Raw genomic sequence first — 57,671 nt, 5'->3', positions numbered from 1 at the left:
GCACAACAAATCCCATGCGCACGCTCGTCAACATGGACGGCGACATGCACCGCGCTCACCGCAACATCACACAATCCTGGTTCTTGCCAGCGAGTTTGCGGAAGATCGAAAGCGACATAACGCGCCTGGCGAAGGAATTCGTCGATCTCCTGGAAGCGCGCGGCGGTGAGTGTGATTTCGCGCAGGACGTTGCAGTGTGGTTTCCGTTGCGCGTGATCATGACCATTCTCGGCGTGCCGCGTGAGGATGATCGAAAGATGCTCAGACTGACGAAGGGCATCTTTGGGGCTGCAGACCGTGAGATGGCGAGCGGACTGTCGCCCGGCGAGGCGAAGCGCAAGGCGATCGAGGAATTTTTTGCCCATTTTGCGCCGTTGATCGCGGAGCGGCGGGAAAGGCCGACGGGTGATCTGGCGAGCGTGATCGCGAATGCTCAGGTTGATGGGCGGCCGATTTCTGATTTGGAGGCGATATCGTATTACGTGATCATAGCCACCGCGGGCCACGACACCACGAGCGCGTCTATCGCCGGAGGACTGCACGCGCTGATCGAAAACCCATCGGAGATGGAGAAGTTGCGCAGCTCGCCGGAGATGCTGTCATCTGCCGTGGAAGAGATGCTTCGCTGGGTTTCTCCGGTCAAGCATTTCTTCCGCACTGCGACTGACAGCTATGTGCTTCGAGGTCGCTCCATCGCCGCAGGCGAGTCGCTCATGATGTGCTATCCCTCGGCAAACCGCGACGAGGACGTTTTCGAAGATCCCTTCGCGTTCAAGGTCGATCGCGCGCAGAATCGCCATTTGGCCTTCGGCTTTGGCGTGCACCAGTGCCTGGGTCTGCATTTGGCGCGCCTCGAGATGAAGGCGTTCTTCAGGGAGCTTTTGCTAAGGCTGCAACGCATCGAGCTCGCCGGTGATCCCGCTTGGCTCGAGGGAAGCCTGGTGAGCGGCCTGAAGCATCTGCCGATCCGATATGCGATGCGAAAGTGAGCGGCGCCCTCATGGATTGCACGTCGGGCCACGCCATGATCGGGACGATTGAACGCCCCAAGGAAAACTGCTGATGACCGAAGCGATCATCTTTGATGCAATCCGCACACCCCGCGGCAAGGGACGGCACGACGGCGCACTCTACGAGGTCGGGCCGGTGCAGCTGCTGGCCGGCCTCATGCACGAGCTCGAGCGGCGGACCCATTTCGACACAGCTGAGATCGACGACGTCCTGATCGGCTGCGTGCAGCCCTATGGAGAGCAAGGAGGCGTGATCGCCAAGACCGCCGCGCTCGCCGCAGGATGGGATTGGAAAGCACCCGGATTGCAGCTCAACCGCTACTGCGGTTCGGGCCTGGATGCGGTGAGCCTTGCTGCGCAGAAAGTCCGCTCTGGATGGGATGAGTTGATCGTGGCGGGCGGCGTCGAGTCGATGTCTCGCATGGGCATCGGCGCCGCGCCGAGTGTGCGCGATCATCAACCGCGGCTCTCGTTCGCGCTCAAAATGATTCCGCAGGGCGTGAGCGCAGACCTCCTGGCGACACTGGATGGCCACATGCGAGAGGATGTCGACGGTTATGCGCTGCGCTCGCAGCGCTTGGCGGCGAGAGCGCGCGACGAGGGCCGCTTCGACCGCTCTCTCGTCCCGGTACGCGATATCAACGGCATGGTCCTGCTTGCGGCGGACGAGGCGATCAGGGCTGATGCGACCCTGGAGGGCTTGGCCAAGCTCAAACCGTCGTTCGCCGAAATGGGCGAATTCGGGGGCTTCGATGCGATCGCGCAGTCGAAATATCCTCACCTCGACGAGATCAGACACGTTCATACTGCTGGAAATTCCTCCGGAATCGTCGACGGTGCCGCGCTTATGCTGGTCGGCAGCCCTGAGAAGGGGCGTGAGCTCGGCCTGAAGCCACGCGCGCGGATCGTCGCCACCGCCGCGCTCGGCGTCGAGCCGACGATCATGCTGACCGGGCCTGCGCCGGTGACGCAAGCGGCGCTTGCCAAGGCGGGCCTCAGCTTCGATGACGTCGATCTCTACGAGGTCAACGAGGCATTCGCGAGCGTCGTGTTGCGCTTCGTGCACGAAACGAAGGTCCCGCTCGACAAGGTAAATGTCAACGGCGGAGCAATCGCTCTCGGACATCCCCTGGGAGCAACCGGCTGCATGTTGGTCGGAACGCTGCTTGACGAGCTCGAGCGCCGTCAGCTCAGGCGGGGCGTCGTCACGTTGTGCGCGGCCGACGGTATGGGCGTCGCAACTGTCATTGAACGTGTTTGATCGGGGGCCCGGAATGACTGCCATCGCCTATGTCAAGGATGATCAGGGTATCGTCACACTGACCATGGACATGCCGGGCCAGGGCGCCAACACCATGAACGAAGTTTTTCGTGACGCTTACCGCGCCGCCGTGGAGCGTATCGAACAGGACCGCGAGAATATCGTCGGCGTCGTCCTCACTTCGGGCAAGCCGACGTTCTTCGCCGGCGGAGATCTCAAGAGACTGCTCGCGGCCGATGATGCGGCGGCGCTCTTTGGCCGCGCCGAAGTTGCCAAAGCGACCATGCGTAGGTTGGAGAAGTTGGGAAAGCCCCTGGTCGCAGCCATCAATGGTACGGCGCTCGGCGGCGGTTTCGAGCTCGCTCTCGCCTGTCATGCGCGCTTTGCCCTCAATAACGAGGGCCTCCAGCTCGGGCTTCCAGAGACCAGCCTCGGGTTGATCCCTGGCGCCGGAGGCATCGTGCGCCTGGTCCGCATGCTGGGGCTCGAAGCTGCGATGCCGCTCATTCTCGACGGAGTGATTTTCGGTGCACAGCGCGCCCTTGAACTGAAACTGTTGAACGGGTTGGCCTGCGACAAGGACGAACTTCTCGCGAAGGCGCGCAGCTGGATCCTGGAAAATCCAGCCGCCCTCCAACCTTGGGATCGCAAGGGCTTTCGCATTCCCGGATCGACGCCTGCCGCCGCCGCGCCGCTGGCTTGGCTGCGAACCGCGCCCATGCTGCTGATGAAGAAGCACCGCCAGCGCTATCCTGCCGTGGAAGCTGGGATGTCGGCAGCCGTCGAAGGGGCAGCCGTGGATTTTGACACGGCTTGCCGGATCGAGAGCCGCTACCTCGCCAACGTGGCAGTCGGCGGCGTTGCCAAGAACATGATGCGGACGTTCTTCTTTCAGATGAACGACATCAAGGCGGGAAAGAGCCGGCCGGAGAGTGTTCCCGAGGCGATCTTCGGACGAATCGGAGTCTTGGGGGCGGGGTTGATGGGGCGTGGCATCGCCCAAATTGCCGCCCAGCAGGGCATCTCCGTCGTCTTGAAAGACGTGACCCAGGAGCAAGCTGAACAGGCCAAATCGAAGATCGCGGATGGTCTGCAAAAGCAGGTCGAGAAGGGGCGGCTATCGGCCGACCGCATGGGCGCCGTGCTTGCCTTGATCAAGCCGGCCGCGAGCCCGAGCGATCTGGCGGGATCGGAATTGATCATCGAGGCCGTGTTCGAGGATCGCGAGCTCAAACGAGGCGTGACGCGGGAGGCCGAGCCACATCTGTCGCCGAGGGGCATTTTTGCGTCCAACACATCGACGCTCCCCATCACCGGCCTCGCGCAAGCCTCCACCACTCCGGCAAACTATATTGGCCTGCATTTCTTCTCCCCAGTCGATCGAATGCCGCTCGTCGAAATCATCAGGGGAGCCCAGACTTCAGCGGAGACGTTGGCCCGTGCTTATGACTTCGTGCGGCAGATCAAGAAGACGCCGATCGTAGTCAATGACAGCCGCGGCTTCTTCACAAGCCGGGTGTTCGGAACCTTTACCCGCGAAGCCGGCGCGATGCTGGCCGAGGGCGTGGATGCCGGGAAAATCGAAAACGCGGCGATCTGGGCCGGCATGCCCGTCGGCCCTCTCGCTGTGATGGATGAAACCTCTCTGGCGCTCGCTTGGAGTGTTCGCCTCCAGACCATCGCCGACCTTGAGGCCGAGGGGAGGTCGGCGCCCCACCATCCGCATTGGGCCGTGGTCGACAGGATGGTCAACGTGTTGAAGCGGCCCGGTCGAGCCGGTGGCGGCGGCTTCTACGAGTATCCCGCCGGCGGCAAGAAACGAATCTGGTCGGGTCTGCGGCGAGAATTTCCGCCGAGCCCGACGCAGGCTCCTTTGCAGGAATTATCCGACCGCTTCCTCTACATCCAGGCCATCGAAGCGGTGCGGTGTCTCGAGGAAAACGTCGTCGAGTCCTCGCGCGATGCAAATATCGGTGCGGTGCTCGGGATCGGCTATCCCAAGTGGACTGGCGGGCCGCTCCAGTACATTGACATGATCGGGGCAAAGGCCTTCGCGCGGCGCGCCGCCGGTTTGGCGGCGAAATGCGGCGACCGCTTCCTGCCGCCGCGCATGCTGGTGCAACTGGCCGATGGTGACGGCCGATTCTGCGCCTGACCTGGTCGGCACAGAACAGAGAAGCCCTTCTCGTCGGGATCGACCGTTCGCCCCGCGCTCAAACCAGCGCCCTGCGTCCACAGAGCTGGGCAGGCGGCGCTCCCGCGAATAGAAGGCGGCGCAGGCTTGCGGCAATCCTGGCCATGTTGTATCAATGGTCCAACCAATAATAGGAGGATAGCGATCCATGGCAGGACGAGGCATCGCCGCGCTCGCGGGCTTGTTCTTGTCGAGTGGCTTGGCGCTCGGCGAGCCGTTGAAGATCGGTGTCTTGACCGATATGTCCGGCGTCATCGCCGATACGGTTGGGCGCGGCTCCGTCGTTGCTGCGGAACTCGCGGCCAGCGATGCTGGCGGCGCCGTTCTCGGCCGGCCGATCGAGATTGTCTCGGCCGACCACCAATTGAAGCCGGATGTCGGTCTGACCATCGCCCGGCGCTGGTTCGATGAGGAGCATGTCGAGGCCATCGCCGACATTCCCGTATCCACCATCGCTCTCGGCATCCAAAATCTGGCCAAAGCCAAGGGAAAGATCGCTCTGATTTCGGGCTCCGGGACGCTGGATCTCTACGGCAAGTCGTGCTCACCGACCGGATTTGTCTGGACGTTCGATACCAGCGTGCTTCCTCGCGCCCCCGTTCTGACTGCGGCGGAATCCGGTGTGAAGAAATGGTTCGCGATCGGGCCCGACTACTCCTTCGGGCATCAGATGGAGCGCGCGGTCGCGGACGCTGTGAAGGAGACCGGAGGGCAACTGGTCGGCACGCGGCGCGCGGCTATCGGGACCTCGGATTACGCTTCGCTGCTTCTGGCTGCGGAGGAAGCGCGGCCCGACGCGATTGCCTCGTCCTTTGCCGGTCATGATGGGGTGCTTCTTATCGAGAACGCGGTCGAGTTCGGCCTGCTGCAGAAGGGTATCCGCATTGCGGGCCTGATGCTGTTCGAGTCCGACGTGCACAGCCTCGGGCTCGACCGCATGAAGGGCATCTATACGACGACAGCTTTCTATTGGGATACGGACGACAACACCCGCAGCTTCGCAAGGCGGTTCAGCGAGAAGATGGGGCGACCGCCATCCGCACTCCAGGCGGGGGTCTATAGCTCGGTCACGCACTATCTGAAGGCCGTCAACGCAGCAGGCGCGACGTACGGTCCGGAAGTGGCAAAGAAGATGCACGAATTGCCGATCTCGGACCTCACGACGCCCTCGGCCAGGATCCGCGCAGATGGCCGCGTCCTGCGCGACATGTTCCTGGTCCAGGTCAAATCGCCGGAAGAATCAAAAGGACCCTGGGATTATTTCAAGATCGTCCGCCCGATGAAGGCGGCAGAATTGATGTCGGAGGCGCCCAATCCGGATTGCAAGCTGCCGACACAGTAGGCCCTTGGGTCTGTCGCAAAAACCATGCGCTTCACCAGAATCGCTCGATGTCCGAACATTGTTTGAGGAGTGATGACTTCGCCCTTGATCTTTCTCGATCGAACGTCTCGTGCCCGCGATGAAGTGCTGAGCAACGCCGCGCGTGCCGCCACCGGGCTGCAGGCTTGCGGCGTTGCCGAGGGCGACACTGTTGCGCTGTTGTTGCGCAACGACTTCGCTTTTGTCGAGGCGACACAGGCCGCCGCCCTGATCGGCGCCTATTGCGTGCCGATCAACTGGCACGGCCGGGCGCAGGAGATCGGCTACATCCTCAAGGATGCGAAGCCAAAGGTGTTGGTGGCCCATGCGGACCTCCTCGCGGCCGCTCGTGACGAACTCCGGGAGATATTGAGCGACATTCAGGTGCTGAGCGTGCCAACGCCGCTAGAACTCATCCGGCAGTTCGGCGTTTCAGCGGGTGCCGAAACACCGATAGCAACGGACCGCAGCTGGCCGGACTGGCTGGCGGAATTCCAGCCCTGGAGCGCTGCCCCGCCACGCAGCCGCGCCACACTGATCTACACGTCGGGTACGACGGGACATCCCAAAGGCGTCAAGCGCGAGCCGGCGACACCTGAACAGACCAAGGCGTATGGCGAGTTGATGCGATCGGTCTACGGTATCACGCCGGGCGTTCGTGTCCTGATCGGCGGGCCGCTCTACCATGCGTCTCCCAACGCCTGCTTGCGTCAGGCCATCACTCAGGCCGAATTGATCGCCTTTCAATCGAAGTTCGAGCCCGAAGACACCCTGGCGACGATCGAGCGGGAGCGCATCACGCATGCCGTCATGGTGCCCACCATGTTCGTGCGTCTGATGCGCCTGCCGGAAGAGATACGCCGCCGCTATGATGTGAGTTCGCTTCGCTGGGTGATCCACACCGGTGCGCCCTGTGCACCGGAAATCAAGAAGGCGCTGATGGACTGGTGGGGGCCGGTCATCTACGAGACCTATGGCGGTACCGAGGTTGGAGCGGTGATGCTGAGCACGCCGGAGGACTGGCTGGCGCATCCCGGCAGCGTCGGGCGCCCCACGCCCGGCGCGCGGATCGCGCTCTATGATGAGAACGGCCAGCCGGTCGGGCCCGGCGAAATCGGCGAAATCTATGTCCGGCAGGATTCGCTGGCGGATTTCGTTTATCTCAACGACGCGGCCAAGCGCAAATCGGTCGAGCGTGACGGGCTGATCAGCGTCGGCGATGTCGGCTATCTCAAGGACGGCCGGCTCTATCTGTGCGACCGGCGGTCGGACATGGTGATCTCGGCCGGCGTCAATATCTATCCGGCGGAGATCGAATCGGCGCTGATCCAATGTCCGGGCGTCCGGGATTGCGCCGTGTTCGGCATTCCCGATGAGGAGTTCGGTGAGGCGCTTGCCGCTGCGATCGAGGCGGAGCCGGGATCCGAGCTGACGACGGACATGGTTCGAGCCTTTCTCGCCGAGCGAATCGCCAAATACAAGGTGCCGCGCCGGATCGACTTCCATGCCGCGCTTCCGCGCGAGGAAAGCGGAAAAATCTTCAAGCGTCGGCTCAAGGATCCTTTCTGGAAGGACGTGGGCCGCCGCATCTGATCATCGGCGCGAACGCCGGAGTGCAGCGCGCTCCGGCTGCCCTTCGCTTTCGCGTCAGCTTGCGGTTCCGAATGCGCCCGCCGCTGTCAGCTCGGCGATGCGCTCGGGTGCATAACCGAGAACGCGCTCCAGCACCTCCGCCGTGTGCTGTCCGAGCGTCGGGGCGGCGACGGGATCGAGGACAGGCGTTTCGCTGAAGCGCAAGGGGGACCCAATGTTCGGGATTTCGCCTGCCGCCGGATGCGAAATGGACGAGGCGAGCGCACGCTCGGCCATTTCGAACGAGTTGAAGGCACCTTCCACGGTTCTGACGACGCCGGACGGGACGGCTGCGGCCCGCATCTTCGCGGCCCACCGTTCGCTGGAATCGCTGGCGAGGATCCCTTCGATGATGGCAGTCAATTCCTCGCGGTGCGCCATGCGGTCGCGATTGCTCAGGAAGCGCGGATCCTCGGCGAGGTCGGGCCGTTCCAGCACGTTGGTGACGAGACGCCGGTAAGTCCGATCATTCGCGCAGGTGATGTAGAGCGGCCCGTCTGCTGTCTGGAAGGTGCCGGTCGGGGTGCTGTCGGCGCTGCGATTGCCGGCGCGCGTCGGATTGCGGCCCGTCGCGAGATAGTTCATGGCATGAAAGCCAAGCATCAGCGCGGCAGTGTCGAACAACGCCGTCTCGACACGCTGCCCGCGTCCCGTGCTCTGGCGTGCGGCGAGCGCACCGAGCACCGCAATCGCAGCCGCCATGCCGGTGGAGATGTCCATGATCGCGGGGCCGGTGCGAACGCCTTCCTGATCCGGAAAACCGTTCATCGACATGAAGCCCGTCTCCGCCTGGATGACAGGATCGAAGCCTAGACGATCGGCCATTGCCCCGTCGCGGCCGTAGGCCGAAACGCTGCAATAGATCAGGCGGGGGTTGAGTTCATGCATCGCCTCGTAGCCGAGGCCGAACCGCTCCATCACCCCGAGCGAGAAATTCTCCACCAGGATGTCGGCCGAGGCGGCGAGTTCAACTGCGACCTTTCGCGCAGCTTCATTGGTGAGATCGAGCGCAACGCCCTTCTTGTTGCGATTGACCCAGAGGAACGGAACGCCCTCTCCGCCGAGGTGAGGTTGGAAGCGGCGAAAATCGTCCCCGTTCGCAGCGTTCTCGATCTTGATCACCTCGGCGCCCATATCCGCAAGGAAGAGCGTGCACATGGGCCCCGCAATGAAGTGCGAGAAGTCGATGACGCGCAAGCCTTGAAGCGGGGAGGGGGCGCCTGGCGTTCGCGGGCGCGGCGGCGGAAGCTGGGGACGGGCTGTGATCACATGTCACCTCCGGGCTATCGCGGCAGTCCGAGCCCACGTTGGGCGATCAGGCTGCGCTGGATTTCATTGGTGCCGATGCTGATCACCCACATCAGCGAATGCCGGAGCATCTGCTCGATGCGCCCGCGCAGGATTGCGCCCGGGCTGTGCTCGCTGAGCAGCGCCTCCGGCCCCAAGAGGTCCAGTGCGGTCTCCCCGAAACGCTCCATCAGCTCGCCGGAATAGACTTTGCTGACCGCCGCCCTCTCCGGCGGCGTCTCGCCATTGTCCACCTGCTCGGCGCAATGGACCATCATGCGCCGGCCGGCCTCGATCTCGGCCGCCAGCGCACCGACCCTGGCGCGTACCAGCGGATCGCGCCGCATCGGCCTGCCGTGACGTTCGGCGGTGCGGATGTATTCACAGAACAGCTCGAACATGTGGGCGACCTTCAAGACGATGCCGCCGCCGATGAAGCCGCGTTCGGTCGCCAGGGCCCCCGTGAGGACCTTCCAGCCTTCGCCTTCGCCGCCGATGCGGTTTTCGGCGGGTACGCGCACGTCGTCATAGAACACGTTGGCAAAGGTGCCGCCGTACATGGTTTCGGAGGGGCGGATCGTGATGCCAGATGTTGTCATCGGAACGATGAACATGGTGATCCCGGCATGAGGCGGCGATGCATTCGGATCGGTCCGGGTCGCGAGCAGCATGTACTCGCCCCAGTACGTCGTGGTCCAGATCTTCTGCCCGTTGATCACATAGTGGTCGCCGTCGCGAACGGCGCGTGTCTTCAGTGATGCCAGATCCGAGCCGGCCTGGGGTTCGCTGTACCCCATACCGTAGATCGCCTCGCCGCGTAGGATTTCCGGCAGATAGCGCTGCTGCTGCTCGGGAGTGCCGTAGACCTGGAGCATTGCAGCCTGCACGGGCGCACCGGCCCGCGGGGCTTCGGCGCGCTCCATTTCCTCCATGAAGGCAAGCTGCTCGAAAGCGCCACGCTCCTGACCGCCAAATCGCTTCGGCCAATTCAGGCCGATCCAGCCGGTCGCGCCGAGCGCCCTGGCGAACTCGCGATCATATTCCCGTTCAGGGAAGGAGAGCTGCTCATGTCGGTCGCGGCGCTCGCCAGACCAATGCGCGTCAAGCCAGGCGCGGACCTCACGACGAAAGGCATTCCCCGCTGGTCCCAGATCGTACTGCGGAAACCGGACGTCGGCGTCGCGATCGAGAAAATGGCTCGCCAGTTGCTCGACCGGCGACCGCTGGCCGCCGTAGCGAAGCACGCCGACATGAACCTGTCTGAAGTGGCGGGGAGCCTCGTGCTCGTCGCTGTAGCCGATCGCGCCGAAGGCGTGCTGGGTCTCGAGCGACACCCGGCGAAGCGAACTTGCGGCGGTCGCCAGGGCCGCGGCCGTAAACCAGCGCCATGGTGCGGCTTCGAGATCGTATTGGGCGGCCGCATTCGCGATCGTGAGCTGAACCGCGCGCAATGCGATGTGGCAGTTCGCGAGCTTGTGCTGGATGGCCTGAAAACGCCCGATCGGTTGGCCGAACTGGCGGCGCTCGCCGGCATAGGCGACAACCTGTTCGAATGCACGCTGGGCCGCACCGAAGGCCCGCGCGGCTTCTGCCAGGGCCGCGACTGCGAGCAGATCCCGAACCTCGCGTTCGCTGAACGAAACGGTCGCGAGCGGAGGTGCATCGATCCGGACCCGCCACCAGCCCGGCTTTCCCATCATCAGGGTCGGCTCAGCGGTGACCCCTTCTCTGGTCTTGACGATCGCGAGTGCCGGCCCCGGCACGAACACGGCGAGATGTGTGACGATGTCCGCGGATTCGATGAAGGCCAACTCCGCGTTCAGGTTGCCACCTTGCAGTTGCGCCCAGCCCGCGGCTCCATCATGATCGAAACTTGCGAAAGACAGGGCCGCCATCGCCTCGCCGGCGTGGAGGTCATCCAGGAATGCGCGCAGGGCGGGGGACTCGCTCCGAGCCGCAAGCTGCATGAGGTTGACCAAGCCTGCATCCGCGAGCGGTGCGCGGCAGGCCGCGCGGCCGGCCTCTTGCTGGACCAACACGAGCTCGCGCAAGCCGCCTTCAGCAGGAGACGCAGCAATCTGGGTCAGCCCCTGGGCGGCCAGCTGCTTCCAGAGTTGCGCCGTCACCGCGGCCGCCTTGTCCGACAGGCCCGCAAAAAATCCGCGGACGGCTCCTTGCAGGATCTGGCGATCCTCGTCCGAGGGCAACTCCCGCAGCATCCCGCGATCTCTCTTTGGATTTTGGTTCAACCATTCTACTTTTGTGCAAGCTGTGGGTCAATGGCGGCGTCTCGCTGGCGGGAATCGTCCGCTTCGCCTATATGTCGTTGCCTCTCGAACATCCGGGTTGATATGAGCGCTTCACAATTGCCAGCCAAATCCAGCGCCGAGGCTGCGCCGCTGGCACAGTTCCAACGAATCCGCTCGTCGCGTGCGTTCGACGAGATCGCCGCCCAGATCCGCACCGAGCTCGCCTCCGGCAGGCTTGCGGTCGGCAGCCGCCTGCCGTCCGAGCGGGCGCTGTCGGAGCAGTTTGGCGTCTCCCGCAACACGCTTCGCGAAGCCTTGCGCTCGCTCGAGCATGCCGGGCTGATCCGCCTGCAGAAAGGGGCTCGTGGCGGCGCCTTCATCAGCCAGCACAGTGGCGAGGCGATCGCGACCGGACTGATGGACATGTACCACGTCGGCACCATCCAGCCAGCGCAACTGACCGAGGCCCGTATTTGGCTCGAATCGATCGTGGTGCGGGAAGCCTGCCGACGTGCGACGGCCGCGGATATCGACATGCTGAACCGCCTCATCGATGAAGCGCAGGAAGCGCGGCGGCGCGGCGATTTCGCCAGCCGCGCTGAGAGGAACATCGAGTTCCACAGGATGCTCGCGCGCCTCACCGACAATCCGATCATGGTCATTGTCATGAACGGCGTGCTCGACGTCCTCGCTCATTTCGTGCAGCGGATCGGCGAGTATGACAACAGCTTCGTGTTGCCATCGCGCCGCCGATTCATGGAGCACTTCGCGGCAGGCGATGCCGATGCCGCCGTGGCCGAAATGGAATCCTGCCTGAAACGGCTGCAGCGAAGCTACATGTCGCGCATTCAGGCTGCTGAAGGCGCGGCGGCTGCCAAAACCGCTTCACGCGCCCGGCGGTCTCCACCGGCCGCCCAGCGCTAACTCCCGCACCGCGCAACCGGATCGCCCGTCGTTCGCGCGGCTGGTCCCACACGCCCGCTTCGGAATGAATGCAGCCCCGCCCGTGCGGGCGGGTGATGGCCGACGTCCGAACTGCCGGATGCGAACCGGCGCGGCCTCGCGCCGGCCGCTGGTCCGTTGACATCGCCGCTGCGCGCCGATACTGTGGCAATGGTTCAACCAATAGGTCGGAAGCGCAATGTCCGCAAATCCATCCCTCGGTGAGACGCTGGCGGTGTTGCTGGCGCGCGATATGGCCGACGGCGAGAAGGTCATCATCGGAACCAACTCCGACATCCAACTCGCGGCTTGCAATCTCGCGCGGCGCATGCAGGCGCCGCGGCTGTGGTGGATTTCCGGTCCGGGCGGCATGGTCAATCCGACCCGCGATCATCTGTTGTCCACGGCTGACTACGAGAATGTCGAGTCGGCAGAAGCGTGGATGGATCTGCCCGTCATGATCGACTTCATCGACTGGAAGGTCCACTTCTTCGATTTTGCCATTCTGTCCGCGTTGCAGGTCGATCGCTTCGGCAACATCAATACGGTCGTGGTCGGCGACCAGCGCAAGCCGCGTGTCCGCGGCCCCGGAACGGTCGGCATCAGCGCGCTCTGCGGTCTCGCCAAGCGCTTCTATGTGTGCCTGACCCGTCACGACCGCAGCGCGTTCGTGCCGCGGGTCGATTTCCTGTGCGGACCCGGTCACATGGAAGGCGGGGATTCCCGCGAGCGCATGGGCTTGCCTCCGGGCGGGCCGAAATTGGTGCTGTCGCCGCTGGGCGTGTTCGATTTTGCGCCCGGCAGCAAGGCCATGCGTGTGAAGTCGATCAGTCCGGGTGTGACGCTGGAGCAGATCCGCGACTGCACGGCCTTCGACGTCGTCGTGGACGGCGCGCCGCCGGTGACGACCATGCCCACCGATCAGGAGCTCGCGCTGCTGCGCAAGCATGTCGACCGGCGTGGCGATCTTCGGCGCAAATTTCCCTGAGCCTACGGCAGGCGTCCTTCCAATCAGACCGACAGGCAAGCTGAAGTCCCATGACAAAGAGCAAGATCGTTTCTGCCGACGAGGCCGTCGCCGAGATCCAGGATGGAGCCAAAGTTGCGCTCGGCGGCTGGATCTTCAACTCGCAGCCGATGGCGCTGGTGCGCGCGTTGATCCGGAAAGGTGCGCGCGACCTGCACCTCATCCCGGCCCCCGGCTCGATCGCGCCGGACATGCTGATCGGTGCGGGATGTGCCGCCTCCACCGTCTGCGTCTTCATCAGCTTCGAGCAGTTTGGTCTCGCGCCGAACTTCCGTCGTCAGGCCGAGAGCGGCGCGCTCAAGGTTTACGATCTGGATGGACCGGGTATTGCCGGCGGACTGCGGGCGGGAATTTGCGACCTGCCTTACATGCCCGTGCCCGATCTCGGCACCGACCTGCCGAAATTCGCGCCGGAGCATTATTGGCCGCTGCCGTCCAAGCCCGGCGAACGCAAGATGCTCGCGGTCGCCGCCGTCAAGCCGGATGTCTGCCTGCTGCACGCGCAGCAGGCAGACGAGTACGGAAATGTCCAGCACCTCGGACCACCATTCTTCGACGCGATGATCGCCCAGGCGTCCCGGCGGGTGATCGTCTCGGTGGACCGCATCGTCTCGACTGACACGATCAGGCGCAGCAATCATCTCACCAAGCTGCCGAGCGCGATGGTCGATGCGGTCGTCGAGGCGCCGTTCGGTGCGCATCCGACTGCCTCGCCATCACTCTATCGCTCCGACGAGGCGCATCTGAAGGAGTATGTGAAGAGCAGCGCCAGCGCCGAGGCGTTCGGCAGCTATCTGGAGCGCTACGTGCGGACCGCTTCGCCCACGGCGTATCTCGACGCGGTCGGCGGCGGCCGGCTGGCTGCACTGACCGTGTCCGAAACCAATCTGAAATGAGTACCGACATGGCAGCCGGAGCGGCAAACGGAACGACCCGTCCGGGGATTCTCGACGGAATTCGTGTCCTCGATTTCACCGCCATGATGTCGGGTCCTTATTGTACGCGCCTGATGGCGGATCTCGGCGCCGAGGTCATCAAGGTCGAGCCGCCCGAGGGGGATCACATCCGCTTGCGGCCGCCGCTGCGGCACGGGCGAAGCGCCTATTTCGCCCAGCTCAATGCCGGCAAGAGCAGCATCGCCCTCGATCTCAAGCGGCCTGAGGCGCGCAAGCTGATATACGAGCTGGTGCCCCATTGCGATGTGCTCGTGGAGAACTATCGCCCGGGCGTGATGCAGCGGCTCGCCTTGGACTACGAAGCTGTCGCCAAGCTCAATCCCAAGCTGGTGTATTGCTCGATCTCGGGCTTCGGCCAGGAGGGATCCTGGTCCGGGCGGAGCGCCTATGCGCCGGTGCTGCACGCGACGTCCGGCTATGACATGGCCAATCTCGATTACCAGGAGGGCGACGTTGCGCGTCCGTTGAAGAACGGGATCTTCATCGCCGACGTACTGGGCGGCTCGACCGCCTTTGGAGCCATTCAAGCGGCACTATTTCGGACGCTCAAAACCGGGCAGGGCGAGTATGTCGACGTCTCCCTGCTCGACGCCATGGTCAGCATGCTGGTGTACGAGTGTCAGGAGGCGCAATTCCCGGCAGAGCGCCGCCGGCCGCTCTATCGACCGACGCAAGCCAGCGATGGCTTCCTGCTCGTCGCTCCCGTGAGTCAGAACAACTTTGAGGCCCTGGCGCGCGGCGTTGGCCATCCCGAATGGATCAGGGACACGCGCTTTGCAACCAGCAGCGCCCGCGAGCATCACTGGTCGGAGTTGATGAACTTGCTCGACGATTGGGCGGCCTCGCGAACGGCCGCCGAGTGCGAGGCCGTGCTCACCAAGGCCGGCGTGCCGTGCTCGCAATACCGAACGATCCATGAGACCATGACGCTGCCCCCCATCCAGGAGCGCAGCGTTCTCGAGGAGATCGATGATGGGTCCGGGCCGATGCACATTCCCAATCCCGCATTCCGGTTTGCGCACAGCGCGGCCCATGTCCGGAATAAGGTGCCTACTCTCGGCGAGGACGGGCCAAGCCTGTTGCAACGCCTCTTGGGGCTGAGCCCCCAAGCGATTGCGACGCTGCGCGCGGACAAGGTTCTCCGGGGCGTGGAAGAACAAGCTATCGCGGCGGCCGAGTAGACCGGGCAAGCGCGGGGAATGGAGGGGGCAGAGTTGAGCGCGGCGAATTTTCCCATCCCGGAGAATATCGTGGCCGTGCTGACGGATCCCGCGGCCTACGGCGATCACCGCATCTTCGACGCCTATCGATGGCTGCGCGCCAATCAGCCGCTCGGGATGGCCAGCCCTCGCGGCTTCAATCCGTTCTGGGTCGTGACGCGCCACGCCGATATTCAAGTCGTCAGCCAGAACAATCAGATGTTTCGCAGCAGTGATCGTCCGATAGCTCTGATGAGCAGCAAGGCCGAAGCCAGGATGGAGGCGGCAACGGGTGGTAAAGGCCTGCTCCGCTCGCTGGTGCAGATGGATCTGCCTGACCATCCCAAGTTCCGGGCCCTGACGCAGAAATGGTTCACTCCCGGCAATCTGCGTTCGATCGAAGCCAACGTGCGCAGCATCGCGAAGACTTATGCCGATCGGCTCGCAGCATCCGGCGGACATTGCGACTTCGTGTCCGACATCGCGCTGGGTTTCCCGCTGCGGGTGGTCATGAGCATTCTGGGTGTCGATGCGGATGATGAACCCAAGATGCTGCGTCTGACACAGGAGTTCTTTGGCACCAAAGATCCCGATAACGGGCGCAAAGGGCAGAATGATGGTCTCGCGGCGCTGTCGGACGTCGTGTCGGAGTTCGGCGAGTTCTTCTCTTCCGTCGTCGCCGACCGGCGCGCCAAGCCGTCCAATGATCTTGCCAGCGTTATAGCCAATGCGCAATTCGACGGCGAACCGATATCCGACCTGGATGCGCTCAGCTATTTCGTGACCATCGCGACCGCGGGTCACGACACGACGTCGTCTTCGAGTGCAGGCGGGATGTGGGCGCTTTGCGAGCATCCGGAGCAGTTTGCGAAGCTGAAAGCCAATCCCACCCTGATCCCCGGCTTCGTCGACGAGGCGATTCGCTGGAGCACGCCTGTCAAGCATTTCATGCGGACGGCGGCCGCTGACACCGAGCTGGGCGGCCGTCCCATCAGCCGCGGCGATTGGCTCATGCTGTGCTACGCCTCGGCAAATCGCGATGAAGCCGTCTTTCAGGATTCGGAGGCGTTCCGGATCGACCGCTCTCCGAACCGGCATCTCGCCTTCGGCTACGGAGCCCATCTCTGTCTGGGGCAGTATCTTGCCAAGCTCGAGATGCGGATCCTTTTCGAAGAGTTGCTGCAGCGGATTTCGTCGGTCGAGCTCGACGGCGCAGGCGCAAGGACCGTCTCCTGGTTCGTCAACGGACCTAAGCGACTCCCGATCCGGTATCAACTCCAATGAATCGACTCGCGACACCCGATCTCGCGGGGCCGGCGAGGCCAGAAAACGAGCAGACACGCGCATGAAGATCACAGCGGCAATAGCAGTTGCGCCGGAGCGCCCGTTCGAGCTGATCGATTGCGATCTGTCCGATGACCTCGCGCCGGGAGAGGTGCTCGTCCGCATCGAGGCCTGCGGTATCTGCCATACCGATCTCGCGGTGAAGCTGCAGCACATTCCGGTGCCGCTGCCCAAGGTTCTCGGCCATGAAGGCGCAGGCGTGGTCGAACGTGTTGGTCCTGATGTGACGGGGCTGGCGGAGGGCGACCACGTGCTGATGAGCTTCGGCTCATGCGGCGGGTGCGGACAATGCCAGCTCGGCGCGCCCGGGTATTGCGACGAGTTCGGCATGATCAATCTGTTCGGCGAGCGGCGTGGCGGGTCGGGGCTTCGCTATCGTGGCGCCGAGCTCGGTGGTTCCTTCTTCGCGCAATCGGCGTTCGCGAGTCATGCCATTGCGACTGAGCGGAACGTGGTCAAGATCGATAAGGAGTTGCCGCTGGATCTACTCGCTCCGCTCGGCTGCGGAATCCAGACCGGTGCGGGTGCGGTGCTGAACGTCCTGGCGCCCCGGGCCGGTGCATCGATCGCGGTGTTCGGCGTCGGCGCGGTCGGAATGGCGGGGATCATGGCCGCGAGGCTCGCGGGCTGCGGCACGATCATCGCGGTCGATGTTCGTGCCGAACGACTTGCCCGCGCGCGTGACATCGGGGCAACGCATACGATCGAAGGACGAACGCCTGATCTTGCCAACGCCGTGATGGCGCTCGGGAGAGGCCGCGGCGTCGATCACTCGCTCGACACCACCGGCGTCCCCGAGGTTGTCGCTGCGTCGATCGCTTGCTTGCGGCAGCGCGGCTCGTCCGCGCAGGTCGCTGCTCCACCACGTGGAACGCGCTTTCCCGTCGAAGCAAGCGTATTGGTCGGCAGAGGACTGACCGTGAGGGGCGTCGTCGAAGGCGATGCCGTGCCCAGCCTCTTCCTGCCGCGGCTCATCGACTTCTTCCGCAAGGGGCAGCTGCCGCTCGACAGGATCGTGAGCTTCTATCCGTTCGAAGAGATCAACCTGGCCATCGAGGACATGGAAATCGGCTCAACCATCAAGCCGGTGCTGCGGATGAGCTGAATAGCGCAAGAGGGGAGGACACGATGCAGGACGCGATTCTGGATCAGGCGATCGTCGACCACAAAACCTACGGAAGGCTCGACAGGCAGCACGCCCTGTTCTCCAGTCTCCGAAAGGAGGATCCGGTTCATTGGACGGAGCCGTCGGGATTCCGTCCATTCTGGACCATCAGCAAGCACCAGGACATCATCGAGATCGAGCGCCAGAACGAGCGCTTCATCAACGCGCCCCGCACCAAGATCTTGTCAATCGAATTCGAGAACAAGGTGCGCGAGGCGATGGCCGGACGCCCAATGCTGGTCCGCGCCATCAATCACATGGATAATCCGGAGCATGGCAAATACAAAAAGATCACGCATTCCTGGTTTCAGCCGCGTGAGGTGCGCCGCCTCGAAGAAAGCATCGGGTCGCTCGCCCGCGCGAGCGTCGACCAGATGCTGCAGAAAGGCAACGAGTGCGACTTCTATAACGACGTCGCGGTGTGGTACCCGCTAAAGGTGATCATGCTGATCCTGGGGATTCCGGACGAGCACGGTCAGCGCCTCCTCGACATCACCAAGGCCTATTTCGGCGGCGGCGATCCAGAGATGCAGCGTGGCACCGACCTGATCGACGCCACCTTCGCCTATGTGAACTTCTTCAGGGAAGTGGCGCAGGAGCGGCGGCAGAACCCAAAGGATGACCTCGCAAGCATCATTGCGACAGCCGAGGTCGACGGCAAGCCGATCGGCGAGTTCGAGACCTCGTCCTACTATGTGGCGCTCGCCAGCGCCGGTCACGATACCGCCAGCGCAACGCTCTCCGGCGGTCTGCTCGCCCTAATCGAGAATCCGGCCGAGATGCAGAAGCTGAGGGGCAATCCCGATCTCATTCCGCTGGCGGTCGAGGAGATGGTGCGCTGGGTGTCTCCGGTGAAGCATTTCTTCCGGACCGCGACCGAGACTTACACCTTGCGCGGCAAGACGATCAAACAAGGAGATAACCTGCTGCTGGCCTACCCCTCCGCCAACCGGGATGAAGACGCCTTCGATCGCCCGTTCGCATTCGTCGCCGACCGGACGCCGAACCGCCATGTCGGCTTTGGCTTCGGCATCCACGCATGCCTCGGCATGTATCTCGCCAAGGTCGAAATGATCGCCTTCATGCGCGAGCTGTTGTCGCGCGTGGGCAGCATCGAGCTCACCGGTGATCCGGCCTGGACCGAGACATCGTTCGTTGGCGGCCTGAAGCGGCTTCCGATCCGCTTCTCACGACTTTATTAACTGCTTTCCGATCTGCAGCGACCGAGATGAGCACATGATCAGGAGCGGAGCATGGGTATGGACTTGGCGCCCACCGAAGCGCAACAGATGTTGCGCCATAGCATCGAACGGTTCGTCACCGAGCGTTACGACCCGGCCGCGCGTCGTCGCGCGATGCAGGCTCCCGAGGGATTCAAGCGCGACAATTGGCGCCGCTTCGCCGAACTGGGCTGGCTCGGGCTGCCGTTTGCGGAGGACATCGGCGGTTTCGGCGGGGGCCCGCCGGAAGTGGCCATCCTGATGGAGGAGCTTGGCCGAGGCCTCGCGACCGAACCCTATCTCTCGACGGTGCTGCTGGGCGGTGCGCTGATCGCAGAGTGCGGCAGCGAACAGCAACAAGGGACCTTGCTGCCCGCCATCATGAACGGCGAGTTGTTGCTGTCGTTTGCCCATTACGAGACAGACGCAAGAGCCGGCCTTTCGGCGGTTCGAACCATGGTGAGGAGCGAGGAACAAAGTTGGACGCTGCACGGTCGGAAGATAGCCGTCCTCGATGCCACCTCGGCCGACGTCCACCTCGTATCGGCGCGGTTGCCCGATCAGCAGGGGGGAGACCTCGCGCTGTTTCTGGTACCGAAGGACGCGGCCGGTGTGCGCTTGCGCGAAGCGCCCCGCTTGGGCGGAGGCCGCGTTGCGGAGTTGATATTCGAACAGGTTCGGCTTCCCGCGAATGCCCGCCTCGGAACGAGTGCGGATGTGCTGCCCGCGATCGAGGCCGTCGTGGATCGGGCGATCGCCGCACTCGGTGCTGAAGCGGCCGGCCTGATGCGAGCCATGTTCGAAGCGACCCTCGCATACACCAAGGTGCGCAACCAGTTTGGCCGTCCCCTGGCGGCCAATCAAGTCATCCGGCACAGGCTGGCCGACATGTACATCCAATGCGAGGAGGCGCAAGCGATGGCGGCGCGTGCGGCTCTGCTGATCGGGAACGAGGCCGATGCGACGGAGCGCTCGCTCGTCGCCTCGGGCGCCAAAGTGAAGATCGGTCGGGCTGCGCGCTACGTTGCGGAGCAAGCCGTTCAGCTTCATGGCGCAATGGGCGTGACGGACGAACTCGATCTCGGCTTCTATTTCAAACGCCTGCTGGTCTTTGAGGCGCTATTCGGAAGCGTGGACTTCCATCTCCAGCGTCACGCCGCTCTGTTCGGCAACTCGCGCCCGGAATGAGATCGAACGATGTCCCTGTCACTCACCCCCGAACAACTGCGCTTCAGAGATGAGCTACGAGCGTTCATTGCGGCGCATCTTTCGCCCGAGTTGCGGCGCGCCAGCTCTCTGAATGTCTCCTTCTTCTCCGATCCCGACATCGTCGCACCCTGGCAAAAGGCTTTGCACGAGCGCGGCTGGGTCGCGCCAGGCTGGCCGCAGGAGCATGGTGGGCCCGGCTGGTCGGCGGCTCAACGCTGGATTTTCGAGTCCGAGTGTGTGCGCGCCGGCGCACCGCAGCTCTCGCCCATGGGCATCAAGATGGTGGGTCCAGTCTTGATGCGCTTTGGAACCACCGAGCAGAAGAAGTTCTATCTGCCCCGTATCCTCAGCGGCGAGGACCGTTGGTGCCAGGGTTACTCGGAGCCGGGGTCGGGCTCGGACCTTGCCTCGCTGAAGACGCGCGCGGTCCGCCGTAGGGAGCGCTACGTCGTCAACGGCACCAAGATCTGGACCACGCATGCGCATTTTGCAAACCGCATGTTCGCGCTGGTCCGCACCAGCGACGAGCCCCGGCAACAGGACGGCATCAGCTTTCTGCTGATTGATATGAAATCGCCCGGCATCACCATCCGCCCGATCATGATGATCAGCGGCGACCATGACGTCAACCAGGTGTTCTTCGACGACGTCGAAGTCCCCGTGGCCAACCTGGTCGGCGAGGAGGGGCGGGGCTGGACTTACGGCAAGTATCTGCTGGAATTCGAGCGGGGCGGCGGTGTCAACTCGCCGAAACTGGAATATGCACTGGAGAAAGTTCGGCTACTCGCCAACTCCGACCTCTCCTGTCACGCGATTTCGCGCCCGGAGATCGCAACCAAACTTTCGGAGATCGAGCTCGATCTTCAGACACTGGAGTTCGCCGAGTTGAAGGTGCTGTCTGCGCTGCAGAGAGGCGAAAATCCCGGACCGGTGTCATCAATCCTCAAGCTGCGTGCCAGTGAATCCATCAGGCCATCACCCGCGTCGGGCTCGACATCGTCGGGCAGAATGCGCTGGTGGAGGAAACCCGTCGTCCTCTCTACGCGCTCGATGACGAACCGTTGATTCCGGAAGACGTGCTGAGCGCGGTGCCCCGTCATCTCAACGGCCGCGCCAACACGATCTTCGGCGGGAGTTCGGAAATCCAACGCGACATCATTGCGAGGCAGGTGCTCGGGCTCTAAGCACAAGCGCTTCGGCGTTCAAAACCGTTCAGACCATGGCGGGAATCTGGCAAGCCTGAGCATATTCCCGCTTCAGCCGGGCAACCAGGTCCGCGACGGCAGGAATGTCGTCGATCAGGTCGATCCCTTGACCGGCGCTCCACAAGGTCTTCCAGGGTTTTGCGCTGTCAGGCAGATGGTCATGCCGCATGCCTTTGCCGTTCGGCTCCGGCAAGACGTTCGGATCGAGACCCGCAGCGCGCAACGATTCGACAAGCCAGTTCGCAGCCACGCCGGCAACCTTTTCCGTGTAGATCAGGTCGGCGGACGTCTGCGCAACGAGCATGCGTTTGTAGTCGTCGGCCGCCAGGGACTCCCGGGTCGCGATGAATCGCGTGCCAAGATACGCGAGGTCGGCACCGAGCACTTCCGCGGCGCGGATGCTGGCGCCGTCCGATATGGCACCGGCCATCACGATCGTGCCGTCAAAAATCGAGCGGACCTTGCGGATCAAGGCCAGATGGCTGATCGTGCCGGAATGACCGCCGCCGCCGGCGCCGATGCAGATCAGGCCGTCGACGCCAGCCGCGATGGCGCGTTCGGCAAACGGGATGCTGGTGATGTCGTGGAACACCTTTATTCCACGATCATGTGCCTGCTCGACGATGAGCTCGGGATTGCCGCCGACAGTGATGACGATATCGACGCCTTGTTCGGCGCAGAGATCCAGGTGCTTCCCGATATCGTTCTCGGGCGTCTTTGCCGACAAGTTGACAGCGAGCGGGCCAATCGGACCCGGCGCCTGCGCGGCGTGTTCGCGCAAATCCTCGCGGATCGCGCGCAGCCAGCCAGCGAACTCTTCGAAGGAGCGGGCGTTCTGGCGGGGCAGGGCGCCGATCACGCCGGCCTTGCACGCCTCGCGAACGAGGTCCGGGCCGCTGACCAGGAACATCGGCGCGCAGATGGCAGGCAAGGAAAGCGATTGCCGGAGCATTGGATCGAGCGTCATGCATGCCTCCTTTGGGAGCGAGATCGGAGCGGTTCGTCAGCCCTGGTCGGGCGCGAACATCGGGATCATCGCCCCGTCCTCGGCTGGCTTGAAGACGACGTGGACCCGCTGTCCGATGCGCAAGGAGTCGAGATCGCAATCGACGATGTTGCTCAGCATGGTCACGCCCTCGTCGAGCCGCACATAGGCGATCGCGTAAGGAACAGGGCCGGCACGGCGGGTGACGCTGACGCTGTAGATTTCACCCTTGCCGCTGGCGTCGCGCCATTCGGTATCGCCAAGGCAATAGGGGCAAAGAGCGCGCGGATACCAGTGCGGCTTGCGGCAGGATATACAGACCTTGATGCGTAGCGATCCGGCCGCTGTCGCGGCAAAGAAAGGCTCGGTTGCGCCGTCATGCACGGCCGAACCGAGCGGGCGGTCCTGGTAAATCGTCGTCATCTCACGCGCGCTCCATGATGAGGGTGGCACTGCCGTGGCGGGAGCCGAGCAGGCCGCCGGTGCCCTGGGCCAAAGCGAGGCTGCAATCGCGGACCTGCACCTTCGGATGCGCTTCACCGCGCAACTGGCGGACCGCCTCGATCACCTTGGTGATGCCGCCGCGATTGGCGGGATGGTTGTTGCAGAGGCCGCCGCCGTCGGTGTTGAAGGGAAGCTTGCCGACTCCGGAGATCAAATTGCCGTCGGCGACGAAACGCCCGCCCTTGCCCTTCTCGCAAAAGCCGAGATCTTCGATCTGCATTAGCACGGTGATAGTGAAGCTGTCATAGATCGAGGCATATTGGATGTCGGACGGCTTGACTCCGGCCTCCTCGAACGCGCGTGGGCCGGACCACGCCGCGCCCGAGAACGTCAGGTCGACCTGACCGTTGAGCTGACCCTTGATCGCCTCGCCCGCGCCGAGAACATTGACGACAGGCCGCTTGAGCGAGCGTGCTATCTCGGGGCGCACGACGACCAGCGCACCGCCGCCATCGCTGACGACGCAGCAGTCGAGCCGATGCAGGGGATCGGAGATCATCGGCGAAGCAAGCACGTCGTCGACGGTGACGGATTCGCGCAGCATGGCATTCGGATTGTGCTGGGCGTGGGTGGCTGCCGCGACCTTAATCCAGGCCAATTGCTCACCGGTCGTGCCGTACTCATGCATGTGCCTGTTAGCCGCGAGCGCATACATGTTGACCGTGACGGGCGCATAAGGCGCTTCCCACGGCACATCCGGCGTGCCGGCGCCGACCAGCCTCGGCGCCACGCCGCTCGATCCCTCGCTGCGCGGTCGGCCGGCGAGCGTGATCAGGGCGACGTTGCACTTGCCCATCGCAATGGCCTGGGCTGCATGGGAGACGTGAACCAGATAGGCAGACCCGCCGGTATCGGTGCTGTCCACATGGCGGGGCCGTAGTCCCAGATAGTCCGCCATGCTGTTTGCGCCGAGGCCAGGCGCGTCGCCGGCGCAAAAGTAGCCGTCGACATCCTCGAGCCGCAGGCCGGCATCTTCCAGCGCGCCGCGCGCGCATTCGGCATGCAATTGGGCCACGGTCTTGTCCGGCGCCTTTCGCGTCGGATGCTCATAGGCGCCTGCGATGCAGGCCTTGCCTCGAATGCTCATCGGCTCTCTCGCGCTCACGTTCCGTCCGTGGCCGCTTCCCGCATCCGGCAGCGTTGACCACCACGTGCCGGGTCTATATCATTGGTTCAACCAAAGACCAATAGCGGATATGAGCCGTTCCCGAGGGAGAGCTGCCGATCATGGTTGACTACGCAAAGACGCGCGCCTGGCGCTCCGGAGACGTCCGCCACGCCTACGCGACACGAGACACCATTCTCTACGCGCTCGGTGTCGGTGCCGCGAGCGACCCGCTCGACGAGCGGCAGCTGCGCCTGGTGTACGAGAAGAATCTCGTTGCGCTTCCGACCATGGCCACGGTCCTGGCGTCGCCGGGCGCCTGGATGCGGGACAATGCGGAGCTCGGCATCAATTTCGCGAAGATGGTGCATGGCGAGCAGTCCGTGCAGATGCATGCCGTGCTTCCTCCCAGTGGCGTTCTGGTCGGCAGGAGCCGCGTTGCGCGGCTGGTCGACAAGGGTGACGGCAAGGGCGCCGTCATGCATGTCGAGAAGGAGCTATGGGACGAGGCCACCAATCAACTGGTGGCGGTCGGTGAACAGGTGCTCTTCCTGCGTGGCGACGGCGGCTTCTCGCAAGGCTCCGGCGGCGACGAACCCGCGAGCGCGCCGATGCCTGTTCCCGATCACGCGCCGGACCGGGTGATCACGCTGCCGACGCGGGTGGACCAGGCGGTGCTCTATCGCCTCTCCGGCGATCTCAACCCTCTGCACATCGACCCCGACTTCGCTACCAAGGTTGGCTTTACACGGCCGATCCTGCACGGACTTGCGACCTACGGATTTGCCTGTCGCGGCTTGGTTGAAGCCTTCTGCGACAGCGAGCCTTCAAGGCTGAAAGCAATCCGCGCCCGCATGTCCGCGCCTGTCTTCCCAGGAGACACGATCCGGCTCGAATGCTGGCGTCTCGACGATCGCATCGCGTTCCAGGCGCGCGTTACCGAGCGCGAGGCGCTGGTGCTCAGCCATGGCTGGGCGTCGACCTAATGAATTCACAGCCGGGCAGAATGCTGACCTTTACCCACGAACAAAGGAATCGCGAATGACGAAGAACATAATGTCACTGCAAGGCCGAACGGTGGTCGTCACCGGCGCTGCACAGGGTATCGGCAAAGCAACGATCGAACTGGCCGTTGGGCTCGGAGCGAATGTCGTCGCCGTCGATCTCAATGGCGAAGCGCTCGGGACAGTCCTGGCGGCCCTGCCGGCGGATCGAGTGATGAAGGTCGTCGGCAGCGTCACCGACGCGGAGCTCGCCGCCAGCACCGTTGCAGAGGCCGTCGGTCGGTTCGGCTCGGTAAACGGGCTGGTCAATAACGCCGGCATCATCCGCCCCGCGATGATCGAAAAGATGAGCATGCGTCAATGGCAGGAGGTCATCGATGTTCATCTCACCGGCGCCTTCCTCTGGTTGCAGGCCGTCGGGCGTCACCTGGTTCAGCGCGCCAAGGACGGCGACGCCTCAGGCGGTTCCATCGTCAACATCTCGTCCGATGCCGGGCGGAAAGGGTCCGTCGGCCAGATCAACTATGCCGCCGCCAAGGCGGGTCTGCTCGGAATGACGATGACCGCAGCGCGCGAATGGGGCAAGTACAACATCCGGACCAATTCGATCTGCTTCGGCGTGGTCGAAACGCCGATGACCGAGGTCGTTCGCGGCGAGAAGTTCAGGGACGGCATTCTGGCGCAGATCCCGCTCGCACGCTGGGCGACCCCGGATGAGGTGGTGCAGACCGTCTGCTTCCTGCTCTCGGATGCAGCCTCATACACGACGGGCCAGCACATCGGAGTCAATGGCGGCTTCCATATCAGTCTTTGATCCGCCTTCGTCCTCCCTAAGCATCACGACCGTCGCGGTGCCGAAACACGAAGGCCAAACTTGCGGTGGGGCGCGCACGAGACGCGACCCACCGCTCCTTTCTTTAATCCGCCGTGATCGGCTCGCCGGAGAGCGTCCAGCTGGAACCATCGAAAACGGCAATGCGCAGAGTTTTGAAAGGTGCATAGTCCTCGGGCGTGGTGCTGATGGTGATACCGGGCAGCATCATCGGCATGCGCTGGCCGTGGAGCGATGTCGCCTGGCGAAGCAGGCTCTCGCGGGTCAGATCGTCGCCGCAGGCCTTCAGCACGGCTCCGAGCGTATTGACGTTCATATAGGCGACGAGAACGGAGTAGTCGTCTGGGTTCACCGACGGTGCGTACTTCCTGAGGAATTCCTTGTAGGCCTTGACCTCGTCGTCATTGGCCCAGGCCGGATCGCCCGGTTGCTTGAGAAATTGCGTGGTGACCAATCCGCGCGAGGCGTCGAGTCCGGCGGGCTTCAGCACCGTCTCGACAGAAGCGGTCGAGCCGCCGATGATGTGCAGCGGATGCCAGTCCAGCTCATGTGCCTTGCGGATAGACTGGGCGGCAGCCTTGGCCGAGGACTGCTCGATCAGCGTGTCGACGCCGGCGGACTTCAACTGCACGATCTGAGAGTCAATGGTCGGGTCGGCGATTTCATAGGAGACTTGGGCGATGATCAGACCAGCCTTTTCGCCCAGCCCGGCGCGTAGGCCTTTCACATAATCCTTCCCGAAATCGTCGTTCTGGTAGAGGACGCCGATCTTGGCGTCCGGCTTGGTCTTCATGATGTACTTGGCAATCGCCTGGCCTTCGGTCTCGAAGTCGGGATAGAGTGGAACGGTCCAGGGAAATTGCTTGGGATCGTTGAAGCGGCGTCCTCCTGCCGTGATCAGGAGTTGCGGCACCTTCTTGGAGTTCAGATACTTCTGGATCGCGACGTTCGGCACCGTTCCGATCGTGCCGACCTCGGCCAGCACGCCGATATCCTCGATGAGCTTTCGGGATTGCTCGATGGCTTTCGGTGCACTGTAGGCATTGTCGAGCTGCGTGAAGCTGATCTTGCGTCCGTTGATCCCACCGCGCTCGTTGATCATGTCAAAATAGCCCACCACCGCCCGTCCGGCCCCGGCGCCGAACGCGGAGGCCGGGCCGCTGAGCGGGGTCGACTGGCCGAGCTTGATTTCGGTGTCACTGACGCCTGGCCCATAGGCTTTTTGGGCATGTACGTTCGCCACCGACAACAGCGCGGTGACAAAGATCGAAAATGACAGAGCGGATCGACGGCTCACGGTATTTCCTCCCATTCGTTCTTTTGTGATTTATCGAAGCAGTTCGCGGGCAATCACGAGGCGCTGGATCTGGTTGGTGCCCTCGAAGATCTGGGTCAGCTTGGCGTCCCGCATCATCCGTTCGACGGGATAATCCATGGTGTAGCCGTAGCCGCCGAAGATCTGCACCGCGTCGGTGGTGACCTTCATCGCCATGTCGCTGCCGAAGCACTTGGCCATGCTCGCAAGCAGGTTGAGGCGCTGCCAGTCGCCGACGTCTCCGGCGCGGGCGCATTCATAGACCAAGGCGCGCGCCGCCTCGATCTGCATCGCCATGTCCGCCAGCATGAACTGGATGCCTTGGAATTCGGAGATGCTCTTCTTGAACTGCTTGCGTTCCTTGGCGTAGGCGAGGCTTGCCTCGAACGCGCCTTGCGCCAGCCCCACGCATTGAGCGCCGATCGTCGGCCGATTGAGGTCGAGCGCGCGCATCGAGGCCTTGAAGCCTTTGCCTTCCTCGCCGACGAGATTCTCGGCAGGGACGCGGACGTTATCCAGGAAGATCGGCGTATTCGGCGCGCCGCGGAAACCCATCTTACGCTCGTGGCGGCCGAAGCTGATGCCGGGCATTTTCTTCGGCTCGAGAATGAAGGCGCTGATGCCGTCCGAGCCGGGACTGTCGCTGGTGCGCGCCATCAGCACGATGTAGTCGGCGGCAACGCCATAGCTGCACCATTGCTTGCGGCCGTTGATGACGTAGCTGTCACCATCCTTCCGGGCCCGCGTATTGAGCGCCGAGACGTCCGAGCCTGCCTGCGGCTCGGAAATGGCGATCGCCGTGACCACGCCGCCCCTGGCGATGATCGGCAGGAACCGCTTGCGCTGCTCCTCCGAGCCGAAGTGCAGCAGTGGCATGATGAACATGGTGTTGAGGCCGGCGATCGAGGCACAGGCCGGCGAGACCTTCGAGATCTCCTCTCTCGCGATGCACATCATGGTGAGGTTGCCGTTGGGACCGCCATATTGCTCCGGGACCCAGAGCTGCATCAGGCCCATGTCACCGAAGATCTTCACGACCTCCTCGGGGAAGCGGTCGGTTTCATCGATCTCGGCCGCGATCGGCGCGACGTGCTTGGCGACGACTTTCTGAATGCTGTCGCGAAAGGCGACCTGCTCCTCGGTGAAGCTCATAGCGCTGCAATTCTCCTAGACATATCTCAATGGTTGGACCATTATAGGTGCAGAACAATGCCCTGTCGAGGGTCGAAATGCGCCGGGGTCCGCATGCGGGTCTTGCGCGAAAACTGCGCCGGCGGGTCAGGGAGGCGAATGCGGATGGGAAGAGCGCAAGGGAGACGCGATCGCGCCGAATTCATTCGGTGCAGGGAGGGATCGGACTTGGCGCATTCGCCGCGTCGACCCCGACAGGTTCAAGCCCGGGCAGATATCACGTTCCTCGGCCGGGCATTTTGCCCCGATGCCGGCCGGGCAGTCGGCGCTTGCGTATTCGCGCGCGGGCATTCGAGCACATGAACGCGGCGAGGCGTCCCTGAGAGATGGCGATGGGGCTGCGAGAACTGTTGTCGATACCCTATCTCTTGCAGGCCGAGGCAACCGAGAGTGGGCCCGGCCAATGGCGGATTCGTCTCGCTTACCCCGAGCTTCCCGGGTGCTCGGCCGAAAGCGCCGTGGTCGAAGATGCTCTGAGAGAGCTCGAGCGCCGGCGAATAGAAATCATCGTCGGACTCGTTGAACAAGGCAAGCAGCCGCCCGTGCCACGCCGGCCACTCTCGACATCCGATCCAATCTGGACTGCGCGTGAGCTGGGTCTCGCGGAGCGCGTGGCTCGGCTGCTGGACCGGCCGCCGCAACAATGATCGCGCAATCGCCTACGGAGGACGCCAATGCTGACGCACGAAGATAATGAGCGACTGGTCAGGGTCGGAAAGGGGACGCCCCTCGGCGATCTGTTCCGACTCTATTGGATTCCGTTCCTGCCGTCCGCCGACCTTGCCGCCGACGGTCAGCCCAAGCGTATCCGGTTGCTCGGGGAGGACCTCGTTGCCTACAGGGACAGCGAAGGGCGGGTCGGCCTGGTCGACCAGGCATGCCCGCACCGCGGCGCGCCGATGGTGTTTGCGCGCAATGAAGATTGCGGTTTGCGCTGCGTCTATCACGGCTGGAAGTTCGACGTCACCGGCGCAGTGACGGACATGCCTGCCGAGCCGGTGCGCAGCCGCCTTAAAGAGCGGGTGCGGATCAAGGCCTATCCCTGCAGGGAGCGCAACGGGATGATCTGGGCCTATATGGGGCCCGAGCAGGTCGAGCCCCCGCCGCTGCCCAATGTCGAATGGAATCTCGTGCCGCAGGATCAGGTGCATATCTCGCTGCGGGTCCAGGAATGCAACTGGCTACAGGCCGTCGAAGGCGAGATCGACTCGGCGCATGCGCCGTTGCTGCATGGACGCCTGGATTCGCAGGGCACGACCAGCGCCTGGATCCAGAAGCGCGATCTCCGCCCGACCTTCGAATGCATCAAGCAAGATTTTGGGATGAGCATTGCCGCGCGGCGCCATTATGATGCCAACACCTTGTACTGGCGGGTCAACCAGTTCGTGCTGCCGTTCTATACGCTGGTGCCGCCACTGTCTCCGTTCCCCGACCTGAGCGGGCACGCCTGGGTTCCGATCGACGACGAGAACACGCTCTGCATCATGTTTTCGTATCATCCCTCGAAGCCGTTGTTGCCGAAGACGCGCCAAGTCTTCGCGGAAGGTCACAACGGCCGCGAGAGCGGACATGCCAGCCGGCATGCGCTGGTGCAGCAGCCGGTGACGGTTCCTTATGCCGGGTACTGGACCAGGTACAATCCGCAGAACGGATTCCAGTTCGACTACGAAGCGCAGCGGACCACGTGGTTCTCGGGTCTGCCCGGGCTTTGGGTGCAGGACGGGGCGTGTCAGAGCGGGGTGTCGCCGATCTTCGATCGCACCAGGGAAAATCTCTGCGCGAGCGATACCGGCATTGCGATGACGAGACGGTTTATCCTCGAAGCGCTCGGTGCGTACAGAGACCACGGCGTGAAGCCGAAGGGTGTCACCGATCCCGACGTGTTCATGGTCCGGGCGGTATCGTTACGACTGCCGCCGGAAGAACAATGGGCTGACGTCGGCGCGCCCTTCATGAAGGCCAGGCTTGGGGCCGATTTCGGCTACGATGTGTGAGGCGCCGCGATGCTGCAGCTGCGTGTGAAGCGGATCACCCCCGAGGCAGAGAGCATCAAATCATACGAGCTCGTCCCGCTCGATGCCGCCGAGCTCCCGGCCTTCACTGCCGGCGCTCACATCGATCTGCACCTGTTGAACGGCCTCATTCGTTCCTACTCGCTGGTGAACGACCAGCGCGAGCGGCATCGTTACGTGATTGCAGTCAACAAAGATCCGGCAAGTCGCGGCGGCTCCGCTTTCATCCACGACCAGATCCGTGCAGGCGATACGGTCGTCGCGTCCGGCCCGCGCAACAACTTCGCGCTCGTCGAGCACGCGGATCATTCGATGCTGATTGCGGGCGGGATCGGCATCACCCCGCTGCTCTCGATGGTCCGTCGGCTCGAGGCACTCGGACGGCGCTGGCAGCTGTTCTATGCCGCAAGAACGCGACGGGTCGCGGCATTCCTGGACGAACTCAACGTAGGTCGGCCAGACGTCCTGCATGTTGACTTCGATGACGAGCGGGCAGGCCAGCTATTCGACCTCCAGGGCATCGTGGCCCGGGCGCCGGCGAACGCCCATCTCTACTGCTGCGGCCCAACGCCGATGCTGGAGGCGTTCGAGGCGGCAACAGCCGGACGGCCCGCCGATCTCGTTCATGTCGAGTACTTCAAGCCGAAGCAAGAAGCGGCGGTGGAAGGCGGCTTCGAGATTCGCCTCGCCCGCAGCAATCGCGCCATCTTGGTGGAGCCCGGCAAATCGATCCTCGATGCGCTGCTGGAAGCCGGGATCGCCGCGAGCTTTTCTTGCATGGAAGGCGTCTGCGGCACCTGCGAGACGCGCATCCTGGAGGGCATACCCGATCACCGCGACCAGTTTCTCAGCAAGGAGGAACAGGCAACGAACAAGACGATGATGATCTGCTGTTCGGGCGCGAAAACGAAAACACTGACGTTGGACCTCTAGATGCGCAACGAGGACACGAGAGTTTGAGGTCAACGCAGAGATCAGAGCGCACGCTGCGAGGCCGGGTCGCCGTGATAGGCATCGGCGAGACCGAGTATTACCGCCACGGGACCTCACCTGATCCGGAGTTCAAGCTGGCCCTCAATGCGATCCTCGCCGCTTGCGAGGATGCCGGGATCGATCCGCGTGAGATCGACGGTTTCTCCTCCTATGGCGATGACCGTAGCGAGGCGTCTCGCCTCGCTGCTTCGCTCGGCATCCGCCAGCTTCGTACGGCCACGATGCAATGGGGCGGTGGCGGAGGCGGCTGCTGCGCCGCTGTGGCCAATGCCGCGGCCTCTATTGTCGCTGGCCTTGCCGATTGCGTGGTCGTCTTCAGATCTCTGGCCCAAGGCCAACACGGCCGCTTCGGCCAGGCCGGAGACATCGACACGGTCTCTGGCGAGAGGGCATACTTGATGCCTTATGGCGTGCTGGCTCCGCCTCAACGCTTTGCAATGCGCGTTCGTCGTTTCATGCACGAGCACGCCGTGCGTCAGGAGGCGCTCCGAGCGATCGCGCTGGCGTCCTACCGTCACGCCCAGGCCAATCCACGCGCGGTCATGTACGGCCGTCCGCTCGACCCCGAAAAGTACGACGCCTCGCGCTGGATCACCGAGCCTTTCCATCTCTATGATTGCTGCATGGAGAATGACGGCGCCGCAGCGATCGTGCTCGTCGCTGCCGATCGCGCCGGCGAGTTTCGCAGCAGGCCGGCCTACCTGCTGGGCGCGGCGGTGGGATCGGGATATCGTGCCGGAGCTGTGCCGCACAACGCGCCCCAATATGCCAGTGCCAGCTTCGATACGGTCGCAGCCGATCTCTATCGCATGGCTCGTCTCGGGCCGGCTGATGTCGGTGTCGTTCAGTGCTATGAGAATTTCACGGGAGGCGTGGTGATGGCGCTGGCAGAGCATGGTTTTTTCGCGCCGGGCGAGGCCAATGACTTCCTGACGCCCGAAAACCTGCTCGCGCCTTCGGGACGTCTTCCGCTCAACACCAGCGGCGGGAATCTCGCCGAATGCTACATGCATGGCTTTGAGTTGGTGCTAGAAGCCGTGCGCCAGGTGCGCGGCACGTCCGTGAACCTCGCCGAACGCAATGACGTGGCGATGGTGATCGGTGGTCCGATGGTCACACCGGTCAGCAATCTTGTCCTGGGCTCGGAGGCGACGCTGTGAGCAGCTCGGACAGCTCTTTCTATCTTCCCGAGGGGCTTCCGATTCCAACGGCCGAACCGGACGGGCTATCAGCACCATATTGGAAAGGCTTGCGCCAAGGCCGACTCCTCGTGCAGCGCTGCAGCGGGTGCGGGACCTGGCAATTTGGCCCCGAATGGATCTGCCACCGATGTCACGTGTTCGATCCCGACTGGGTCGAGATCGCCCCGCACGGCCGCATCTTCAGCTGGGAGCGCATCTGGCATCCGTCGCATCCGGCACTCCGGCAGCACGGGCCGTATCTCGCAGTCCTGGTGGAGTTGCCACATGCCGGCCGGATCCGCATGATCGGCAACCTCCTCGGCGATCCCATGCAGGAGGTCACGATCGGAGCCGAGGTCGCCGGCGTGTTCGAGCAGCATCCGGGTAGAGATCGGCCATACGCGCTGCTGCATTGGGAGTTGCGGTGGGCTTACGGCAGTGACGGCATGCTCGCAAGGCGCACACTTTGTCGATGACTGTGTTTTGTTGCAAGTGGGACGATCAGCGGAACTAGGTGAGAACTTTTCCGGGATTCATCAAACCATGCGGGTCAAAAGCTCTCTTGAGTGCGCGGAATGCGCGCAGCTCGACTCCAGACTTGTAGTGGGCCAACTCCGACGCACGTAGCTGGCCGACACCGTGCTCCGCGCTGATGGAGCCGCCAAGGTCGGCGACGATGTCGTGGACGATACGGTTGATTTCTTCACGTCGCCGCGCAAAGGCGGCCGGTTCAACACCCAGGGGCGGCATTGGATTGTAGTGGATGTTGCCGTCGCCCACATGGCCAAAGGCGAAGGGACGGATGCCTGGTACGACCTTGGCCAATGCTGCATCAGCGCGTGCGATGAACTCAGGCACCTGCGACACCGGCACCGAGACGTCGTGCTTGATTCCCGCGCCGCCCGCCTTCTGTGCCTCGGCTTGGCCTTCGCGCAGCGCCCAAAGACGCCGGCGTTGCGCTTCGGAATCTGCAAGCACGCCGTCGATGACCAGGCCCTCTTCCATCGCTTTAGAGAGCGCTTCTTCCATCGGGCTGCGCAACGTCCCCGGCTCACCCTGGCCTGCGGCTTCGATCAGCGCATACCATGGATATTCTTCGGCGAAGGGTGGAATGGCGCCAGGTAGGGCGACTAGCACCCATTTCATGCATTCCTGCCGCATCAGCTCGAAAGCATTGAGGCTTTCGCCCAGATGCGCGCGGGCAAGGTGCAGTAGGTCCAGCGCGGCTGCCGGCGTTGGCAGCCCGACGAGGGCCGTTGCGAAATCGCGTGGTCTTGGAAACAGCCGCAGTGTCGCTGCCGTGATAATGCCGAGCGTGCCCTCGGCTCCTATGAGAAGCTGCTTCAGATCGTAGCCAGTCGAGTCTTTACGCAGGCCCCGGAGCCCATTCCACACTCCGCCATCGGGAAGCACCGCTTCCAGGCCGAGCGTGAGCGAGCGCATATTACCGTAGCGCAGAACCTGCGTACCTCCGGCATTTGTCGAGAGATTGCCGCCGATCTGGCAAGATCCTTCAGAAGCGAGGCTCAACGGAAATAGTCGATCGACGCGGGCAGCATGCATCTGCACGTCCGCCAGCGTCATTCCAGCCTCGACGGTCATGGTGTCGTTGGACGGGTCGATAGCGCGCAAAGCGCGCATCCGCTCCAGCGAAATGATCACGCTGTGCGCATCGGCCGGCTGAGCACCGCCTGCCAAGCCGGTGTTACCCCCTTGTGGCACCATCGGAACGCCCGCCCGTCGACATGCCGTCACAACGGCTGCCATCTGGGCAGTGGAGGAGGGGCAGACGATGTAGCGCGCGGATCCCCGGAATACACCATCGAAAGAAACGCAATACCGCTCGAATTCGGCCCTTTGCTCGATCAGACCTTGAGAACCCACAATCCCGCGCAGGCGTTCGTCAAGATCATCCGTCAGCATTTCGCCGGTTGTGGCAATGAACACGACGTCCTCTCCTTCAGGTGAAATCGAACGCGTCCCGATGACGGCGCGTCAGTCGGCTGAGCATGTCGACCGACGGCGCACCAAGTTGCCCCATGGCGGTCTCCAGCTCTTCCTTCAAGAGTTCGGCCACATAGGTCGCGCCGCTCTCTCCGAGCGCACCAAGCCCGAGAAGAAATGCGCGGCCAGCAAGTGTGCCGTGCGCGCCCAAGGCAATCGCACGCGCGACGTCCAGCCCCGATCGGATTCCGCTGTCGAACAGGATGGTCGCCCTGGTCCCAACACATCTTGCTATGGCTGGTAGGACGTCGATTGCGGCGGGCGCTGCATCGAATTGTCGGCCCCCATGATTGGACACCAGGATGCCGTCTACACCTGCAGCAACAGCCTGCTCGGCGTCGGCGGGATGCATGACGCCTTTCACCACCAATGCACCGGGCCAGGCGTCGCGCATCCGCTTCACGGTATCCCACGAAAACGTACCCTTGATCTGGCTCTGCACAAACCCGGCAGTTCCTGCCTGCGTTGGCGGCTTGTCGACGTAGTGCTCCATGTTGCGAAAAGCCGGCGTTCCTTCCTTAAGCAGGGCCAACAACCAAGGAAGCGAGGAAGCCACATCGAAGATAGTCTTGAGAGTCGGACGAAACGGCACGACCAGGCCGTTCCGCAAATCGCGGGAGCGCTTTGAGCGAACCGGCGCATCCAAGGTCGCTGCGAGCACATGAACACCGGCGCTTCCGGCCCGTTTGATCAGATCAAAGGTCACGGAATGGTCATTTGCCGGCAGACCGTAGAGCTGAAACCAAGCGTAGGGACCGGCAAGCCCCGCGACCTCCTCGATCGTGGCGGTGGCAAGCGTGCCGGCCATATAAGGAATCCGCGCCTTCGCGGCCGCAGCGGCAAGAATTTTGGTGGCGCCGGGCCAAACGATGCCGTCCACGCCTGCCGGCGAAATACCGATCGGTGCGGCGCATCGCACGCCGAACAGCTCGACCTCCGTGTGCACCGGTCCCGGTGCACCGTAACGTGGGACCAATTCCACCGCATCGAGCGCTTGACGATTGCGCTTCGTATTCAAATCTCCTCCCGTGCCGCCTTCGAGGAAGTCGAAGGCAAAACGCGGAATGCGACGGCGGGTGCGGCGTTCGATGTCGTCCAAGGTGGGCAACCGCTGACGCAAGCGCGCCTCCGGGCTTGTTCCAGCGCCGGCACCCCAGGAATTCTTTTGCGGAGATGCGTGGCGGCGAAGATCGCCCGACATGAACTGAGCCTTTGTTGCGTGACGGCTCTTCTCATAAGGCGCGTGCAATCATCATCGCAAATAATTAGAGATGATGACTGCTATAGTTTCTGATGATTGATGAAGGGTGTTCAGCGCGACTTGATGCGGGGCCCCTTCCGGCGCCTTGGGGCCGCCGAGGAGGCCGGCTGCATGTAATTGCTTGCCGACGCCGCCGCCTCGACAAGGTCCTTGCAGATGATATCCAGCACCGCTTTCGCCGCGGCCGATACGGTTCTTCTGGGATGATGTACCCAGGCGATCGATCGGGCGATCCGCGGTTCGGCAAAGCGATGCGCCTTTACCCTGCCGTCCGCCAGCGATTGCTGAAGGGCAATGGTCGGCAACACGGTCACAAGATTTGTGGTGGCGATCACGTCGCAGACCGCGGGCAAGGTATCGAGTTCCAAGCGAGGCTTCAGTTCGATGCCGGCTGCGGCGGCGTGCTCTTCTAGGATCATGCGCAGGCCATGCCGCTTCGACGGCATGACCAGGTCAAAGTCGGCCAGGTCGCCGAAACGCAGGTTCGCTGGCGGATTTATCGGAGCATCCTTCCGGCAGGCAAACACCATTTCTTCGTCCATCACATGGTGCGTCGCGAGAGAAACGCGCCTGCGCGGCACGTTGATCAGCGCAAAGTCGAGCTGTCCGGAGTTGACCCAGTCGGTCAACGTTTCCGTATAGCCCTCGCAGGCCGAAAGCGTGATCTCCGGATAGAGATGCGCGACAGTTGCAGACGAACTTGCCATTGTGCTCTGCGCCACGGACGTGATCAGGCCGACTGATACACGGCCGGAAATACGCCCGTTGAGCCGCGCCATTTCCTGCTTTGCGTATTCGACGTCGCGCACGATAGGCGACACGAGTCGCGAGAACGTCTCGCCTGCAACTGTCAGTGTCATTCCGTGGATGCTGCGCTCGAAAAGCTTTTGGTCCAACTCGGCCTCGAGCTTGGCAATCTGCATGCTCAGTGCCGGCTGAACGATATTGAGCTGACGGGCGGCGCGCGTGACGTTCTTCTCCTCCGCGAGGCAAAGGAAGTATTGCATCTGCCTGAATTCCATCGATCTCTCCTCCCTGCGCGCGCTGCACATCCGGATGGCCGCCACGACATCACTAAAGATGATTGAACTTATCATCAATCATTATTTGTTCTGATGCCCGCTTGCCTCTACTGTTGCTTCAAAGCTTCGGGCGCTGGCCGTCACTTGCGTCGAGGCACTAAGGGAGTTGAGGGAAACGTCATGCAAGATCGGGCGCCCACGCGGCTGATTATCGGCATTTCCGGCGCGTCCGGCGTCATTTACGGCGTGCGCTTGCTGCAATTGCTGCGCAATGCCGGGATCGAAACGCATCTCGTGATGTCAAAAACAGCCGAGCAAACCTTCGCCTATGAGTCCGACCTGAAGATCGCCGAGGTAAGGTCGCTCGCCCATTCCAACCATGCTAACGACGACATGGCGGCCTCCATTTCCAGCGGCTCGTTCCGCACGGCAGGCATGATCGTCGCACCGTGTTCGATGCGGTCGATGTCGGAGATCGCCTCCGGCGTCACCACAACGCTGCTGACGCGGGCCGCCGACGTCGTGCTCAAGGAGCGCCGCAAGCTGGTGTTGATGGTGCGCGAGACGCCCCTCCACACGGGACACCTGCGTACCATGACGGCGCTCTCGGAGATGGGGGCGATCATCGCGCCGCCGGTGCCGGCGTTCTACGCCAAGCCCGACAGCCTGGACGACATGGTCGAGCATACTGTCGGACGTGTGCTCGACCTGTTCGACATCGACATCGGCGTGGTGCGCCGGTGGGGCGAGGACGAGGCGTTGAAGCGTCGTTCGTTGCGAAAAATTGCCCCCTGACGATCCAAGAAGACCAAGGAAGAATCGCAGCATGCGGACCGAGAATCTGGCCAGAGCCGCCGTGGCCGAGGCGCCCAAGGACTTGCGGGCCTGGCTCGCGCACCTCGCCGAGCGCGGCAAACTCGCCGTTGCCCGTGAGGGAGTGGCGCTTGCCGACGAGCTCGCAGCGATATCGAAGCGGCTGGAGCGCGAACGCGCGGTATTGTTTCCGAGGCCGGAGGGACACGAGATTCCGGTGGTGGCGAATCTGTTCGCGGCGCGGGACTGGGTCGCCGAGTCGATTGGTGCTGACGAAGAGCAATTGCTGACTCATTTCCTCGCAGCAGCGCGTGCGCCGCTGCCCAGTCGTGAAGTTTCAAGCGCGCCGGTCCAGGAGGTCATCCACAGTAAGGTTGACCTTCTCCGGCAATTGCCGATCCCGAAACATAACGAGCGGGACAGCGGGCCCTACATTACGGCAGGCCTGTTGATCGCCCGCAACCCGCGCAACGGCACGCAGAATGTCTCGATCCACCGCTGCCAGATCAGCGGGCCAAACCGCATCGGGGTTCTGTTGCTGCCCAGGCACACGCTGTCCTATTTCCGCATGGCTGAAGAGGCAGGCGGGGCTCTCGAGATCGCGATCGTCATTGGAGTTCACCCGGCTCTGATGCTTGCGTCACAGGCGATCGCCGCCCTGGACGAGGACGAAATGGGGATTGCCGGCGCACTGCTCGGTCACGCGATTGACGTTGTGAAGTGCAAGACCAACTCCGTCCGCGTTCCCGCCCATGCGGAGATCGTCATCGAAGGGCGAATCCTTCCCGGTGTGCGTGAGCCGGAGGGCCCGTTCGGCGAATTTCCGCAGTATTACGGGCCGCGCGCCGATCGTGAGGTGATCGAGGTCGACATGATCACGCACCGCGCCCAGCCGATCTACCACACCATCGTCGGCGGCGGCTACGAGCACCTCATTCTCGGCGGCGTTCCGCGCGAGGCAACGTTGCTGCAACATTTGCAGCGCAGCTTCCCGAATGTGCTCGACGTGCGCCTCACCCGCGGCGGCACCTGTCGCTACCATCTTGCCGTCAAGATGCACAAGATCGCGGACGGCGAGCCGAAGAACGTCATCATGTGCGCCTTCGGCGCCCATTATGACATCAAGCAGGTGGTCATCGTCGACAAGGACGTCAACATCAGTGATACTGATGAGATCGAGTGGGCCGTGGCGACACGCTTCCAGGCCGATCGCGATCTTTTGGTTATTTCCGGTGCGCTCGGCTCCAAGCTCGATCCGACCACGAACAACGGCATCGGCGCCAAAATGGGGCTCGATGCGACCGTGCCGGTCGACGCACCCGAACTCGAGTTCAAGCGCATCCACGTCAAGGGCGAGGAAGATGTCGATCTCGCTGCGGTCCTGGAAAAGGATCCCAATGCCGCTTTTTCTCGCGTTGTCTCAAGAGCGCGGTAGGCGAGCGGCAGAGCCGTACGCAACAACCAAACGCGTCCAGCAAGTCGCGGACTGCGGATAAACATTGGGAGGTAGTACATGTTCGTTAAGACGATCGGCGCGGGCCTGACCTTGAGTTTCTTGGCGCTGTCGAGCCTGGCGCCGGCGCAAGCGGGAAAGGCTGACGAGGTCAAGGTCGCGATCAACAACGTAGTAAGCGACGTCGTCTTCCACCTGGCGGCCGAGCGCGGCTTCTTTGCAGAACAAAATCTCGACGTCACGCTGATCAGTTTCGATTCCGGCCCGAAGATGATCGCTCCGTTGGGGGCCGGCCAGATCGATGTTGGTGCCGGTGCATCGTCCGCAGGTCTCTACAATGCGGTCGCGCGCGGTATCAATGTGAAGGTCGTCGCGGACAAGGGCTCCACGCCGCGCTCCTACGACTACATGCCGTTGCTGGTACGAAAGACGTTGGTCGACAACGCCAGCGTCAAGAGCGTTGCAGACCTGAAAGGGCTGAAATTCGGAGAGGTCGGGCCCGGAGCCGCGACCAACGCAAAGTTGAGCCATATCCTCGGCAGCGCCGGGCTGACTTACAAAGACGTCAATCACAACTTCATCAACTACCCGCAGCAGATCGCAGCCTTCAGCACGGGCGCCATCGATGCCGCGATCACGACCGAGCCTTCGGCAACGCAGGCGGTCAATAGCGGTGTCGCCGTGAAATTCGTGGCCGACGGTTATGCCGATCAGCAGGTCGCCGTGCTGCTCTATGGTGGCGACTTCATCGCCAAGCGTCCGACGGTGGCGGAGCGCTTCATGGTCGCCTACCTCAAGGCGGCGCGCGTTTACAACGATGCCACGGCGGGCGGGAAGTTCGCCGGCAAAGGTGCCGACAAGGTGATCCAAACCATCATGAAGAGCACGGGTCTCAAGGATCCCGGTCTTTTCGAGAGAATGGTGCCGAACGGCATCGACCCCAACGGCAAAGTCAATATGAAGAGCATGGCCGATGATCTGAAGTTCTTTGCCGATAACGGCTATCTAGAACGGCCAGCCAAGGTCGAGGATGTCGTCGACGGCTCATTCGCCGAGAAGGCCGTGCAGAAGCTTGGTCCCTACAAGACCGCCGAGAACTGAGCAAACGCGAGGATCTGTAATGGCTATGACCAGCGTGTTGAACAAGCAAGGCCGGCCTGAGGTGGTACCATCGACACCGCAGCTGTCGCTTGCGGGCGTCACCAAGCAGTTCGGTACGTCAGGCTTCGTTGCCCTTGACGGCATTACCATCGATATCCCGCAGGGGCAGTTCTTTGTCATCGTCGGCCCCAGCGGTTGCGGCAAGACCACGCTGCTTCGCATCTTGGCCGGGCTGGATACCCACAGCGCTGGCAAGGTCGTCGTCAATAGAACCGACGAGAAGCGACCGGTCAATTCCATGATCTTTCAGGGCGATTCGCTGTTTCCATGGATGACGGTGTTCGACAACGCCGCGTACGGCCTGCGAATGCGGCACGTTCCAGAGGCGCAGGTCACTGACACCGTTCGCTCATGGCTTGTGCGTATTGGCCTATGGCGATTCCGCGACCGCTACCCCAGTCAGCTCTCGGGTGGCATGCGGCAACGCGTCTCGATCGTACGTGCGTTTGCCAACGATCCGGAGATCCTGTTCATGGACGAGCCGTTCTCGGCGCTGGATGAACAGAACAAGCTTCTGCTCCACGAGGAATTGTTGCGAATCTGGGAGGCGACAAAGAAAACAGTCGTGTTCATCACCCACAGCGTGGACGAAGCCGTCACGCTGGGTGACCGCATCATGATCATGACGGCAAACCCGGGACGAGCGAAAGCAGTCCTCGACGTGCCGTTCCCGCGTCCACGCAACGTGCTGGAGCTGCGGCAAAAGCCTGCCTATGGCGATCTCGTCTTTCACATCTGGGAGCAGTTGCGCGAGGAGGTGCAACGCGCACGTCAAAACGCCGAAGGAGGTAGGGTATGAGCGTGGAGGTCAAAGGCCGCGACAGGCTGGTCGGAATCGGCACTCCCGTCGTGTTGCTGGGGCTCTGGGAGTTCGCCGCGTATTTCGGGCTCCTCGACACCCGCTTCTTTCCGCCGCCCTCTGCCATCGTTCATCAGTTTGCCGCGCTGATCGCTTCCGGGGAGCTCGGCGCCAATATCATGGCAAGCCTCAAACGTCTCGGGCTTGGGATGTTGCTCGGCGGCATTCCAGCACTGCTCCTTGGTCTTGCCATGGGTATATCGCGGCCCCTGCGCGCGGCGATCGATCCCCTGATCTCTGCGACTTATCCGATACCGAAGAGTGCCATTCTCCCGCTCGTGCTGCTGATTTTCGGGTTGGGGGAGATGTCGAAGGTGGTCATGGTTGCCCTTGGCGCGTTCTACCCGATTGTCATCAATACGGTGGTCGGCGTCGCCAACATCGATAAGATCTATCTCGACGTCGGACAGAACTACAGGGCGAACCGCTGGCAGGTGTTTCGGACCATAGCCCTGCCGGGCGCGCTGCCCGCAATTATGGCGGGCGTGAAGCTCGCGGTTGGCATGGGACTGATCCTGATCGCGATTTCGGAAATGGTCGCCGCCAGCGACGGTATTGGCTACATGATCTGGAACGCCTGGCAGGTTCTGACGGTCGACACGATGTATGTCGGCCTCTTGGTCATCGCCGTGCTCGGCTTCCTGTTTTCGGTCTTACTCGATGAGATCGAACATCGGCTCATTCCCTGGAAGAGCCGAACATGAAAGGTCGCGAGTCTTCCACGATGAGACTATCGGCGGCCGACGACCCGTCAGGAATGAAGGCCTCGTACCCGCGCAGCGGCGGCGAAATCCTGATCGACACGCTGAGAATCCATGGCGTCGACACTGTGTTCTGCCTGCCGGGGGAAAGCTTCCTGGCCGCGATCGACGCCCTGGCCGGAGCAAGCGATGCGATCCGGACCGTCGTAGCGCGTCATGAGGCCGGTGCGGCCCACATGGCTGAGGCTTATGGGAAGCTGACCGGCCAGCCGGGCATTTGCTTCGTGACGCGTGGGCCAGGCGCAAGCCACGCAGCAATCGGCGTTCATACCGCCTCGCAGGACTCGACGCCGATGATCCTTTTTATCGGACAGGTTGCCCGGGGAATGTTGGGCCGTGAGGCCTGGCAAGAGGTCGAATTTCGTCAGATGTTCGGTGGCATGGCCAAATGGGTGGTCGAGATTGACCGCGCTGACCGAATCCCGGAATTGGTCAGTCGTGCGTTTCATGTCGCGGTATCGGGGCGTCCGGGCCCAGTTGTTGTCTCACTTCCCGAGGATATGCTGGCCGAAGAAGCTGTGGCCGAGAATGCCAGACCCTATCAGCGGGCGGCGGCGCATCCGAGCGTCGAGCAGCTCTTGCGCCTTGCCGAAATGGTCGAGGCTTCCGAGCGGCCGCTTGTTCTTGTCGGCGGCGGCGGGTGGAATGCGCGCGCTTGCGCAGACCTCGCGACTTTTGTCGAGACATTCGACTTGCCCGTCGCTGCAGGTTTCCGGCGGCAGGATATTCTGGACAATCGGCATCCAAACTATGTGGGTCATGCCGGACTTGGCCCAAGCACGAAGCTCGTTCAACGTATTCGCAGCGCAGACCTCATCATTGCAATAGGCGGTCGCCTGGGCGAGACGACGACATCAGGATATACCCTGTTCGAGGTGCCGCGGCCGTCGCAGCGCTTTGTTCATGCGCATGCCGACCCGAACGAACTCGGCCGCATCTACCAAGCCGACCTCCTGATCAACGCCGGCATGCCGGAATTGGCTGCCGCCATCGCGCAGCTACGGCCGCAGGATGGATCGGAGGCAAGCGGGAGAGAGCGGCGGAAAACCTGGATTAGGGCCGCTCGCGCGGATTTCGTCGCCGAGCAGGTACCGGGACCGATGCCGGGTCCCGTGGATCTCGGCGCAGTCATGCTGCATTTGCGCGAGGTGCTTCAAGCGGACGCGATCATCTCGAATGGCGCCGGCAACTATGCCATCTGGGTCCACAAATTCCATCATTATGGCGGCTTCCGGACCCAGCTTGCGCCCACCTCGGGTTCAATGGGCTATGGTCTGCCAGCGGCGATCGCCGCCAAGCTGGTTCATCCTCAGCGTACGGCTGTTTGTTTCGCGGGCGACGGCTGCTTTTTGATGAGTGCGAACGAGCTTGCTACGGCTGCGCAATATGGCCTCGGCATTATCGTGGTCGTCGTCAACAACGGCATGTACGGCTCAATCCGCATGCACCAGGAGAAGGAATATCCAGGACGAGTACACGCGACGGCACTGGACAACCCGGATTTTGCGGCTCTGGCGCGCGCCTTTGGTGGTTACGGCGAACTGGTCGCCGACACCGAGACATTTGCTTCGGCGTTTGCGCGGGCCAAGGCGTTCGCCGACGAGAAACGCAAACCCGCCGTTCTGGAACTTAGGATCGATCCGGAAGCGATCACTCCCAATGCAACGCTTACGCAATTGCGGGAGCGTGCACGGGCCGCGCGTGGTGTTGGCCTGCAATGAATGATGCTTGCCTCAGTTCAGTCTCGCGCTGAGAGTTGGTCCGGCCTATGATGACGGGAAAGGACGGCAATATCTGAAGGGAGGCCTAAGTGTCCACAGCTCTGCGCATCGCTCACGGTGCCTTCGGCAGGGTTGCTCTGCTCGACATGGACCGTTCGCTGGTCCGCCACGCCCATCATCACTGCCACGTCCTGCTCAAGGTCGAGGGCGCCGACACGCAGTTTATGGTCGGCGACCAGGTCACCCCACTCACGGACATCACCGCTGTGCTGGTCGATGGGTGGAAGCCTCACGCCTACGTGCATGACGTCAACCGGCCGCGCACGCTCATCATGGCGCTCTATATCGAGCCGGAATGGCTGAAGGAGTTCCGACCGGGGTGGGCCGCGAGCGGCGCGCCGGGCTTTTTCGAGCGTCCGTCGGGCGAGGTGTCGCCGCGCATCCGCCAGCTCACGCTGCATTTGGCGGCCGAAATGATGGCGAATCCAGATGCCGTGCGGACGCACGAGGAGATGCTGTCCGATCTGATGATCGCGGTGATCGAGCGCTTCACGCCCTGGCGCAGCTTCCCGACCTCGATCCGTAGCATGAGCGCGGTGAGCTGCGATTGGCGCATCCGCCGCGCGAGGGATGCGATGCGCGCTCAGGATTCCTATGGCAACGTCGACCAGTTCGTGAAGGGCGCAGGCCTGTCGCGCGCGCAGTTTTTCCGCCTTTTCGAGACCTCGCTCGGCGTCTCGCCAAAAATCTATCTCAACGTCGTCCGCATGGAGCGCGCGCTGGAAGCCGTGATACGCGAGGACACGCCGCTCGGCGAGCTCAGCGAGCGGTTTGGCTTTCCGGAGCCGGCGCATTTCACGCGCTTCTTCCGCGATCATGCCGGCGTCAGCCCGCGCGAGTTTCGCAACGTCTCTCGCCTTGCGGGTTGATATTGCGCTGCACGTGCTCGAATGAGACGATTTGGTAAGTCGTGAGAGCGGGCGGTATGGCCCGCGCGGCCCCTGTCCTGACAAGTGTCACCGTCGCGTCAAAGAACGCGTCGGGAGGTATGCCGGGACATGTTGCAGGCGGTCAAATCCGCAAATCCGGGAAGCGGCAATGAGTCGTGGGTCGGGCGCTCGATCGAGCGTGTCGAGGACGCTGCGCTCCTCTCCGGCCGCGGCCGCTTCATCGACGATCTCGGCGTTGCGCCCGGCACGCTGCACGCGACCATCCTGCGCTCGCCGCATGCGCATGCCGATATCCTCTCGATCGACGCTGAAGCTGCAAAACGCCTGCCGGGCGTTGCCGCAGTTCTGACCGGCAGCGATGTCAAGGCGGTCACGACAAGTCTCGTTGTCGGCGTGAAGGCGCCGGTCGAATGCTGGCCGATCGCGATGGACCGCGTGCGTTATGTCGGTGAGCCCGTGGCCGTGATCGTCGCGACCGATCGCCCGCGCGCCGAAGATGCGGCCGAGCTTATCAATGTCGAATATCGCCCGCGCGGCGCCGTCGTCGATCCGCTTGGCGCACTCGCGCCAGGGGCGCCTTTGCTGCATGATGGCTTTCCCGGCAATCTCGCCAGCGATCGTTCCTTCCGCTACGGCGATCCCGAGAAGGCGTTTGCGGAGGCGCCGCATCGCTTCTCCATCGACATCCGCTATCCCCGCAATTCCTGCACGCCGATCGAGACCTATGGCGTCGTCGCCTCGCACGACGCCGGCGAGGATGCTTATGAGGTGCTCGCCAATTTCCAGGGGCCGTTCAGCATCCACACCGTGATCGCACGTGCGCTGAAAGTGCCCGGCAATCGCTTAAGGCTGCGCACGCCACCGGACTCCGGCGGCAGCTTTGGGGTCAAGCAGGGCGTGTTTCCCTATATCGTGCTGATCGCCGCCGCCGCGCGCATCACCGGCAGGCCGGTGAAGTGGATCGAGGACAGGCTTGAGCATCTCACCGCCTCGGTGTCGGCGACCAACCGCGCAACGACCCTGTCGGCGGCAGTAGCAAGCGACGGCAAGATCCTCGCGCTCGACTGGGACCAGGTCGAAGATTGCGGCGCTCACTTGCGCGCGCCCGAGCCGGCGACGCTCTACCGCATGCACGGCAACCTGACCGGCGCCTACGACATCATCCACGTCAAGGTTCGCAACCGAGTAGTCGTCACCAACAAGACGCCGACCGGCCTCAACCGCGGCTTCGGCGGCCCGCAGGTCTATTTCGCGCTGGAACGGCTGGTGCAGCGCATCGCGATTGGCCTCGGCCTCGACCCGCTCGATGTGATCAAGCGCAATCTGATCGGCGTGGGTGCGTTTCCCTATCGCACCGCGACCGGAGCGTTGCTCGATTCCGGCAACTATCAGGAGGCCGTCGCGCGCGCGGTCGAGCAGGGCAAGCTCGCTGAATTGAAGGCGAAGCGCGACGCTGCGCGGGCAGAGGGGCGCCTCTACGGCATCGGTTTCACCGCCGTGGTCGAGCCCAGCGTCTCCAATATGGGCTATATCACCACCGTGCTGACCGCGGCCGAGCGCCACAAGGCCGGACCCAAGAACGGCGCGCAGGCGACTGCGACCGTCGGGCTCGATCCGGTCGGCAGCGTCACCGTGCACGTGGCGTCCGTGCCGCAGGGGCAGGGGCATCGCACCGTGCTGTCGCAGGTCGTCGCGGACGTCTTCGGCCTGCAGCCCAGGGACATCCGCGTCAACACCGAGATCGATACCGCCAAGGACGCGTGGTCGATCGCGTCAGGGAACTACGCCAGCCGGTTCGCCGCGGCGGTCGCGGGCACGGCGAAGCTCGCGGCAGAACGTGTCGCCGGCCGTCTAGCTCGCATCGCCGCCAGCCAGCTTAATGTCGAAGCCGGCGACATCGTGTTTGCGAAGGGTCTCGTCGCCTCAAAGCACAATCCGGAGAACCGTATCGCATTCTCGCGCGTCGCTGCGCTCAGCCATTGGTCGCCGGGCTCGCTGCCAGATGATGCCGGCCAGACCATTCGCGAGACTGCGTTCTGGACCCCACCGGAGCTCACGCCGCCGGACGACGAGGACCGTATCAACTCCTCGCTCTGCCACGGCTTTATCTTCGACTTTTGCGGCGTCGAGATCGATCCGGTCACGCTGGAGACGACGATCGACCGCTACGTCACCATGCATGATTGCGGCATCATCCTGCATCCCGGCATGGTCAACGGCCAGATCCGCGGCGGCTTCGCCCAGGCGCTCGGCGCTGCGCTCCTCGAGGAGTATGCCTACGCCGAGGACGGCAGTTTTCTGACGGGAACGCTCGCCGACTATCTGCTGCCGACCACGACCGAGGTGCCGGAGCCCGAGATCTTCCACATGGAGACGCCGTCGCCGTTCACGCCGCTCGGCGCCAAGGGCGTCGGCGAAGGCAATTGCATGTCGACGCCGGTGTGCCTTGCCAATGCGGTCGCCGATGCGCTCGGCGTTGCCGACATCACGCTGCCGCTGGTGCCGGCGCGTCTCGCTGAGCTGGTGCGTGGTGCCGAGCCGTCGCCAACTGCAGGCAGCGCAGCTGCGGTACCCGTGCGCGAAGGCGACAGGCGGCTGCGCGGCGAGGGTCAGGCCTCACTGAAGGGCGCGCCGGAGACGGTCTGGGCGATGCTGCTCGATCCCGCGACGCTGCAATCGGTCGTTCCCGGCTGCCGGAGCGTGGACAAGATCAGCGACACCCATTTCCGTGCCGACGTCACGCTCGGCATCGGTCCCGTCACCGGCCGCTATCGCGCCGATGTCGAGCTGTTTGATCTCGATCCACCGCGTGCCGTCACCCTGCGCGGTGGCGCCACCGGTGCGCTCGGCTTTGGCAGTGCTGAGGGACGCATCACGCTTGCGCCCGATGGCAACGGCGGCACGAAACTGACCTACAGCTATGACGCCGCGATCGGCGGCAAGGTCGCCAGCATCGGCGGCCGCCTGCTCGACGGCGCCACGCGCGTGATCATCGGCCAGTTCTTCACCGCGCTTGCGCACAAGGCCGGCGGCGGTGGCGCGGAGGGCGGTGGCTTCTCGCTGTTCGCGCTGCTGACGAAGGCGGCCGGTCTATTCGGGAGGCGCCGATGAAGCCGCCCGCATTCGACTATCTCCGGGCCGAAAGCATCAGTGACGTCCTCGAAGGCCTCGCGCAGCAAGGCGCCGATGCTCGCGTGCTCGCCGGCGGGCAGTCGCTGATGGCGATGCTCAACATGCGCCTCGCCAAGCCGAAGCTTCTGATCGACATCATGCGCGTCAAGGAGCTACGCCGGATCGAGCGGAAAGCCGATGCCGTTATCATCGGCGCCGGCGTGCGCCAGGCGGATCTCCTGGCCTGGCCGGATCTGGCCGAGGCACTGCCGCTGGTCGCGTTGGCGCTGCCCTGGGTCGGTCATATGCAGACCCGCAGCCGCGGCACCATCTGCGGCTCGCTCGCGCATGCCGATCCCAGTGCCGAGATGCCGCTGACGCTGGTCGCGCTTGGTGGCGAGGTGCTTTTGCGTAGCGCCAGGCGGCGCCGCCGGGTCGCCGCAAAGGACTTCTTCGCCGGCATGATGCTGACCGCGCGTGCCGATGACGAATTGATCGAAGGCATCTCGTTGCCTGTCATCAGGGGATCGCGCGTCGCCTTCCGCGAGGTCGCGCGCCGGCACGGCGATTTCGCCATCGTCGCCTGCGCCGCGATGAAGACGCCGACCGGCGTGCGCCTCGCCGTCGGCGGGGTCGCCGACGTGCCGACCGCGCGCGACTGGCCGCGGCTGGAGGGGACTGCGCTCGATGACGCCCTCAATGCCTTCGCCTACGAGCTTGGCGCCCGCGACGACGTTCATGCCACCGCGCGCTATCGCCGAGACCTGGTGCGCATGATCGGCCGCGATCTGATCGGCGAGGTGCTCCAATGACCCGACTCAAGGCAGATCGCCGCCATCCCGTCCGCTTCACGCTCAACGGCAAGCCGGTCGAGGGCGAGGCCGAGCCGCGCATGCTGCTGTCCGATTTCCTGCGCCACCAGCTGGGCGCGACTGGAACCCATGTCGGCTGCGAGCACGGCGTCTGCGGCGCCTGCACGGTGGTCGTCGACGGCATGCTGACCCGATCCTGCCTGACGCTCGCCGCACAGGTCGACGGTTGCGAGCTCAAAACGGTCGAAGGGCTCGCGCCCTCGGCCGACCGGCTCGGCGTGCTGCAGCAGGCGTTCCGCCGCCACCACGCCCTGCAATGCGGCTTCTGCACCGCCGGCATTTTGATGTCGCTCGACCATTATCTCGCGAAGAACCCGGCGCCGACCGAGGCGGAGATCCGCGATCTCCTCAGCGGGCATATCTGCCGCTGCACCGGCTACACCCCGATCATCCAGGCGGCGTTAGATGCCGCCGCCGAGCTCACTTCATCCAACAAAGAGACGGCAGATGCTTGATCTCGCCAGCAGCTTCGTTGCCAGTGCCGCGCGCGATCCCCACGCCATTGCCCTGGTCGACGGCGAACTCCGCCTGACCTACCAGCAATGGTACGACAAGATCTCCGCGCTGGTCGCATCCTTCGATCGCCTTGGCCTCAAGCCCGGCGATCACGTCGTCACGCTGCTGCAGAACCGCTGGGAGGCGGCGACGCTGCATTGGGCCTGCCAGTTCGCAGGCCTCGTGGTCACGCCGATCAACTGGCGCGCCAAGGCCGACGAACTCGATTACTGCATCGAGAACGCCGAGGCCTGCGCCCTGTTCTATCAGGACATCTCCGCCGAGGCCGTGCAGGGCTCGGTGCTTTCAGGCAAGCTGCTACGCGTTTCCGTCGATCCCGGGACGGGTGAGGCGACCAGCTTCGCCGACCTGATCAAGGAGGCCGCGCCGGACGCCGAGCCGCGTGTCAGTGCCGATGCCTGGTCGATCATGCTCTACACCTCGGGCACGACCTCACGTCCCAAGGGCGTGCCGCGGCGCCATCGCGCCGAGCGCGCCGCGGCGATCGCCCACGTCGCGCAAAATCTCTACGGCCGCGGTGAACGCACGCTCGGCGTGATGCCACTCTACCACACCATGGGCGTCCGCTCGCTGCTGGCGATGTCGCTGATCGGCGGCACCTTCATCTGCCTGCCTCGCTATGACAGCCGCCAGGCGCTGGCGCTGATCGAGAAGGAGGAGATCACCAATCTTTATCTGGTGCCGACGCTCTATCACGACCTCGTCCATCACGAGGCCTTTGCCAAAACCGACGTGTCGAGCGTCCGCAAGCTCGGCTTCGCCGGCGCGTCGATGACCGATGGCCTGCTGAAGAAGCTGAACGAGGCGTTCAAGCCAAACCTGTTCGTCAATCACTACGGCAGCTCCGAAGTCTACACCTTTACGATCGACCAGAACGCGGCGGCAAAGCCCGGCTCCGCCGGCAAGGCAGGGCTGAACCAGCATGTCAAGATCGTCCGCATCGGCGCGAAGTCGGTGGCGGAGCTTGCCACGGTCGGTGAGGAGGGCGAGATCATCGCTACGCTCAAAGGCGACGAGGCGTTTGAAGGCTACTGGCGCCGTCCAGAGGCCGATGCAAAATCGCTGCGTGAAGGCTGGTATTTCACCGGCGATACCGGCTACGTCGATCCCGACGGGGATCTGTTCGTCACCGGCCGCGTCGACGACATGATCATCACCGGCGGCGAGAACGTCTCGCCGGTCGAGATCGAGAGCTGCCTGTCGCTGCATCCAGCCGTGGACGAGGTCGCGGTTGTCGGCGTTGCCGACGAAAAATGGGGCAAGGTCGTCGCCGCCTTCGTCAAGCGCAATCGCGCCGTATCCGAAGCCGAGCTGGAGCAGTTCTGCCGGACCTCTGGGCTCGCCAATTTCAAGCGGCCGCGCCGCTACGTCTTCGTCGACGCGATCCCGAAATCGCCGGTCGGAAAGCTGCTGCGGCGTCTGCTCGTCGCCGGAGAATACGAGGCCGAACGCCTGCCGCCGTCGGACGCGGCCTGATCCTCATCCATTCAACAGAAGGAAGCCAAAATGCCGTCATCCTATACGTTCGCCGATCCCCGGCTCGCAAAGCTCGACGGGTTCAAGGTCGAGATCGACGAGGCGCATGAGCGCGCCGACATCATCCTGGGGCGTCCACCCTACAACGTCGTGCCGATGCCGCAGCGGGACCAGCTCCGGCTCACGTTCGAGACGCTGGACGAGGATCCTCGCGTGCGCGTCATCGTAGTCCGCGGCGAGGGCGAGCACTTCTCCAGCGGCGGCAATATCGGCGGCTTCATGGAGGCAAGCCCGGAGCACGTTTCCAAGCTCGCCTGGAACATCGCCGCCCCGGCGCGTTGCGCAAAACCCGTGATCGTCGCCAACCGCGGCTATTGCTTCGGCGTCGGTTTCGAGCTGTCGCTCGCCTGCGACTTCCGCATCGCGTCCGAGACCACGCAATACGCGCTGCCGGAGCAGAAGCTCGGCCAGATCCCGGGCTCGGGCGGTTCGGCCCGCCTGCAGAAGATGGTCGGCATCACCCGCACCAAGGACATCGTGATGCGCTCCAAGCGCATCTCGGCCAAGCAGGCCCATGAGTGGGGCATCGCCACCGAATGCGTGCCGGATGCCGAGCTGGAGAAGGCGACCGACAGACTGGTGGACGAGCTCCGCACCTTCTCGCCGCTGGCGCAGCGCACTGCCAAGAAGCTCCTCAACGACACCGAGGATTCGACGCTGGCGATCGCCATCGAGCTCGAAGGCCATTGCTACAGCCGCCTGCGCCAGTCGGAGGACTTCAAGGAGGGCGTCGAGGCCTTCAACGCCAAGCGCCCGCCGAAATTCGTCGGCCGCTGATCAGACGACACAACGGTTGCCGTGGTTCTCAGTGGCGCGGACCGCGGCGCCATTCAAACAGGGGAGGTAGAACAACATGGCTGAGATAAATATGCCGGTCGCGGGTGCGCAGGCGTCCGCGGACAACAAGCAAATGGTCAATGCGATCATCGCGTCCGTGCTCGGGTGGGCACTCGACCTCTTCGATTTGTTCATTCTGCTCTACGTGGCGCCGGTCGTGGGCGCGCTGTTCTTTCCGTCGAGCAATGCGGCACTGTCACTGGCAGCGGTCTACGGCTCGTTCGCCGTCACGCTGTTGATGCGGCCGCTCGGCTCGGCTGTATTCGGGCATTATGCCGACGTGCACGGCCGCAAGCAGGCTATGCTGATCGCCATCATCGGCGTGGGCCTCAGCACGGCGGCGTTCGGCCTGCTGCCGACCATTGCTCAGGTCGGCGTGATCGCACCGATCATCTTCCTGATCCTGCGTCTGGTTCAGGGCATCTTCGTCGGCGGCGTCGTGGCGTCCACCCACACGATCGGCACCGAGTCCGTGCCGCCGCAATGGCGCGGTGCGATGTCGGGCCTGGTGGGCGGCGGCGGTGCCGGCATCGGCGCGCTGCTCGCGTCCTTCATCTTCCTGATCACGTCCTCGATCTTCCCCGGTGATGCCTTTGCTGTCTGGGGCTGGCGCTTCATGTTCTTCTCGGGCCTCCTGAGCTCGCTGCTCGGCTGGTTCATCTTCCGCAATCTTGAGGAGTCGCCGTACTTCAAGGAGCTGAAGCGCCAGCAGGGCAACAAGCAGGCGAAGGTGTCGAAGGCGCCGGTCAAGGACGTCTTCTCCGGCGAGTATCGCGGCGTGCTGCTGGTCAATTTGCTCATCACCTTCGGTGGCGGCGCCGGCTATTACCTCACATCGGGCTACCTGCCGAGCTTCCTGAAGGTGATCAACGCGGTCCCGAACCAGACCTCGTCGCTGATCCTGATGGGGGCAAGCGTGTCGGCGTTCTTCTCGGCTGTGTTGGTCGGCTGGCTCAGCGATGGCATCGGCCGCAAGAAGACGTTCCTGTTGATCGGCACACTGGCGGCGGTGCTGCTGCCGCTTTGCTATCTCAGTCTCGCCGCCACCAAGGACACGACGCAGATCACGCTTCTTGCGCTCGCCATCGCTTTCATCGGCAATGCCGGTTACGCGCCGGTGCTGATCTTCCTGAACGAGCGCTTCCCGACAGCGCTGCGCGCCAGCGGCACGGGGCTGTCCTGGAACATCGGCTTCGCGCTGGGCGGCATGATGCCGACCTTCGTCTCGCTGGTGAGCGCCAGCCCGGCCCAGATTCCGATGTCGCTGGCGTACTTCGCGGTCGGTGTGTTCGTGGTCTACCTGATCGGGGCGATAGTCATCCCGGAAACCAAAGGCGACTTCAAATAGCGACGAGAGCCGCTGCGAACGACCCGCGGCCTTTCATCAACTCGTGGATTGAACAACAATGTCTCTTCATGCCCGCAATCTCATTGACGGCCGCTGGCAGCGTGCTGCCTCTGGCGAAACTGCGCCTAGCATCGATCCATCCTGCGATGCCGTGATCGGTGGCTTCGAGGCCAGCGGAAAGCCGGACGCAGAAGCGGCGGTCTCAGCCGCTCGACGCGCTTTCGATCGTCCAAATTGGTCGCAGAATCCACGTTTGCGCCAGCTGGTGATGCTGAGCTGGGCGAATCGGATGGAGCAACATGGGGAGGAACTGGCGCGTCTTCTTACGCTGGAGAATGGGAAACCGCTCGCGCAGTCCCGAGGCGAAATTGCGGCCAGCGTCTCGGAGATCCGCTACTATGCTGGATTGACCCGCCACATTCCCGGCCATGTGCTTGAAGTCGAGCCGGGAACGTTCTCGACCATGCTGCGAGAGCCGGCGGGCGTGGGCCGGGCTGATTATTCCGTGGAACGCGCCCGCCGTGCTGCTCATCCGCGCATTGGCCCCAGCTCTTGCGGCTGGCTGCACGGCGGTAATCAAGCCTGCACCGCAAACGGCTCTCGTAACGGCCGAGATCATCAAATGTCTGAGCGACATCGAGCAACTTCCTTCCGGCGCCGTCAATCTCGTCAACGAGCGGGGGCACGAGGTGGCCGAGTATCTGGTCACCGCGCCGGACGTTGATGTGCTCAGCTTTACGGGGCAGCGCGTCATGGCTGCCGCCGCGCCGACCATGAAAAAGCTGTCACTCGAACTGGGCGGGAAGTCGGCCTGCCTGGTATTTGAGGACGCAGATGCCGAGGCAGTCGCGCCAAAGCTCGCTGCAGCCGCAACGATCATCGCCGGACAACAATGTACGGCTGCGCGGCGTGTCCTGGTGCACGCATCGCAGTACGAGGCGATGAAGGGAGCATTGCGATCCGCCCTTGCGAAACTGAAACTTGGCTCCGGCATGTTGGCGGACACGGACATGGGGCCCTTGATCGACCGACAAGCCGTTGCCGCAGTCTCCCTGAGGATAGACGAGGCAATGGGTGCGGCTGACGAGGTCGTTCTGCGTGGCGGACGGCCAGCGGGAGACTTGTCGCGAGGAAATTTCCTAGCTCCAACCTTGGTTGCGCATCGAGATACTTCGGCCTCCTTTGTGCAGGAAGAAATATTTGGCCCGCTTGTTGTTCTGGAGAGGTTCGATGATGAGCAGGAAGCTGTGGCTCGAGCGAACCACAGCGAGTACGGCCTGTCCGCCAGCGTGTGGACCCATGATGGCGCGCGTGCCATGCGTGTCGCACGAGCTTTGCGCAACGGTACTGTGTGGATCAACGACCATAACAAGCTCTTTGCCGAGGCGGAAACGGGAGGATATCGGCGCAGTGGACTAGGTCGCCTACACGGCTACGATGCACTGATCGACTTCGTGGAGATCAAGCACATCTATCAGAATTGCGGGACAGTTTAGGGAGCAGACGCGTCCTCCATGAGCTCACGAAAGTTCCAGGGTAAAGCGACATCCCCGCCAGCGCATCTCTGATCAAGAAAAATGATACGGGCGCATCGGGCTGTCGAAAGACCCTAGCTAGGAGGCGCTTCGAAATTCCACAGGAAAGTCTCCCGGTCCTATTTGCTCAGCGACAACCCTCTTCGGTCAACTTGCTCGCTCAAATGAGGAGTTTCAGTCCTAAATTGTCAGACGGGCTTCGAGCTCTAACGAAAGTTGAAACACTTCCAAGCTGAATCCAAACTTTTGCGGAGATCCCCATTCAATCGCTCAACGCCCAGCCAAGACCGAACGCATTGAGCTTGTTACGTAAAGACCAACGCATCGGGGCAGAGTTTTGGGCGAATTTGGAAGCCGCTGGGGACGCTCCTCTTTCCGAGCGGATCTGGTGTCGTTGATTTCGATCCTACTCAAGTTGCCTTGCCACGCTCACCTTCGATGTCTCGGCGATCGCCTTGCCGAAGGCCGCAAAGAAATCGCAACGAATTGGTCAAACGACCGTGAACAAAACAGGATGGGGACGATCACCACACCAAGAAAAATCAATAACTTAGAGATGCTCATTGCGTTCGGGACGCAAGCGCGGCCTTTGGTCAAATCGCAACGTGAACCGAATGTCGGCATCGGTGGTTGCGCCTCCGGGATTTGAATCTGCAATTCGACCCGTGTGAAATTCTGACCAGAGACACCGCCTGCTAGCATACGATAGCGGCATCGAAAATTCGCTTGCTTGCGATTTTTCGCGACATGGGCCGCTTTCAGCCGACTGGTAGCCCGAGATCTTTCAACATTCCCCTGCGTGGGCGTAAAGCTGCGCTTACCCCAGGGCTCACGAACTGCCCTATGCGTAAAGATTGGATGAGATATCGCAAGTTTGGTTGGTGTGGGGAAAGGCGGTAGCGCTCCCCCGCTACCAATCCTGCGATTTTGTACGCCAAACTACGATCTTCTACGATTTCGCATCCACAGTGGTAGCGGTCGGCCTCATGGGAGAATTCAAGCCGGCGGCGGATCATTGAAGGATCCTCAATGCGCCCGCAGACAGGGGGCACGGGTTCCTGCAGGCTGTTGTGCGATGACAGGCTTGGGCTGGAAGACACGTCTCAGAAGACACGTCTCAGAAGCACGCGCAAACGGTGATTCACGGCGTAAGCTCAAGCTGCGACTTGAGCGCGACCAGGAAGCGAGCGGCCTCGCCGCCGGTCACGATGCGATGGTCGAAGGTGAGCGACAATGGCAGCATGCGCCTCACCGCTGGCTGGCCCCGATAAGCGACTGCCCGCTGCGAAATCCGCCCTGCTCCGATAATGGCCACCTGCGGCGGGACGATCACCAGATTGGCAAACCGGCCGCCAATCATCCCGAAATTCGACAGCGTAATGGTCGCGCCGCGCAGCTCTTCGGGGGGTATCGAGCGCGCGATTGAGTCGGCCCGCAAGCGGTCGAGGCCGGCCCGCAAGTCCGCGACGCTGCGCTCAGCGACATTGCGCAACACGGGAACGATGAGGCCGCCCTCTGTGTCAACGGCGATGCCTAAATCGATGCGCGCGATCAGGCGCCGTTCTCCCGTGCTGGAATTGTACCAGGCATTGAGAGCAGGTTCTGCCTTGCAGGCGATGGCGATCGCTCGCACCAGGCGGATCGTCACGTCCTCACCCGTCGGCCAATCGTCGATATCGGCTTCATCAGTTACGGTAGCGGGGACGACTTCCGCGTGGGCTGCCATCATGCGTTGGGCCATCGCGCGCCGCATGCCTCGCAGGGGCTCGGGGCGGCCGGTTTGGGACACGCTCTTTGCGGCCCGTTCGACATCGGCCCGTGTGATGGTGCCGCCGGGTCCGGTGGCCACGACGCTCTCAAGATCAATATCGAGCTTGCGCGCGAGTGCGCGCACAGCCGGAAACACCTGAGGCTGCTGTCCGGCCGGCCGCTCGGAGGAGGGCCCTGCCGCGAGCGGATGTTCAGTGCTGCCGAGTTCGCCGACAATTGTGCCGGTGTCCGGCTCGGCGCCTTCGGCAAATTCGACGAGCGGCGTTCCGACCTTCACGATGTCGCCCTTGGCGCCAAATACGTGCGCAATGCGTCCGCTCGACGGCGACGGTATTTCAACGACTGCCTTGTCCGTTTCGACGGAAACAAGCGGCTGATCGGTGACGACGTGATCGCCTTCGTTGACGTACCAGGCGACGATTTCCGCCTCTTCGAGACCCTCTCCCAGATCGGGCAGCATGAACTGGCGCATAGGACGAAGTCCGTCGAGAACTAGCTGAACTGGCACACCTTGCGCGCCCCGATGACGATGCGTTCGACCGAGGGCATATAGAACTGCTCGAGGCGTGCCATCGGGATGACGGTGTCGTAGCCGGTGATGCGGATCACGGGAGCGAGCAGCGAGGAAAGACCGAGTTCGGCGATAAGGGCTGCGATCTCGGCTCCGAATCCTCCGGTGCGAGCCGCCTCGTGCACGATGACGCAACGCCCGGTCTTTGCAATCGAGCCGAGCACGGTGCTTTCATCATAAGGCTTGAGCGTGGCAAGATCGATGACCTCGGCAGCAATGCCTTCGGCAGAGAGTGCATCGGCTGCGGCCATGGTCTCTTTCACCGCAGCTCCCCAACTGATCAGCGTGAGGTCGCGACCTTTCCGCAGGACAAAGGCATGATCCAGCGGCAAGGCTGCACCGTCATCCTGCAACTCGCCTCTTGCCGTACGGTATAAGCGTGTTGGCTCCAGAAACACCACCGGATCGGGATCGCGGATCGCGGCGAGGAGAAGTCGATAGGCGCGCTCCGGCGAAGAGGGCATGACAACGCGCAAGCCGGGAATATGGGCGAGCATCGCCTCGGTGCTTTCGGAATGATGCTCGGGCGCGCGAATGCCCGCCCCATGCGGTGCACGCAGGACCATTGGACAGGTGAGCCGTCCTTGGGTTCGGTTGCGAATTCGGGACGCATGGTTCACCAGCTGATCCAGACAGGGATAGATAAATCCCATAAACTGGATCTCGCCGACAGGCTTCAGCCCCTGCGCCGCCATGCCCACGCAGAGCCCGCTGATCAGGAGTTCAGCAAGCGGCGTATCAAGCACGCGCTCAGCGCCAAAGCGTTTCTGCAATCCTGCAGTTGCGCGGAAGACGCCTCCGTTGACGCCAACGTCTTCACCCAGCACGACGACGTCGGGATCGTCCTCCAATGCGCGTCCCAGCGCCAGATTGATGGCTTCCACCAGCGTTACCTCAGGCATCGTGCTCTCTCGCGAGCTCACCGCGCTGGGCCGCATAGACCTCTGGTAAATCGGCGTAGAGGTGATCGAACATGGTTTCCGGCCGGCGCGGTGCCGTTGCCAGGTAACGCTCAACCGCTGCCTCGATGCGCTCATGGCACTCGGAGGCGAGGCGCTCCTCATCCGCCTTGCCCCACATCTTTTGAGCAACGAGATAAGCCCTCAAGCGGGCAATCGGCTCTTCCTTCCAACGCGCCTGGACTTCGTCAGCCGAACGATAACGAGAAGCGTCATCGGAGGTTGTATG

Annotated in this window: 47 protein-coding genes and 3 pseudogenes (2 of these 50 cut by a window edge); 37 read left to right on the top strand and 13 right to left on the bottom strand. The window is 63.1% G+C overall.

All coding sequences use genetic code 11. The annotated features are described in order from the left end of the window. From ACNJX8_RS35995 to ACNJX8_RS35975, 5 genes are all read left to right on the top strand, one after another. A protein-coding gene (locus ACNJX8_RS35995; RefSeq protein WP_439358558.1) for a cytochrome P450 crosses the window boundary here: on the top strand, positions 1–989 show its 3' portion. It extends 358 nt beyond the left edge of the window; only the last 989 of its 1,347 coding nucleotides appear in the window; the start codon falls outside the window, past its left edge; the stop codon is at positions 987–989. 73 nt (positions 990–1,062) lie between these two features. Next, positions 1,063–2,271: an acetyl-CoA C-acetyltransferase gene (locus ACNJX8_RS35990; protein WP_439358557.1), complete on the top strand. Its 1,209-nt coding sequence runs from the start codon at positions 1,063–1,065 to the stop codon at positions 2,269–2,271. A 13-nt stretch (positions 2,272–2,284) separates the two neighbouring features. Further along, positions 2,285–4,426, top strand: a complete 2,142-nt coding sequence (locus ACNJX8_RS35985) for a 3-hydroxyacyl-CoA dehydrogenase NAD-binding domain-containing protein (protein ID WP_439358556.1) — start codon at positions 2,285–2,287, stop codon at positions 4,424–4,426. 187 nt (positions 4,427–4,613) lie between these two features. Further along, the gene (locus ACNJX8_RS35980; protein ID WP_439358555.1) at positions 4,614–5,807 is read left to right on the top strand and encodes an ABC transporter substrate-binding protein; all 1,194 of its coding nucleotides are present in this window, start codon (positions 4,614–4,616) and stop codon (positions 5,805–5,807) included. A 72-nt stretch (positions 5,808–5,879) separates the two neighbouring features. Further along, positions 5,880–7,418, top strand: coding sequence for an acyl-CoA synthetase (locus ACNJX8_RS35975; protein WP_439358554.1), 1,539 nt, complete (start codon positions 5,880–5,882; stop codon positions 7,416–7,418). Between the two features lie 54 nt (positions 7,419–7,472). Here the strand turns inward: ACNJX8_RS35975 and ACNJX8_RS35970 are convergent, their stop codons facing one another. Both ACNJX8_RS35970 and ACNJX8_RS35965 read right to left on the bottom strand, forming a co-directional pair. Continuing rightward, positions 7,473–8,723, bottom strand: coding sequence for a CaiB/BaiF CoA transferase family protein (locus ACNJX8_RS35970; protein WP_439362028.1), 1,251 nt, complete (start codon positions 8,721–8,723; stop codon positions 7,473–7,475). A 17-nt stretch (positions 8,724–8,740) separates the two neighbouring features. Then, on the bottom strand, positions 8,741–10,963 hold the full coding sequence (locus tag ACNJX8_RS35965; protein WP_439358553.1) for an acyl-CoA dehydrogenase family protein: 2,223 nt from the start codon (positions 10,961–10,963) through the stop codon (positions 8,741–8,743). Positions 10,964–11,023: 60 nt separating this feature from the next. On the opposite strand from ACNJX8_RS35965, the gene ACNJX8_RS35960 reads away from it, so the two are divergent. The 9 genes and pseudogenes from ACNJX8_RS35960 (at position 11,024) to ACNJX8_RS35920 (ending at position 21,239) form a co-directional block, all read left to right on the top strand. Then, positions 11,024–11,917: a FadR/GntR family transcriptional regulator gene (locus ACNJX8_RS35960; protein WP_439358552.1), complete on the top strand. Its 894-nt coding sequence runs from the start codon at positions 11,024–11,026 to the stop codon at positions 11,915–11,917. 217 nt (positions 11,918–12,134) lie between these two features. Beyond that, the gene (locus tag ACNJX8_RS35955) at positions 12,135–12,923 is read left to right on the top strand and encodes a CoA-transferase subunit beta (protein WP_439358551.1); all 789 of its coding nucleotides are present in this window, start codon (positions 12,135–12,137) and stop codon (positions 12,921–12,923) included. 50 nt (positions 12,924–12,973) lie between these two features. Next, the gene (locus tag ACNJX8_RS35950) at positions 12,974–13,858 is read left to right on the top strand and encodes a CoA transferase subunit A (RefSeq protein WP_439358550.1); all 885 of its coding nucleotides are present in this window, start codon (positions 12,974–12,976) and stop codon (positions 13,856–13,858) included. A gap of 8 nt (positions 13,859–13,866) precedes the next feature. Beyond that, positions 13,867–15,099, top strand: coding sequence for a CaiB/BaiF CoA transferase family protein (locus tag ACNJX8_RS35945; RefSeq protein WP_439358549.1), 1,233 nt, complete (start codon positions 13,867–13,869; stop codon positions 15,097–15,099). An 18-nt stretch (positions 15,100–15,117) separates the two neighbouring features. Continuing rightward, positions 15,118–16,401, top strand: coding sequence for a cytochrome P450 (locus ACNJX8_RS35940; protein ID WP_439358548.1), 1,284 nt, complete (start codon positions 15,118–15,120; stop codon positions 16,399–16,401). A 61-nt stretch (positions 16,402–16,462) separates the two neighbouring features. Then, positions 16,463–17,566, top strand: coding sequence for an NAD(P)-dependent alcohol dehydrogenase (locus ACNJX8_RS35935; RefSeq protein ID WP_439358547.1), 1,104 nt, complete (start codon positions 16,463–16,465; stop codon positions 17,564–17,566). Positions 17,567–17,589: 23 nt separating this feature from the next. Continuing rightward, positions 17,590–18,828, top strand: coding sequence for a cytochrome P450 (locus ACNJX8_RS35930; RefSeq protein WP_439358546.1), 1,239 nt, complete (start codon positions 17,590–17,592; stop codon positions 18,826–18,828). 57 nt (positions 18,829–18,885) lie between these two features. Then, positions 18,886–20,034: an acyl-CoA dehydrogenase family protein gene (locus ACNJX8_RS35925; RefSeq protein ID WP_439362027.1), complete on the top strand. Its 1,149-nt coding sequence runs from the start codon at positions 18,886–18,888 to the stop codon at positions 20,032–20,034. A gap of 9 nt (positions 20,035–20,043) precedes the next feature. Next, a pseudogene (locus ACNJX8_RS35920) lies at positions 20,044–21,239 on the top strand (acyl-CoA dehydrogenase family protein). A gap of 28 nt (positions 21,240–21,267) precedes the next feature. Here the strand turns inward: ACNJX8_RS35920 and ACNJX8_RS35915 are convergent. From ACNJX8_RS35915 to ACNJX8_RS35905, 3 genes are read right to left on the bottom strand one after another with little or no spacing between them, the layout of a single operon-like run. Next, on the bottom strand, positions 21,268–22,227 hold the full coding sequence (locus ACNJX8_RS35915) for an NAD(P)H-dependent flavin oxidoreductase (protein WP_439358545.1): 960 nt from the start codon (positions 22,225–22,227) through the stop codon (positions 21,268–21,270). Between the two features lie 36 nt (positions 22,228–22,263). After that, the gene (locus tag ACNJX8_RS35910) at positions 22,264–22,668 is read right to left on the bottom strand and encodes a Zn-ribbon domain-containing OB-fold protein (RefSeq protein WP_439358544.1); all 405 of its coding nucleotides are present in this window, start codon (positions 22,666–22,668) and stop codon (positions 22,264–22,266) included. A 1-nt stretch (position 22,669) separates the two neighbouring features. Then, positions 22,670–23,836, bottom strand: a complete 1,167-nt coding sequence (locus ACNJX8_RS35905; protein WP_439358543.1) for a thiolase domain-containing protein — start codon at positions 23,834–23,836, stop codon at positions 22,670–22,672. Positions 23,837–23,976: 140 nt separating this feature from the next. Here ACNJX8_RS35905 and ACNJX8_RS35900 point away from each other — a divergent pair, with 140 nt between their 5' ends. Both ACNJX8_RS35900 and ACNJX8_RS35895 read left to right on the top strand, forming a co-directional pair. Further along, positions 23,977–24,840 carry a MaoC/PaaZ C-terminal domain-containing protein gene (locus tag ACNJX8_RS35900; protein ID WP_439358542.1) on the top strand — a complete coding sequence of 288 codons (864 nt, stop codon included), beginning with the start codon at positions 23,977–23,979 and terminating at the stop codon, positions 24,838–24,840. Positions 24,841–24,895: 55 nt separating this feature from the next. Further along, positions 24,896–25,672: an SDR family NAD(P)-dependent oxidoreductase gene (locus ACNJX8_RS35895; RefSeq protein ID WP_439358541.1), complete on the top strand. Its 777-nt coding sequence runs from the start codon at positions 24,896–24,898 to the stop codon at positions 25,670–25,672. A 103-nt stretch (positions 25,673–25,775) separates the two neighbouring features. Here ACNJX8_RS35895 and ACNJX8_RS35890 read toward each other — a convergent pair whose 3' ends face one another. After that, positions 25,776–26,987, bottom strand: a complete 1,212-nt coding sequence (locus ACNJX8_RS35890; RefSeq protein WP_439358540.1) for an ABC transporter substrate-binding protein — start codon at positions 26,985–26,987, stop codon at positions 25,776–25,778. Between the two features lie 30 nt (positions 26,988–27,017). Further along, positions 27,018–28,157, bottom strand: a complete 1,140-nt coding sequence (locus ACNJX8_RS35885) for an acyl-CoA dehydrogenase family protein (RefSeq protein WP_439358539.1) — start codon at positions 28,155–28,157, stop codon at positions 27,018–27,020. Between the two features lie 713 nt (positions 28,158–28,870). Between ACNJX8_RS35885 and ACNJX8_RS35880 the strand changes: the two genes are divergently transcribed. From ACNJX8_RS35880 to ACNJX8_RS35860, 5 genes and pseudogenes are all read left to right on the top strand, one after another. Further along, a complete protein-coding gene (locus ACNJX8_RS35880) occupies positions 28,871–30,190 on the top strand; it encodes a Rieske 2Fe-2S domain-containing protein (protein ID WP_439358538.1) in 1,320 nt (439 codons plus the stop codon). A 9-nt stretch (positions 30,191–30,199) separates the two neighbouring features. Continuing rightward, positions 30,200–31,141 (top strand): PDR/VanB family oxidoreductase, encoded by a 942-nt coding sequence (locus tag ACNJX8_RS35875; RefSeq protein WP_439358537.1) that lies wholly within the window; start codon positions 30,200–30,202, stop codon positions 31,139–31,141. 71 nt (positions 31,142–31,212) lie between these two features. Further along, a complete protein-coding gene (locus tag ACNJX8_RS35870) occupies positions 31,213–32,361 on the top strand; it encodes a thiolase C-terminal domain-containing protein (protein WP_439358536.1) in 1,149 nt (382 codons plus the stop codon). Beyond that, a pseudogene (locus ACNJX8_RS35865) lies at positions 32,358–32,537 on the top strand (Zn-ribbon domain-containing OB-fold protein); the annotation flags it as partial. The gene ACNJX8_RS35870 and the pseudogene ACNJX8_RS35865, both read left to right, overlap by 4 nt. Beyond that, positions 32,538–32,858: a Zn-ribbon domain-containing OB-fold protein gene (locus ACNJX8_RS35860; protein ID WP_439362026.1), complete on the top strand. Its 321-nt coding sequence runs from the start codon at positions 32,538–32,540 to the stop codon at positions 32,856–32,858. Between the two features lie 34 nt (positions 32,859–32,892). Here ACNJX8_RS35860 and ACNJX8_RS35855 read toward each other — a convergent pair whose 3' ends face one another. The 3 genes from ACNJX8_RS35855 to ACNJX8_RS35845 form a co-directional block, all read right to left on the bottom strand. Beyond that, positions 32,893–34,329, bottom strand: coding sequence for an FAD-binding oxidoreductase (locus tag ACNJX8_RS35855; RefSeq protein WP_439358535.1), 1,437 nt, complete (start codon positions 34,327–34,329; stop codon positions 32,893–32,895). Between the two features lie 13 nt (positions 34,330–34,342). Further along, positions 34,343–35,485 carry an alpha-hydroxy acid oxidase gene (locus ACNJX8_RS35850; RefSeq protein ID WP_439358534.1) on the bottom strand — a complete coding sequence of 381 codons (1,143 nt, stop codon included), beginning with the start codon at positions 35,483–35,485 and terminating at the stop codon, positions 34,343–34,345. 212 nt (positions 35,486–35,697) lie between these two features. Next, on the bottom strand, positions 35,698–36,669 hold the full coding sequence (locus ACNJX8_RS35845; protein WP_439358533.1) for a LysR family transcriptional regulator: 972 nt from the start codon (positions 36,667–36,669) through the stop codon (positions 35,698–35,700). A 180-nt stretch (positions 36,670–36,849) separates the two neighbouring features. Here ACNJX8_RS35845 and ACNJX8_RS35840 point away from each other — a divergent pair, with 180 nt between their 5' ends. From ACNJX8_RS35840 to ACNJX8_RS35765, 16 genes and pseudogenes are all read left to right on the top strand, one after another. Next, positions 36,850–37,464 (top strand): UbiX family flavin prenyltransferase, encoded by a 615-nt coding sequence (locus ACNJX8_RS35840; protein WP_439358532.1) that lies wholly within the window; start codon positions 36,850–36,852, stop codon positions 37,462–37,464. 31 nt (positions 37,465–37,495) lie between these two features. Next, positions 37,496–38,917 carry a UbiD family decarboxylase gene (locus tag ACNJX8_RS35835; protein WP_439358531.1) on the top strand — a complete coding sequence of 474 codons (1,422 nt, stop codon included), beginning with the start codon at positions 37,496–37,498 and terminating at the stop codon, positions 38,915–38,917. Positions 38,918–38,995: 78 nt separating this feature from the next. Beyond that, positions 38,996–40,036, top strand: coding sequence for an ABC transporter substrate-binding protein (locus tag ACNJX8_RS35830; RefSeq protein WP_439358530.1), 1,041 nt, complete (start codon positions 38,996–38,998; stop codon positions 40,034–40,036). A 19-nt stretch (positions 40,037–40,055) separates the two neighbouring features. Further along, positions 40,056–40,895, top strand: coding sequence for an ABC transporter ATP-binding protein (locus ACNJX8_RS35825; RefSeq protein ID WP_439358529.1), 840 nt, complete (start codon positions 40,056–40,058; stop codon positions 40,893–40,895). Continuing rightward, positions 40,892–41,659 carry an ABC transporter permease gene (locus ACNJX8_RS35820; RefSeq protein ID WP_439358528.1) on the top strand — a complete coding sequence of 256 codons (768 nt, stop codon included), beginning with the start codon at positions 40,892–40,894 and terminating at the stop codon, positions 41,657–41,659. The genes ACNJX8_RS35825 and ACNJX8_RS35820 overlap by 4 nt, the downstream gene beginning before the upstream one ends. 53 nt (positions 41,660–41,712) lie before the next feature. Then, complete coding sequence (locus ACNJX8_RS35815; RefSeq protein ID WP_439362025.1) at positions 41,713–43,437, top strand: thiamine pyrophosphate-binding protein; 1,725 nt, start codon at positions 41,713–41,715, stop codon at positions 43,435–43,437. A gap of 89 nt (positions 43,438–43,526) precedes the next feature. Continuing rightward, entirely contained in the window at positions 43,527–44,366 is an 840-nt protein-coding gene (locus ACNJX8_RS35810) for a helix-turn-helix transcriptional regulator (RefSeq protein WP_439358527.1), read from the top strand. Between the two features lie 129 nt (positions 44,367–44,495). Next, complete coding sequence (locus ACNJX8_RS35805; protein ID WP_439358526.1) at positions 44,496–47,498, top strand: xanthine dehydrogenase family protein molybdopterin-binding subunit; 3,003 nt, start codon at positions 44,496–44,498, stop codon at positions 47,496–47,498. Continuing rightward, the gene (locus tag ACNJX8_RS35800; protein ID WP_439358525.1) at positions 47,495–48,310 is read left to right on the top strand and encodes an FAD binding domain-containing protein; all 816 of its coding nucleotides are present in this window, start codon (positions 47,495–47,497) and stop codon (positions 48,308–48,310) included. The genes ACNJX8_RS35805 and ACNJX8_RS35800 overlap by 4 nt, the downstream gene beginning before the upstream one ends. Next, the gene (locus tag ACNJX8_RS35795; RefSeq protein ID WP_439358524.1) at positions 48,307–48,825 is read left to right on the top strand and encodes a (2Fe-2S)-binding protein; all 519 of its coding nucleotides are present in this window, start codon (positions 48,307–48,309) and stop codon (positions 48,823–48,825) included. Before ACNJX8_RS35800 ends, ACNJX8_RS35795 begins: the two co-directional genes overlap by 4 nt. Beyond that, positions 48,818–50,362 (top strand): AMP-binding protein, encoded by a 1,545-nt coding sequence (locus ACNJX8_RS35790; protein WP_439358523.1) that lies wholly within the window; start codon positions 48,818–48,820, stop codon positions 50,360–50,362. The genes ACNJX8_RS35795 and ACNJX8_RS35790 overlap by 8 nt, the downstream gene beginning before the upstream one ends. A 30-nt stretch (positions 50,363–50,392) precedes the next feature. Continuing rightward, positions 50,393–51,199, top strand: a complete 807-nt coding sequence (locus tag ACNJX8_RS35785) for an enoyl-CoA hydratase/isomerase family protein (protein ID WP_439358522.1) — start codon at positions 50,393–50,395, stop codon at positions 51,197–51,199. Between the two features lie 76 nt (positions 51,200–51,275). Beyond that, positions 51,276–52,607, top strand: coding sequence for an MFS transporter (locus ACNJX8_RS35780; RefSeq protein WP_439358521.1), 1,332 nt, complete (start codon positions 51,276–51,278; stop codon positions 52,605–52,607). Positions 52,608–52,665: 58 nt separating this feature from the next. Next, positions 52,666–53,034 (top strand): annotated as a pseudogene (locus tag ACNJX8_RS35775) (aldehyde dehydrogenase family protein); the annotation flags it as partial. A 94-nt stretch (positions 53,035–53,128) separates the two neighbouring features. Continuing rightward, a complete protein-coding gene (locus tag ACNJX8_RS35770) occupies positions 53,129–54,103 on the top strand; it encodes an aldehyde dehydrogenase family protein (protein WP_439358520.1) in 975 nt (324 codons plus the stop codon). Positions 54,104–54,530: 427 nt separating this feature from the next. Next, positions 54,531–54,791: a hypothetical protein gene (locus ACNJX8_RS35765; RefSeq protein WP_439358519.1), complete on the top strand. Its 261-nt coding sequence runs from the start codon at positions 54,531–54,533 to the stop codon at positions 54,789–54,791. 492 nt (positions 54,792–55,283) lie between these two features. Here ACNJX8_RS35765 and ACNJX8_RS35760 read toward each other — a convergent pair whose 3' ends face one another. The 3 genes in view from ACNJX8_RS35760 to pdhA are tightly spaced (at most 20 nt apart) and all read right to left on the bottom strand, a layout consistent with a single transcriptional unit that may run on beyond the window. Next, entirely contained in the window at positions 55,284–56,384 is a 1,101-nt protein-coding gene (locus tag ACNJX8_RS35760; RefSeq protein WP_439358518.1) for a dihydrolipoamide acetyltransferase family protein, read from the bottom strand. A gap of 20 nt (positions 56,385–56,404) precedes the next feature. After that, positions 56,405–57,385 carry an alpha-ketoacid dehydrogenase subunit beta gene (locus ACNJX8_RS35755; protein ID WP_128937585.1) on the bottom strand — a complete coding sequence of 327 codons (981 nt, stop codon included), beginning with the start codon at positions 57,383–57,385 and terminating at the stop codon, positions 56,405–56,407. After that, on the bottom strand, positions 57,378–57,671 hold the final stretch of the coding sequence (gene pdhA, locus ACNJX8_RS35750; RefSeq protein WP_439358517.1) for a pyruvate dehydrogenase (acetyl-transferring) E1 component subunit alpha. 804 nt of this gene lie beyond the right edge of the window; 294 of the gene's 1,098 nt are visible here — the last part of the coding sequence; the start codon falls outside the window, past its right edge; its stop codon occupies positions 57,378–57,380. The genes ACNJX8_RS35755 and pdhA overlap by 8 nt, the downstream gene beginning before the upstream one ends.

It is taken from the genome of Bradyrhizobium sp. SPXBL-04 (assembly GCF_051853035.1).
GTDB classification, from domain to species: domain Bacteria; phylum Pseudomonadota; class Alphaproteobacteria; order Rhizobiales; family Xanthobacteraceae; genus Bradyrhizobium; species Bradyrhizobium zhanjiangense.
The sequence above is the reverse complement of the archived record's forward strand: the minus strand, read 5'-3'. Positions and strand labels throughout refer to the sequence as shown.

Coding starts and splice junctions, on each gene's coding strand:
- ACNJX8_RS35990 (WP_439358557.1), top strand. CDS start 1,063: ATGACCGAAGCGATCATCTTTGATGCAATCCGCACACCCCGCGGCAAG.
- ACNJX8_RS35985 (WP_439358556.1), top strand. CDS start 2,285: ATGACTGCCATCGCCTATGTCAAGGATGATCAGGGTATCGTCACACTG.
- ACNJX8_RS35980 (WP_439358555.1), top strand. CDS start 4,614: ATGGCAGGACGAGGCATCGCCGCGCTCGCGGGCTTGTTCTTGTCGAGT.
- ACNJX8_RS35975 (WP_439358554.1), top strand. CDS start 5,880: ATGACTTCGCCCTTGATCTTTCTCGATCGAACGTCTCGTGCCCGCGAT.
- ACNJX8_RS35965 (WP_439358553.1), bottom strand. CDS start 10,963: ATGCTGCGGGAGTTGCCCTCGGACGAGGATCGCCAGATCCTGCAAGGA.
- ACNJX8_RS35960 (WP_439358552.1), top strand. CDS start 11,024: ATGGCGGCGTCTCGCTGGCGGGAATCGTCCGCTTCGCCTATATGTCGT.
- ACNJX8_RS35955 (WP_439358551.1), top strand. CDS start 12,135: ATGTCCGCAAATCCATCCCTCGGTGAGACGCTGGCGGTGTTGCTGGCG.
- ACNJX8_RS35950 (WP_439358550.1), top strand. CDS start 12,974: ATGACAAAGAGCAAGATCGTTTCTGCCGACGAGGCCGTCGCCGAGATC.
- ACNJX8_RS35945 (WP_439358549.1), top strand. CDS start 13,867: ATGGCAGCCGGAGCGGCAAACGGAACGACCCGTCCGGGGATTCTCGAC.
- ACNJX8_RS35940 (WP_439358548.1), top strand. CDS start 15,118: ATGGAGGGGGCAGAGTTGAGCGCGGCGAATTTTCCCATCCCGGAGAAT.
- ACNJX8_RS35935 (WP_439358547.1), top strand. CDS start 16,463: ATGAAGATCACAGCGGCAATAGCAGTTGCGCCGGAGCGCCCGTTCGAG.
- ACNJX8_RS35930 (WP_439358546.1), top strand. CDS start 17,590: ATGCAGGACGCGATTCTGGATCAGGCGATCGTCGACCACAAAACCTAC.
- ACNJX8_RS35925 (WP_439362027.1), top strand. CDS start 18,886: ATGGACTTGGCGCCCACCGAAGCGCAACAGATGTTGCGCCATAGCATC.
- ACNJX8_RS35915 (WP_439358545.1), bottom strand. CDS start 22,227: ATGACGCTCGATCCAATGCTCCGGCAATCGCTTTCCTTGCCTGCCATC.
- ACNJX8_RS35910 (WP_439358544.1), bottom strand. CDS start 22,668: ATGACGACGATTTACCAGGACCGCCCGCTCGGTTCGGCCGTGCATGAC.
- ACNJX8_RS35905 (WP_439358543.1), bottom strand. CDS start 23,836: ATGAGCATTCGAGGCAAGGCCTGCATCGCAGGCGCCTATGAGCATCCG.
- ACNJX8_RS35900 (WP_439358542.1), top strand. CDS start 23,977: ATGGTTGACTACGCAAAGACGCGCGCCTGGCGCTCCGGAGACGTCCGC.
- ACNJX8_RS35895 (WP_439358541.1), top strand. CDS start 24,896: ATGACGAAGAACATAATGTCACTGCAAGGCCGAACGGTGGTCGTCACC.
- ACNJX8_RS35885 (WP_439358539.1), bottom strand. CDS start 28,157: ATGAGCTTCACCGAGGAGCAGGTCGCCTTTCGCGACAGCATTCAGAAA.
- ACNJX8_RS35880 (WP_439358538.1), top strand. CDS start 28,871: ATGCTGACGCACGAAGATAATGAGCGACTGGTCAGGGTCGGAAAGGGG.
- ACNJX8_RS35875 (WP_439358537.1), top strand. CDS start 30,200: ATGCTGCAGCTGCGTGTGAAGCGGATCACCCCCGAGGCAGAGAGCATC.
- ACNJX8_RS35845 (WP_439358533.1), bottom strand. CDS start 36,669: ATGGAATTCAGGCAGATGCAATACTTCCTTTGCCTCGCGGAGGAGAAG.
- ACNJX8_RS35840 (WP_439358532.1), top strand. CDS start 36,850: ATGCAAGATCGGGCGCCCACGCGGCTGATTATCGGCATTTCCGGCGCG.
- ACNJX8_RS35835 (WP_439358531.1), top strand. CDS start 37,496: ATGCGGACCGAGAATCTGGCCAGAGCCGCCGTGGCCGAGGCGCCCAAG.
- ACNJX8_RS35830 (WP_439358530.1), top strand. CDS start 38,996: ATGTTCGTTAAGACGATCGGCGCGGGCCTGACCTTGAGTTTCTTGGCG.
- ACNJX8_RS35825 (WP_439358529.1), top strand. CDS start 40,056: ATGGCTATGACCAGCGTGTTGAACAAGCAAGGCCGGCCTGAGGTGGTA.
- ACNJX8_RS35820 (WP_439358528.1), top strand. CDS start 40,892: ATGAGCGTGGAGGTCAAAGGCCGCGACAGGCTGGTCGGAATCGGCACT.
- ACNJX8_RS35815 (WP_439362025.1), top strand. CDS start 41,713: ATGAAGGCCTCGTACCCGCGCAGCGGCGGCGAAATCCTGATCGACACG.
- ACNJX8_RS35805 (WP_439358526.1), top strand. CDS start 44,496: ATGTTGCAGGCGGTCAAATCCGCAAATCCGGGAAGCGGCAATGAGTCG.
- ACNJX8_RS35800 (WP_439358525.1), top strand. CDS start 47,495: ATGAAGCCGCCCGCATTCGACTATCTCCGGGCCGAAAGCATCAGTGAC.
- ACNJX8_RS35795 (WP_439358524.1), top strand. CDS start 48,307: ATGACCCGACTCAAGGCAGATCGCCGCCATCCCGTCCGCTTCACGCTC.
- ACNJX8_RS35790 (WP_439358523.1), top strand. CDS start 48,818: ATGCTTGATCTCGCCAGCAGCTTCGTTGCCAGTGCCGCGCGCGATCCC.
- ACNJX8_RS35785 (WP_439358522.1), top strand. CDS start 50,393: ATGCCGTCATCCTATACGTTCGCCGATCCCCGGCTCGCAAAGCTCGAC.
- ACNJX8_RS35780 (WP_439358521.1), top strand. CDS start 51,276: ATGGCTGAGATAAATATGCCGGTCGCGGGTGCGCAGGCGTCCGCGGAC.
- ACNJX8_RS35760 (WP_439358518.1), bottom strand. CDS start 56,384: ATGCGCCAGTTCATGCTGCCCGATCTGGGAGAGGGTCTCGAAGAGGCG.
- ACNJX8_RS35755 (WP_128937585.1), bottom strand. CDS start 57,385: ATGCCTGAGGTAACGCTGGTGGAAGCCATCAATCTGGCGCTGGGACGC.